We start from the raw sequence: 57671 nt of genomic DNA on the forward strand, positions 1-57671 counted from the left end.
AGATTGCCGTGCACATCGGAACCGGCCGTTACGCCAAGCGGTGTGTCACTGACCGTCAATTCGGGCCGGTCGTTCCTTCCCGTGATATTGATTGTGAAGTCATGCGAGGAAGAGGCGCCATGTTCATCGGTTACGGTCACATTGAAATTCAGCGAATGCGAATCGCCGAGATTCATTCCGTCGATCATCGGATTGCCATCTTTGACATCGAAGTAATACTTTCCGGTATTGACGTCGAGATAAAAATCCCCCACATCGAAATGGAAAACCTTGTACGTACCCGCAGGCAGTTCAGTGTAGTGGTCAGACCCCTTGTCGGCATGTTCTGCCAATACTTTCGGCGCGGTCAGCGTCAGATCGTCCACCCCGGTTGGCTTGAGACCATTCCCCTGATTTCCCTGTTCCAGCGCATCCTTGTTGGGACCTGAGGTCGTTCCGTTGACGAAATCAGCCGAAAAAGTCAGGGTACTGCCCCGGTCATCATCGCTGGCACCGAAACTGCCGCTTACCACATCGGAATGGTCTGAAACACGGTTAGTGTTGCCGTCATTTCCACGCCAGCGTCCCTGCTCGGCCGCTTCCACTTCCCATTTGCCGTCCGCACCGATTGAAGGCTGTTCAATGCCGAGATAATCGTTGTGTTCAAGCTGGACGAAAGAAGGAGCGTCATTGGCTCCTTCAACCGTCACATGCACAGCGAAATCACTATGGCCCTGGGCATTATGTTCGTCTGTTGCTGTGACACGAAAATCGATAATGAACTTTTCACCGGCAGCAAGATGATCTGCTGCTTCGCCATTCAGGGTAAACGTATAATTTCCGGTGACAGTATCGAGTTCAAGCGTCCCGTAATTCGTTTGGATGACTTCAATCGTGTGTTCTTTTCCATCGACCGTTTTGGTGTAGGAATCCCTGTTTTCAATGACAATCTTTTCGGTTGCACCTGTTCCATTATCCGGAGTCAGGGTGTCACCTTTGAAAACCGCCGCTGTCGTTTCCGACACGACTTTTTTGCCGTCGGAAAGATCCGCTGACAATTTGATTACGGAACCGTCATCCGGATCAGAAAAAGGCACTTTTCCTTCGACAACAGTACGATGGTACTGCTCGTTCATATTCCCGTTGTTCTTGCCATCGCCAGACGTATCCTGATTGCCGTCATACACGCCTTCTTCCTTGACGTGAACCTGAGTACCATTAACTTTGGGGCCATCGTTCGTGCCTTCGATCGTGACATTCACTTCCTGCGTAACAAAAGCACCACTACTGTCGGATACCTTAATGTAAAAATCCAGTGGCACCTCTTCACCCTGCGCCAGATTGTTGGCTTTGCCATTGTCATTCAAGACAAACTGGTAATCGTAGGTGACCGAACCATCCCCGTTAACAGTCGGAGTCACTGTCAGGGTGCCGTAATCAGTCACCAGCGTGATAACACCCGTTTCCTGATTGGTAATGACCCCTTCCACTGGATTACCGTGTTCATCGGTCAACGTGGCCTTCAGTTTGTCGCCACCGTCCGGATCTTTTACCGTGAATGAATCTCCGTCAGACTTGATACCCGGCACTTTCGTCTGGTTTTCCCCTTCTGCCCATCCCTTGTCAGGTACTCCTTCGCCTTTGGCTGCCTGACCGGACTCCTTGACAACCAGTCCATCTGCGTCTTCAGGAGGGGTTACGATTTCTGGTGCCCGGTTTCCGTGAATGTTGACGGAAACATTCTTTTCATCATATGCGCCATGTTCATCCGTTACACGAACGTTGAATTCATCAGTCAGGTCCCCCGTCGAAGCACCCGGCTTGAGCGTATACTCATATTCACCGGTATCGGGATTGATCCTGACGGTACCGTAGGACGTTTCGATCTCCGTGACCGGATTGCCGTTACCATCGACGCCGAAGCTGTAGCTCAATTTCGCCCCGTGATCGGCATCCGAACCGGTGACTTTTCCTTCGACAACTTCTCCCTGGTAAGCGTCAATTGCATCCGGTCTGGACAATACCGGTGCATCGTTCGATCCTTCAACCGTGACGCGAACGGTATGATTGCCAATGGCTCCGGACAAGTCGGTCACCGTTGAGGTAAAGCCCAGATTCAGGAATTCGCCCTGTGCCAGATTGTTGGCCGGGCTGCCTTCAGCCGTATTCAGTTCAAACGTATATTCACCTGTTGCCGTGTTCAGGGTGAATGTCCCGTAATTCGTCACAATGGTCTGGATACCGTTTTCCGTCGTGTTCGACAAGACTTCAACCGGAACGGAAACCTTATTTCCTTCCGCGTCCGTTACGACACTGCCTCCGGTCGAGGCTGTTTCGAGATTTTTTTCCCCTCCCTTGATATCGACGGAATAAGTCAGATTGTCTCCGGCATCCACATCACCGGCTTTCTGGCTCAAATCGCCGTGAACGACAAAACGGTGATGGTTGTCGCCGACGAAACCGTCATTTCCGCCGATGCCTGACGTACCGGCTCCTTCTTCCTTGACATGGACACTGTCGAATTTAATTGAAGGGGCATCATTCGTCCCGTCAATTTTGACATGAACATCTTCCGATACAGTGCCTCCACGCCCGTCACTGACTTCGACCTTGTATTCATAATCTGCGGACTGTCCTTCATTCAGGCTGTTGGCGTTGTCGTTCAGTTCGAAACTGTAGTCGTAGGTAACCGACCCGTCAGGATTGACTGTCGGCGTTACCGTCAGGGTTCCGTACTCGGTTTCCAGTGTCATGACACCCGTATCCGGGTCGGTAACGACTCCTTCAACCGGATTGCCCGATCCATCAACCAGTCTGGCCGACAATTCATCGCCATCGGCATCGCCGACGGTAAAGGAACCGCCCGCTTTCGGCGTTCCGGCAATGGCATGATTATGGTCACCGAGTGCCCAGCCCGGCTTGCCACCCTGTTCAACCGTGCCGACACCGGCCTCTTTCAGATTCAGCGTGTCGCCATGACGATCGATAATGGTTGGCGCATTATTGGCGGCTTCTTCGCCTGCTGTATCCGGATTGATGAAAAAGCGCGGTTCAGCGGTTTGCGCAGCCGCCGTATCAAGCGGACTGGCGGAGGTATCCGTTCCGAATCCCGGCGTGACTTCAGCACTCGCCCCTTCCTGATTGACGACGACGAACGAGTGCGAACCGGAATGTCCCGGATCACCTGCCGTGCCTGCATCGGCACCCGCTGCAGTCGCTTCGGCGATCTGTGTCGGGTCCATACCCGCTGCGATCATGGCCTGAATGTCTTCAACGCTCTGTCCGGCAGCCTCTGCTGTCCGGGTATTACCTGTCGGATCGAGAACGGACTGGTCGAGAACCAGCTTGTCGTTGCTTCCGACAGTTGCAAAACCGCCATTGTCGAACTGGATAAGAACAGTGGAACCAGCGGATGACTGGATGGTTTCATTCAGTTCAACTGCGTCGCCGACGCGCAAGACACGGGTATTTCCTCTGGAGTCTGTTGCGGTGGTCGTCCCTACCAGCGCCCTGACAATTCCGATAGCCATTTAATTACCTTTTTGTGTGAAGGATTTTGTTTGGGACCGGTCAAGCTGAAAAACGTCCTGAATTTTGATATTTCCCAAACAACATTATTCTGATATTACTTAGAATAAATGTTTCACCTGCACAAAACCATTGTCCAAAGGTACTAATTTCCCCAAAAAAATTGGAAAATGGAAAATCTTTTTAAACTCATCAAATATTCATTAATTCCATTCAAAATCGCTTAATTTACATCAAAACGAATAATTTCCTCACGGAAATCAGTTTCTGCAATTCAACATTTCAGGCAAAATGTCATTTCCCTGAAGAAATACCATTCTCCAGTAAGCTCCTGCTGCCGCAGCAGATAAAAAACCGTGATGCAAACGATGGCCGAACGATACGATGCGGAAAAGTCCATCCGGACGGGATCAGGAAAGCAATAAAAAAGGGAATACGATAAACGTATTCCCCTGATACCAAAAAAACGGTATGTCAGAACCTGATCGAAGAGTTGTCTATCAATTGCTGCATCAGATTCTCGATCTGATCATGTGCACCACCCAATGCATGAATGCCGGACATGTCGATGGTCGCCAGATCGACGCTTCCGTAAACATCGCCGGCAGAGCCATCAGGATCGATCGTCAGCTTGACCGTCGCTGTTCCCATCTCGTCATCGTGTTTCAATACTTCCAGATTCAGGAAGCCGCCAACAATCAGATCCTGATCGCCAACATGACCTGAGAGGATATCCGAGATATCCAGAATGTCGCCATCCGGATCGATATCGCCGTTTGCCGGATTCAGGTTGCCGACATGGAAATCCAGAATACGATCGCCTGCCGAACCACTATCGCCCAGATCACTGATATGCCATTTGAACGTATCGCTTCCGGAACCGCCTACCAGAATGTCGTTACCCCCTCCTCCGACAAGGATATCGTTTCCGTCACCGCCAAAGAGGTAATCGTTACCCTGGCCGCCATGCAGCTCGTCATGGCCACCTTCACCGAAAAGAACCTGGCTATGCGTGGCGTCAGCCTGACCCAGCACATCGTTTTCCGTGCCGCCTAACTGTGTATGCAAATCGTTCAGGCTGATTTCGAATGTGGCATTGACGCCATCGGGATGCCACTGATCTGCCAGCTTGTAATCGAAAGCTTCTTTCAGCGTTTCCCCGTTCGACCGGGCAAGCGCCATGTCGTGGAGGCTCGCTTCAGACATATCCAGCGTGTACTGGTAAGCATGCGTGGCTTCATCGAAATGCAGGCTGCCGTATTTGCCAACGATCTCACCAGACTCACTGGCATGTTCAAACCGGTAAGACAGCATATCGCCTTCAGAATCGGCAGCAGGCAGTGTTCCCGACACCATCGGGCTCACATCCAGATCGGATAATGAAAGACTTGCAGAAAGTGGTTCGGCAGGCAGCGTATTGCTTCCTTCGATGCCGACCGTCAGATCGCCCGACATTGCGGATTCAAGACCGTCGCTGACCTGAATCTGGACATTCACGTTTTGGGTTGTGCCCGACGCAACTTCTCCTTTTGCCTCGTCCGATGCTTCAAAACGGTACGACCAGTCATACTGACCGTTTGCATTGATTGTACCGGTCAGGGTGAAGCTTCCCAATCCATCGATGTCGACACTTCCCCCCGTTCCCTGCTCATTGAGCGTCACGGCATGCGGTACACCCTCGACAATGATGGAAAGCGTGTGCGTATCCTTCGCATCGACATCGACAAAGGAAAAATTCCCCGTATTGTCATCTACATTTGACGAAGAGGAGAGGATATCCGGTCCATCATTGGTCCCCTCAACATGTACAGTCACATCTGCCGGATCGGAAGGCATGCCCGCACCGTTCACGGCGACGACATTGAAATGGTCGGTAACCCGTTCCCCGTTGCCGAGAGACTGGGTGGCATCCAGCGAACTGTCCAGCGTGTAGGTATATTTTCCTGTCAGCGGATCAATGCTGATCTTGCCGTACGTTCCCTGCATGTCGGTGACCAGCCTGCCGTCATCCGTCAGGAAAGCGTATGTCGGCGCACCGGCTCCCGCATCCACGGTACTGGCACTGGCCGAGCCGGTAAATCCGGCTCCCGCACCCGCCGCATCTTCGACAAGAGGTGCATCCGCATTGTCGGGACTGGTGACAGGATCAGTTGGAGCCGTAGCGACTCCGGTGATGTCGATAGTCAGATCCTGGCTGGTACTGTGACCCTGGGTGTCCGTCACCGTGATTCTCTGGGTGATTTCGTACAATTCACCGGGTGCCATCGCTCTGACGGTATCGGAATTGTTGTCCAGCGTGAACGTATATTTTCCGGTAGCCGGATCGATCGTAAACGTTCCGTAGTCATTCGTGACCGACAGTCTTGGCTGCCCGTCTGCATCCGTTCCGAAACTGTAAGACAAATGCCCCTGATCGACGGTATCGCTGTCAAAGCCTTTCGCGACACCCTCAAACGTGGTCGTGTCGCCCTCGCGTACCGTAATCACGTTGCCGACCATCAGAGTCGGTGCATCGTCCGTACCGGATACATTTACCGTTATCGTGACGTTCCGGGTCACGCCGTACTCGTCTTTTGCCGTAATGACAAACGTATCCTTGCCGCCGTTTTTACTATCGAGCCCCTGTACTGCAGCGTCGGCATTATTCAGCGTATAAACGTACTTGCCATCCACCAGCTGCAAGGTTCCGTATGTTCCCTGTGCAACCGTTTTTCCGTCAACGGTGAACGTAAGATTGGAAATACCCTGATCGTCTGTGAACAGGCTACCCAGCGAACCACTATCGGTCACTTTTGCATCTTCCGTCACACCCAGCGTGACATCGGAAGCGATCACTTCCGGACCGTAATTGGTGCCGTTGATGTTGACGGTTACGTCTTGCGGTTCGCTATAGTCCTTCCCGTCGAAAGCAACAACCTTGAAAATTTCGGAAAGGTTCTTTCCCGCAGGCAAATGCCAGACCTTATTGCCCTGTGCATCGGTATAGAGCAATTCCGGAGGCAGCTTGTCAGTATTCAGGTGGTAGGTGTACTTGCCGTTCGCATCGATTTCGACAGTTCCGTACTGCGTTTCCATGGACGTCACATGATTGCCATTCCCGTCAACAAAGTAAAACGTGACGGTTTCAGTTCCGCCGGTCGGTTTTCCTGTTGAATCCAGTGCATGGTCGATGTCCGTCGCCGTCACCGTTCCGGTTGCCGTCATGGAACCGGAAAGACCGTCGTGGCCTGTTTCATTGATGGCCGAGTCCATCGCGCCGGTGATGACCGGCGCATCGTTCGTGCCATGAATGGTGATCTCGATTTTCGCGTCGCTGCCGTCGGTATTTTTCACGACCTGACCGTTCAACATGAGCGTGAAATCTTCCGTGACCGTTTCGCCGTCTGCCATGCTCTGGACCCGACCGGGCTTGCCATCTTCGCCGTTATACAGGGTATAGGTATATTTGCCCGTCACCGGATCGATGACCAGATATCCGAACTTGCCTTCCACGCTGACGAGATTGCCGTCTGCGGCACTGCTCTGGACTTGTTTGCCGTCAGAACCCTGAATGCCGAATACGCGATCCGGCGAATCTCCCGTAGTTCCGTCGCCCCATTTCGTGTGAAGCTGTCCTTCGAAAACCGTGCTTTCCACATGAGTCGTACCCGGTATGTCCCTGCCGTCTTCGGACACTGAACCGGTCAGATTACTGTTGCTGTCATCGAAAGCAAGGCCTTTTCCGGGTTCCGTACCGCCCTGATCCGGGTCAGGAGGTTCAATCGTAATGGTAATGTCCCGACCTTCGGAAACGGCACCGTGCGTGTCAACCGCCACCACCTTGGCGCTGTCGTTCAACAGTTTGCCCGCTTCCTGTGCCGCTTTCAGGGCCGCGTCAAGATCCGCGCTCTCATTGTCCAGCGTATATTTATAGTGTGTCGTGACAGTGCCGTCGGCATTCTGTTCATACATCAGGACAATCGTGCCGAATTCGGTCTTGAGTTCAGTGACCGGCTTGCCGTCTTTCCCCACCAGCATGTACTTGAGTCCCGCCGCGTTATCCACGTCGGACATGAGGCCGCCATTCAGGGCTCCGGTAAAGATGACACCCGGATTATCCATGTCTGACGTATCGTCATCCTCGAAAACGTCCTGCCGGACTTTCCCGGTGAAAGAGGCGTCTTCCTTCATATCGAGAACCGGGCTGTCGTTGGTGCCCTTGATCTCGATCGTGATTTCTTTCTCGATTGTCTTGCCACCCCCGATCGTCGCCTGAACCCTGAACGTTTCGTAGCGGACGTCGCCTTCATTCATCGACTGAACCAGTTTCGACCCGTTTTCAGAGAGAGTATAGGTATAGCTGCCATCCGGATTGACCGTCAGCGCACCGAGCGGCTGGCCTTCTGCGCCCTCTGCAAAACCGGTCTGCCCCTGATTGCTCCAGGTAACGCTTCCCTTGTCCTCGGCATCGACGACATTGTCGAGCGCAAGTTTGCCATCGATGGACGGGTTCGTCGCTGCATGGTTGATGTCTGCACCGGCATCTTCAAAAATAATCGTATTGCCATTGACCGTAATGACCGGATTGTCTGCAGAACCGGTCATGTCGATCACGAGCTCGCCCGAGGTATAGGCATTTTGCGGATCGGTCACGCGGATGTTGAATACTTCCTGCTCAAGCACCGATTGGGTAAGATTCTGTCCCGGATTCAGGGATTCGAGCAGTTCCGGATGGATAACGGTATATTTGTAACTGCCATCCTTGCCCAGTTCCAGCACCCCGTACTTGCCTTCCAGAACCTGAACCAGCCTGCCGTTGCTTTCGATGGAAAAAACGAGATCGCCCGGATTGTGCTGTGCATCCGGATCGTCCGCTTTCAGCTGTCCATGAATGACCTTGTTACCGTTTTCTTCCAGCGCTTCCGAACTCGTCGCCCCGCTGGTCAGATCCGTCGTGAAATATGGCCGGTCATTGGTACCGTGGATGTAAATATCCAGTTTCTGGCCCGTGACCATATCATCAGGGTGCCGGTCGTCACGGACTGCCAGTTCAATACCTGTGAGCTTGAACAGTTCACCTGCATTCAGGGCATCGACCCGCGCACCGGCTTCCCCTTCCGAGGCCAGCGTGAAAGAATAGTGTCCATTCGCATCGATGGTCAGGGTTCCATAAGCCGTTTCAAGCGAGCCTTCATGGAAATTGCCGTCAGCATCCTTGAAGCCGTAAACCAGATGACCGGCGCTATCCCCATCGACCGGGGTGACCTTGAAGTTTCCTTCTGCCGATTGTGTCGCCTGATTCTCTTCATTGGTATTGAAATTGACGCCCGCTTCCGTGATCTGGATAACCTGTGCATCAGGTGAATCGACCCTGATGGCATCGTCCTTCCCGTGAATGGTCACCGAAACATCCCTGATATCGAACGCCCCCTGTGAATCCTTCACCACCACATGGAAGGTTTCCGTACGCGTTTCACCGCTGTGCAGTTCCTGAACGGCCTGACTGTCGTTATTTAACGTAAAGACATATTTTCCGGTTGCCGGATCGATCGAGAGCGTGCCATAAGTGCCTTCCATACTGGACGACATGGCCGGCGTCTTGCCTTCGACAGACGTCTGCTCCGTCATGCCGAACGTGAAACTTTCACCCTTTGCGCCACCGGCATCCGGATCGGTTACGCTGACTGTGCCGGAAGCGGTCAGGGCATTGTCTTCAGTCACGTCCAGTGAGGGCTGGTTCAGCGTCAGATGCGGGACATCGTTTGTCCCGTTGATCTTTGCCTGAACCCAGGTTGTATTCGAAGCGCCGTGTTCGTCCGTCACCTTGAGGTTCAGGCGCAACTCGGGCGTATTGGTACCATTCAGCTGTTCACCTGCATTGAGCTGCTGTACTTCCGGAGCATCGTTGTTCAGCGTGAAGGTGTATTCGCCCGTTTTGGTGTCGAGCGTAAACGTGCCATACCTGGTCACCAGTGTCTGCATGCCATTGGCATCGATCTCGCTGGCTCCCGGATTGGTCATGGTACAGACCAGTTTATCCTGCGGAGAATCCACGTCAGAAAAACCGATGGTATTGGAAGCATTGCCCTTTCCGTCCGTGACAACATTGCCTCCGTTGGCGACGCCACTTTCCGTCACCGCGACCGAGTTGCCGGAACCAAATACAGGCGCGTCATTGGAACCGGTAATGTTCACCGTCACATGCTCTTCGGAAAAAGCGCCGTGTTCGTCGATTACCCGGATGGTATAACCGTTACCATTTGTCGGATCGACCTTCTGCCCTTCAACCAGTTTCTGGGTGTCAGGAGAACTGTTATTCAATTCATACCAGTACCTGCCTGAATTCGGATCGATGTGCATCGTACCGTACGCGTTGGAAATCGAGGTGACCGGATGGCCTTCTGCATCGCTTCCGAAGCTGTACTTCAGTGTCGCACCATGATCCGCATCGGCGCCTTCTGCCGAACCTTCCGCGACGTTTGTGTAATCCTTGCCCGAATCAGCGCCCCTTTCAGTCACTTCCAGAGCCTTCCCGGCCGGATCGATTGTCAGGGTCGGGCGGTCATTGGCACCTTCAATCGTCATGTCGATTGTCTGGTGCGCCTGCGCACCATGCGCATCGGTCACGGTAACCGTAAACGAAAAATCGAACTTCTCGCCCTGTGCCAGATGATTTGCCTTGTCGCCATCCAGCACAAATGTATAGTCACCCGTTGACGTATTCAGGGTCAACGTACCGACATTCGTTTCGATCACGTACAGGTCGGCATTAACCGGATCACGGCCTTCATTGACGATCTCAACCGTTTCCGTGATTTGAACACCATTGCCCGTCACCGGAATGCCATCGCCCGTGTAAAGGCCGGACGTCACGCTCGAATCACCGGCTGCGCTGTCCCTGCCCAGTTCCACTTCGAGTTTCTGGTACAGTTTTCCGTCGAAATCCACATCCGTCACGTCGATTTTGCCACTCACACTGACGCGGTGATGAGGGTCTGACACGGAACCGTCGTGTCCCTTGTCGTCCGTTGTGCCGGTATTGCCGTCGTGAACACCTTCCTCGCGCAGGTGAACTTTATCGCCAGTGATCTGCGGGCCGTCGTTTGTGCCTTCAATGTGGATGTTGACCGGCTGTGTCGCCGTACCGTTATGGCCGTCATTCACCTGAATGCCGAAATTCAGGTCAAGGTAATTGCCACCCGATTCGGGATGAGCCGGATCGAACGCGACAGGACGGCTGTCGTCATACTGGGAAAGACCGTTAACGGCTGCATCATTCAGATCGAAATGATAGGTATAGGTGATCGTACCATCCGCACTGGTTTGCGGTGTCACCGTCAGCGTCCCGACATCCGTTACCAGTGTCATGACACCATCGACAACCGTTACCCCGGAAATCGGCTGCCCTGCCCCATCCGTGATCGTCGCTGTCAGTTGATCACCGATATCGACATCCCTGACGGTGAAAGAACCTTCCGCGCTCTGCGTCCCCTTGATCTGTGCCTGATTGGGCCCTTCTGCCACACCGTCGTTGATTCCGGTTTGTGTCACGTCGCCCACACCCGATTCTTTCAGGTTCAGCGTATCGCTTCCCGGTACCGTGATAACCGGCACGTCATTCGTCCCTGTCACGACCACGGTAATGGTTTGCGTATGGGTAGAGCCGTGTTCATCGGTCGTCGTGATATCGAAGGTTTCAGTATGTTCGTCCCCTTCGGACATGCCCTGTACCGTCTGACTGCCGTTGTTCAGTTCATAGGTATAGCTTCCGTTCGGATTCAGGGTCAGCGTTCCGTATTCCGTCGTGAACGTCGCTTCACCCGCATTGTCACCCAGATGGCCATCGATCGGATCGATGATAAAGGTCGTTCCATCCTTGCCGGTAATCGTCAGCGTCTGGTTGCCGCCATCCCTGTCCAGATCGGTCACAGTGAAATGACCTGTAATCGAGGGATTGGTATCTTCAGCAATACCGTTGCCATTGTCCCAGCCAATCGACAGATCAGGCATATCGTTCGTTCCGGTCACAGTCACCGTAATGACCTGCTGTGCCGTCATGCCCCTGCCGTCATCGACCGTCACGACAAATTTTTCAGTTACCGTTTCGCCCTGGGACAGGCTGTTGGCACGGTTGTCGTTATCGAGCCTGTAAACGTAATCGCCATTCGCATCAATCGTCAGCGAGCCATACTGGCCTTCAGCCGTGGCACTGCCTGCGCCACCTGCGCCGGCCGGTTTGACGGTATAAGTGAGACTGTCGCCATTGATATCGGAACCGGCAATATGCCCCTGTGCAGTCGGAATACCTGCATACGATACATTGGGATTCGCACCCGGGATCGCTGAATCATCCCCCTTGACACCGGCTTCCCTGACCGATAAGGACAAATCACTCGCGTCTTCATCGATTTCCGGCGCTGTGTCCAGAATACCGTCATAGACGTATTCCCGTGGAAACGGATTGGAAAAAGTCGTCGTCTCGAAGCCCGGGGTCAGATTGCCCCGTGCCGCATCCTGATTCACCACAACGAAGGAATGCGAACCTGAATGATTCGGATCGCCAGCCGTATTACCGTCTGCACCGGCAGCGGTTGCCTCGGCAATTTCTGTCGGATCGACACCGGCTTCGATCATCGCCTGAATGTTTGCGACACTTTGTGAATCGGCTTGCATGACTTCAGCTGTCGGGTCAATGACCGCCGGGTCCAGTGCCAGGCTGTCGCCACTTCCGACAGTGGCGAAATTGCCGTTATTGAATACGATATGAACCGTACTCCCGGCACCCGCCTGTATGACTTCATTGGCTTGTACCGGATCGCCGATTCGCAAGACACGCACTTCGCCTTTTTCATTTTTTGCCGTCGTTGTGCCGCTAAGCGCCCTTACGAATCCGATTGCCATGCTCTTGCCTCTTATATTTTTGAATCAGGAAGTACGCCTGGCAATATCCAAATTTATATGCAAACGATTTGAGAATTTCCAAACATACTGAAAAATATTGTCGATATATTAATTAATTTTGTTTCATCATTTTATTGTCCAATAGTACTAACTTTGTCAAAAAGGCAACAATATTGGCATAAACATCAAAAAATATGTTGTCAAATAGTCAAATTGAAAAAGACCTGAACATTGCCAGGTCTTTTTCAAAAAACGGAAAAAATTACCAAAAAATAAAAAGACGGGAAAGTCGTGCCTGAAATTCACCGGTTCCACATGATTTTTGTCCTTCAGGAGGTTTCTATCCGGACACAATGGAAAACCGGTCATTGACGGGTAGCCCGTCATCGCCTGAAAACGGTTTCATGATGTGCGACTTCATCCGCCCTGATACGGAATTTCCCTTTTCCAGAATAAAAAGCCACTGCCCGACCAAATCGGATACAGTGGCTTTCAATGCCGTAAAACAGGAGCGCTTGACGTCAAACGCCTTCTCAGAATGTATATTTGGCCGTCACCATGCCAGCCACCCCTTCCCGTTGTCCCAGCATACCCTGGATATTGGCGTCGAAAGTCCAGGCTTTTTTCACATTCCAGGTCAATCCCAGTTCAAGTACACCCGTTGAACCTTTCATTTCGGGTTTATCCATCACATCGCCATCGACAAGCGCTCCCTGGGATCCCTTGAATTCATGATCCCATGCCAGACCGGCATATCCCTTGAATCCATCGTCGAGTCGATGGGTAAAACGTGCTCCAAGACGTGTGCGGAATGAATTCGCGCTGTCGAAACGGATATCCTCGCCTGCCTTGCTCGTCAGACTGTCACTGTTCTGATGCGTCCACAATACCTTCGCATAGACATCAACATCGCTCTTGTCCTGAACAGGGATCAGATAACCGATTCCCCCATGTGCTCCGTAGTACCAGGAATCGGAATCGAACGAAGCACCCGCACCCATATCGCCGCTGCTGTATTTACTCTTGACCTTGCCGGCCCTTAACGATCCTTCGGCATAAAAGCGGTTTTTAAAATCATGACGCGCCAGCACACCGGCACCGAAATAGTGAGTATCGCCGTCCCCTTTCACATTGACAAACGAGAAACTGTTGTTGGTATTGTAATTGCCCCAGCCCCCTTCCAAAAAAACGGCCGTATGCAAATGACCGTAAGATGTCTCATTATTCATCCCGACGCCGCCGATCAACTCAAAACCATTCGACTTGATATGGCTGCCTGTCTTGATTTTTTCACTCGTTCCCTGAACACTGAAAAACACATCAGGCCCGTTTTTTTTCGACGAGGCCAGTTTGTTGCCCAGATTGCTGACAAGGTCGCCAGCCGAGACAATCGACGCCAGTCCGGCCAGCTTGCCTTCGCTATACGCCTTGCCCAGCACGATTCTCGCTCCACGGGTCGCAATCAACTGGTCACGGAAGTTTTCAAGCATCATATCGTAAGCGACAGCGCCTTCCTGAAACAGCGTCACCATTTTGCGGTTATCTGCCATCGTCCCCTGTGTGCTGTCGATCAAAATGATTTTGTCGCCTTCAGACAGGAGAGGAACAGTACTTTTCGCCGACACGTCAACCGTTGCATTGTTCATCACAATCGGTGAAGACGTATTGAGCATCACATCGTTTTTCCCTACCGCAGACGACAACTGGAAAGTCAGGTTTTTGCCGGACATATCCAGCGCAGGGCCGGAATAACTGGCATTTTTGCCTGTTACGGTCAAAGCGTTCGCTGCAAACGCGCCATTACCGGCGATCGTCAGGGAACGGTTTTCACCGAAAATCAGATTGCCCAGTGCCACCCCTGTCTGACCGTTATAAGCCAGGGTATCGTTCAGGGTCAGTGTCGTGTCGTTAGTGGACATATCCAGATTATTGAATGTGGCCGTCAAAGCGCCATCGTTTTTGGTCAGGGTGGCATTTTGCGTTTTCAGCGTATCCGCCGACAATGACACTGCGCCTCCCGATCCCCCGGCACCTGCTGAAACATTTCCTGTTCCGGCCGCCCCGTTGATACCGCTTGTCAAAACCAGCGAATCCATTTGCAGGGTCTGCCCGACAGTCAGGGCAAAACTGCCGCCATCGCCACCCGTCCCATCCAGGCCGGCGATGAAAGGTGAAATGGCAGACTGTTCCGAAAAAGTCACCACACCACTGCTTGCGCCGCCCGTTCCACCGTTGCCGGCTACCATCTGGAACGTCTTGCCGGTAAGATTTTTTCCTACCGTCAGAGTACCTTCACTTCCGTTACCCCCTTTTCCTCCCAGATTGTCCCCGCCTTTGGCACCGTTCCCGGCATTGATCTGTACGTTATCGGCAGACAGACTCTCACCCACCTGCATATCGAAAGAACCGGCAGCGCCTCCGTTGCCTCCATGCGTACCGCCGACCAGATCGCCGTCACCACCGGCACCTCCCTGACTGCCTGTTACACTGAAAGCACGAACCGTTACATTTTGCGTCACATCGAGTTTGACATTCCCGGCATTCCCGCCTTTACCTCCTTCGGTAACAGAACCGACATCTTTGCCACTGCCGGTTCCACCGGTGCCCGATGTCAGGGACAAGGTATCGGATGTCACGCTATTGGCGGACATATTGACACTTCCGGCATTTCCACCTTGCGCCACGCCCCTGATGTCGGCAGGATCGGCGGGATTGTTCCGGACGCTCGTACTGCCTGCACCTGCTGCCAGCTGAATATCCGTATCAACTTTCAGATCTCCGGTTACCGTCAGATTCGCATCTCCCCCTTTACCGCCGCTACCGCCTGATCCCGTTCCGTTTTCATATCCGCTGCCACCCCCGTCTCCAGCCGACACACTCAGTTTTCTAGTGTACATATCACGCTCGACCGTCAAACTCGCCTGGCCTCCGTTACCGCCATTGCCCCCTGTACCGCCAATGCCGTCCCCCTGTCTGACCTTTCCCGCCCTGTAAAACCGTGTCCTGCCAGACCGACAAATCCTTGGCGATCGTCGCCGTTACGTCACCGCCATTTCCGGCGACACCTCCGATAGCGTTATTTCCTTTTCCATTTCCCCCCAGATGTCCGTTGCCTCCGGTCATGACCAGACCGTCAATCCCTACACTGTCTCCGCGGGAAAATGTCGCTGAACCCCCATCGCCACCTGCGCCCCCCGTTCCCTGTGTCGACAAGCCATCGCCACCGTGACCACCTTCCCCGCCAGCGAGCTGGATGTCGGAATTCGCCATCAAGGCATTACTTTGATCCCAGATGGCACTGCCGCCATCGCCACCTTTTCCGCCTACGTCCGCCGGGTTGTCTCCGCGACCGCTATCTTTCCCTTTCTGACCGTCCGTACCGGTTCCATACGTAAAACCGGACGTCCCCCCCGAGCCTCCGGACGCGTCGGTAGACGTTCCTCCAACAGTCGGCGCATTCAAACCGGAAGACGGATCCCCGATGAAAGCTCCTCCACCACCACCGCCTGCACTCGTTTGCGCATCACCGCCTGCCCCCAGGTTTTTACCACCGCTTCCTCCGGAATTAACGGGGATAGAAGAATCATTCACTCCCCCCGCACCTCCGCCGCCTCCTGTCACTAAAATGGCGGCAGCTGCCGTCAACGGGGAAGACAGGGAAAAAGCGACGAGCCCGGATAAAACAAATGCGGGAACAGCCCGCATGAAAGTTCTTTTTTGAGCCGTCGTCCACAATATCGGTTTTTCAAAGCTATCCGGAAAAACTGTTGAAAGTGCAGTTTTTCGAGATACTTTGTTCATTGAATCCGATCTTCCGATCCTTTTTTTCTTAAGTTGTTGTGACATATTTCATCCCTTTAGTTAGTAAACATATCGACAAACCTCTTCTTGATTACTTCTCACCTGAAAATCCTTTTTATGTTGTTTTCATTAGAAAAAAACGTTTTATGGCTCCTCAATAAACCGTTTTTGGCTTATTGAAACCGATACATTACGTTGCGAAAATACAACATGGATACATTCCATCAAATGACAAGACAGGCTCTGCAGGCAGCAAGCGATACGTCCGTTTCATGTTTTCCAGACAGGAACAATCGCTAAAAAAAGTGGAAGAATTAAAAACGGCTCGTTTTTTCAGGAAAAAGGAGCTGTCGGGCAATCGATAAAAAAAACGAACGGAATTTTATTTCCGTTCGTTCCAGTCATGTTTCAGCCAAAAGGAATGAAAAACGCGACACTCCCTTAAAAGGCATATTTTTCCGTGACCATGCCAGTCACCCTTTCATGTTTTCCTGCCATACCTCTTAAATTGGCATCGAACGTCCAGGCTTTCTGTGCCTGCCAGGAAACGCCCAGTTCAAGCAGGCCAGTCGAACCTTTCATATTGGGTTCACCCATTGCCACACCATTTAAAGTTGAAGCCAGCGATCCCCTGAATTCATGATTCAAGTCACACCGACAAAGCCTTTCACTTTTTCATCAAGCTGATGGTTGTAGCGGACACCAAGGCGGGAGCGCAATGAATCGGCACTGTCGAAATGGACTTTCTCACCGGCACCAGTCGTGACATTGTCACTGTTTATCTGGGTCCACAAGACCTTGCCATACACATCGACATTGCCCTTGTCCCGAACCGCAATCATGTATCCGACACCGCCATGTGTACCGTCATACCAGACGCTCGAATCAAATGACGCGTCTGCCCCCATATCACTGGTGCTGTAGTTGTTCATAAACAATAAGTTATCAATTATATTTTCATGAATGCAAATCACTGGATTATCGTATCGTGAAATGAAAAAATCAGTAAAACCAGACTCAGAGTATCGCTCCTGAAAAAGGGTTCCTGATGATGAGATAAAAATATCTCAACGCTGGATTTCCGACAAGAAAAACCGGCATAAAGCCGGTTTTTGTCAAACTTGCAAGAAAAATGATTACGGGAGAAGAATCCGGTTGGTGAACTGCGCCGAAAATTCACTGCCTTTGCCCGGTTCCGATTCGATATCCAGTTGTGCGTCGTGGCGCAAAAGCGCATGACGCACAATGGCAAGACCAAGGCCGGTTCCCCTCTCTTTTCGGGAACGGCTTTTGTCGACCAGATAGAAACGCTGCGTCAGGCGGGGAATATGTTGGGGTTCAATTCCGATACCGGTATCCCTGACTGAAAAACGGGGACCTTCCTCCGTCACGGCCCATTTGACCGTGATGCTGCCGCCCTCAGGCGTATAACGGATGGCATTCGTCACCAGATTGGTAAAAGCGGTTCGGATTTCGTCCATACTGCCGTAAAGCGTTTGCGGGCCGTCCAGCTCCAGCGAAATAGTATGCTGCCCGTTCGAAATGGCCTGTCCTGCCTGGACAATCTGGCGGATCAGCAAATGGACGTCGAATTCCTCGCGCTTCAAAGGATAATCGGTCGATTCAAGATTGGTGAGCACCAGCATGTTTTCCACCAGAGACTGCATCCGTTCGCCCTGCTCCTTCATCATCTGCAGATGAGACAGGCGCGTTTCCCTGTCCATATCAGGCTGGGAAAGGGCAACTTCGAGAAAACCGTTGATCACCGTCAGGGGCGTGCGCAATTCATGAGACGCATTGGCAATGAAATCACGACGGATTTTTTCGATCCTGACCGACTCGGTCTTGTCATGCGTGACCAGAATCTGGCGGCGGTTCTCAAACGGGATGATCTGCAAGACCAGACGCCGGTCATTGAAGGTCATTTCAAGCGGCTTGTCGTAGCGTCCCAGAATGATGTAATCGATGAACTCGGGATTCCTGACGAGATTGGTAATGCGCATATCCTGATCCCGTTCCAGATTCAGGCCCAGATGCTTTTCCGCCATCGGGTTGCACCATTCCAGGAACTGGACGTTGTCCATAATCGCCACACCGTCCGGCAAAAAGCTCATCGCTTCCCGAAACCGCGTCAGCCATTCGGTCAAATCCTTTTTGCCGCGTTCCTCGTTCCGGTTCAGACGATACAGGTGCGCATAGACGGCATGCCAGGCGCCCCAGCCGTTCGGCAAACGCTCGCTTCTCGGTGAATCGAGCCATATATCGAGTTCAGATAAATAATAAAGCTGGGAGACGGTAATCGCCGTCGTGAACACCAGCCCTGCCAGAAGGCCGATAATCGGCCCGAAGAAATACCACAGTACCGCAGAACCGATCCAGATAAACGCCAGCCGCAAGGCTGCCGGAATCCAGAACAACACGTGGGGATTCATTCACTTTTGTCCTTTTCCGAGAGCATATAGCCCATCCCGCGCACTGTCCTGACCAGATTTTCCTGTCCCTTTAACGCTTTTCTCAACCGCAGGACATGCACGTCAACCGTTCTTTCCTCGATATCCAGCTGGTTGCTCCATACCTTGTCGAGCAACTGGCTGCGGGAAAAGACCCTGTCCGGGTTGGCCATCAGAAATTTCAAAAGCTTGAATTCGGAATTGCCCATCTCGACGTCACTGCCGTCAATATTGACCTGACAGCTTTCAGGGTCGAGCGTGACACTTCCCGCACGCAAAAGGCTTTTCGCCCTGTCCGGCACCTTTCGGCGCAACAGGGCATTGATGCGGGCGACCAGTTCCTTGGGAGAAAACGGCTTCGTGATATAGTCGTCCGCTCCCTGATCCAGACCGGCCACCTTGTCTTCCTCAAGTGTTTTGGCGGTCAGCATAATGACAGGCAGGGCTTTCATCTCGCGATGTTCGCGAATCCGGGTCAACAGGCGCAAACCGGACAGATCCGGCAACATCCAGTCCAGAAGAACCACATCCGGACGAAAACGCTGCAAGGCCGTCCAGGCGTCGTTACCGGAAAAAACCGTTACCGGACGCCAGCCCGCGGATTTGACTGAAAAAGCGATCAACTCCGCAATCGCCGGTTCATCTTCCACTACCAGAATCGAAATCTCGTCACTTGCCATTGAAAAAGCTTCCCGTTTTAAAATTTCTGTCAGTCGATGATTCCACCTGACCGGCTATTGCAAAAATTGCCGGAAAGACAAGAAACGCCAGACCCCTCCAGCTTATATCATCGTGCCCTGAAACTGCAATCGATAATCGGTATGACGGATATCTTCGCCGTCCACGACGTAAATCACGTATTCCCCGATATTGGTCGCATGATCCCCGATGCGCTCAATCGCCTTGGCAGCCCAGAGAATGTCCAGACCGGCCGCAACCGTGCCCGGTTCCGCAGACATATACTCGATCAGATCACGCATCATATCGTGAAATTCCCTGTCGATAACGGCATCCAGCGCCATCAGGGCGATAGCCTGTTCCCTGTCCATGCGGGCATAGGCGTCCAGCGCCTCACGCAACATCCGCCGCGCCGTTTGCGACATGCCTGCCAGCGTCTGGTAATGATGGGGCAGCAGCAGTTCACGCGAGCGGATATTTTTGGCCGAGCGTGCGATTTTCGTCGCTTCATCGCCAATTCTTTCCAGATCGGTAATGACCTTTCCCGTCGCCGTCACATTGCGCAAATCGTTGGCTGCGGGCTGCCGCCTGACGATCAGTTCCGTCAGGGAGTGATCCAGTTCCACTTCCTGTCTGTTGACCTTTTCATCACCTTTTATGACCCGGTCTGCCAGCACTTCGTCATCTTTTTCCAGCGCGATCATCGCGTCCCTGAACTGGTCTTCCACCAGACCGCCCATCAAAAGCACTTTGGAACGAATCCATTCCAGATCCTGATCGTACTGTTTCGAAGAATGCATGCCCGACATCTGTTTTCCGTCCTGTTCCTTGTTATCCGTAAAATTCATGGTTTTTCCCCTAGCCGAAACGTCCGGTAATGTAGTCCTGCGTTTCCTTCTTCTCTGGTCGCATGAAGATCTTGTTCGTTTCGCCGAATTCCACGAGTTCGCCAAGATACATGTAAGCGGTATAGTCGGAACAGCGTGCGCCCTGTTGCATGTTATGCGTCACGATCGCAATCGTGTACTCATCCTTCAGTTCGGCAATCAACTCTTCCACTTTCGCCGTCGAGATCGGGTCCAGCGCCGAAGTCGGCTCGTCCAGCAACAGCACTTCCGGCTTGACTGCCACGCAGCGGGCAATACACAAACGTTGCTGCTGTCCGCCGGACAGGCTCTGGCCGCTCTTGTGCAATTTGTCCTTCACTTCACCCCACAAGGCTGCCTTGTTCAACGCCCATTCGACCCGCTCGTCCATTTCCACACGGGAGAGGTCTTCGTACAGGCGAACGCCAAAAGCGATATTTTCATAAATCGTCATCGGAAACGGCGTCGGCTTCTGGAAAACCATACCGACACGGGCACGCAGCATATTCACGTCCACGTCGGAATCGAGAATGTTCTTTCCCTTGAACAGGATCTCGCCTTCCGCCCGCTGTTTCGGGTAGAGGTCGTACATCCGGTTCATCGTGCGCAAGAGCGTCGATTTGCCGCAGCCGGACGGTCCGATAAACGCCGTCACTTTCTTTTCGTGAATCGTCAGATCCACATTCTTCAGTCCCTGAAAATCGCCGTAATAAAAATTCAGGTTCTTTATCTCGATGCTTTTCTTCACATCTTCCGTTTTCGTTTGCGAAGCGTCGTTCACCTCCGGGCGAGCCATCATTGCAATCGCCATGTCATTTTCCACAGAGCCGCCTTTTTCATTTGTTCTGCCAGTTACACAATTCATATCCATTCCTTCATTCGCCATCCGGCGATCAACTTTCAGCCTTTTTGGCAAACACGATACGCGAGAGGACATTCAGTCCCAGCACACCCAGCGTAATCAGAAACGCCCCGCCCCATGCCAGCTCGCGCCAGTTGTCGTAAGGGCTCATCGCAAACTGGTAAATCACGACCGGCAGGTTTGCCATCGGCGCATTCATGTTCGACGAGAAAAACTGGTTATTCAGGGCCGTGAAGAGCAAGGGAGCGGTTTCGCCTGAAATGCGCGCCACAGCAAGAAGCACACCGGTCAGTACCCCTGCCTTGACGGCTTTCAGACGAATACTTGTCGCCACTTTCCACTTGGGTGCACCGAGAGCGAAAGCCGCTTCACGCAAGGCTGGCGGAACCAGATTCAAAAAGTTGTCCGTCGTTCTCACCACCACCGGCAAGGCGATCAGCGACAGGGCAAAACTGCCTGCCCAGCCGGAAAAGTGCTTCACGTTCGCGACATAAATCGCGTAAATGAACAGGCCGATCACAATCGACGGGGCGGAGAGCATGATATCGACGGTAAAGCGGGTCACCTTGCCGAACCAGCTCGTTTCACCGTATTCCGCCAGATACATCCCCGCCATGATACCGACCGGCGTCGTAATCGCCGTCGTGGCGGCCACCATCAATACCGTCCCGACAATCGCATTCCACAGACCGCCGCCATCTTCACCGGGCGGAGGCGTCGTTTCGGAAAAGAGTGCCCAGTTCAGTGCGCCTACCCCATTGACGACCAGCGTATATAAAATCCAGACCAGAAAGGCGATCCCGAAAGCCATCGCACAAACGGACATCAGCATGCCCAGCCCGTGACGGAATTTGCGACGTCCAACAATCGTTTCAGTGCTTTTGCGTCTCATCTTACAAACCCTCCTTCTTCGCCATCCGGGCCAGCATCAGTTTGGAAGCCGCCAGCACGATAAAGGTAATCACAAACAGGATCAGGCCGAGCGCGAACAGGGCCGAGATATGCAGCTCCGAACTCGCTTCGGCGAATTCATTCGCCAGCGTCGAGGCGATACTGTTGCCCGGTGCGAAGAGCGACGAGGAAATCTTGTTGGCATTACCGATCACGAACGTGACCGCCATCGTCTCGCCAAGTGCACGACCCAGCCCCAGCATGATCCCGCCGACCACGCCGTTACGGGTGTAATGCAGAACGATCCGTTTCATCACTTCCCAGCGGGTGCAGCCCAGCGCATAAGCCGATTCTTTCAGAACCGCAGGCACCGTCTCGAACACGTCGCGCATGACCGAAGAGATGAACGGGATGATCATGATCGCCAGAATGATGCCGGCGGTCAAAACACCGATCCCCATCATCGGGCCGGTAAACAGCAGGTCCAGCCCGGGAATTTGTCCCAAGGTCGATTCCAGCAACGGCTGGACATGATCGGCGAAAAGAGGCGCCAGAACAAAGAGACCCCACATACCGAAAATAATGCTTGGAATCCCTGCCAGCAGTTCAATCGCCGTGCCCATCGAACGGCGCAGCCAGACGGGACAGAGTTCCGTTAAAAACAGGGCAATACCGAAACTGACCGGTACAGCGATCAGCAAGGCAATGAACGATGTCACCAGCGTGCCGAAAATCGCAATCGCCGCGCCGTACACATCGTTGACCGGGTCCCATTCCACCGTCGTGATGAAGGCGAAACCGAATTCCTTAAAGGCAGGGATCGAGCTGTGAATCAGCGATACGAGGATTCCTGCCAACACCATCAACACAAACAGGGCAAACAGAAACGTCACCCCGTGAAAAATGCCGTCCTGCCACTTCTGGCGGCGACTGATCGCTTTCATCCGTTCCGTGACGGACGCCATCAGATTTTCTGTGCTATCCGCCTTGTTTGCGGAAGCTTCCTTATCCAGCACTGAAACCGGTACACTCATCTGAATTCACCTGTTTTCATTTTTCCAATCAACTTTTTGGTTGAAAGCCTGCTTTTCTTTTGGAAAAGCAGGCACCAGTAAAACCAACATCAATTTCAAATTACCTGTTCACTTATTTCCAGACAGCCTGACCGTTTGCACCCTTCAACTCGGTCTTCCAGGATTTTTCGATCATCTTCACGACTGGAGCAGGCAATGCGACGTAGTCCAGTTCAGTTGCCATCTTGCCGCCGTTTTTGAACGACCAGTTAAAGAACTTCAGCACTTCCGCACCCTTGGCAGGATCAGCCTGAACTTTCTGCATCAGGATGAACGATGCGCCCGTGATCGGCCAGCCGGACTGATTCGTCAGAATCACGCCATAACCCGGTGTCTTGCTCCAGGGCGCTTTTGCAGCAGCCTGTTTGAACGAAGCGTCGTTCGGAGTGACGAACTTGCCGTTTTTACCCTTCAACTGGGTATAGGCAATATTGTTTTTCTTGGCATAAGCGTATTCGACGTAACCGATGGAACCCTTGATACGCTGAACGTTGGCGGCAACGCCTTCGTTACCCTTGCCACCCACACCGGTCGGCCATTTGACCGCCGTACCGGAACCGACTTTCGATTTGAAATCAGGACTGACTTTGGAGAGATAATCCGTCCAGAGGAAAGACGTACCGGAACCGTCAGCGCGGTGTACGACCGTAATGGCAGAACCCGGCAGGGAGATGCCCGGATTCATCGACGTGATCTTGCCATCGTTCCATTTGGTGATCTTGCCCAGATAAATGTCGGCGAGAACGTCACCCGACATCTTCAACTGACCGGCCTTGACACCCGGCAGGTTCACGATAGGAACAACGCCACCTAAAATCGCAGGAAACTGGACCAGACCGGCCGCCTGCAATTCGGATGCTTTAAGCGGCATGTCGGAAGCGCCGAAATCGACGGTTTTGGCCTTGATCTGCTTGATGCCACCGCCGGAACCGATCGCCTGATAATTCAGCTTCGAACCGGTAACCGATTTATAGGATTCGGCCCATTTTGCGTAAATCGGATAAGGGAAGGTCGCTCCGGCCCCCGTAATATCCGCTGCACAAACCGACGCAGAGACCATTGCCGATGCCGCTGCCATGATTAACTTGCCCGTAAAAGAGACTTTCATACACATCCTCGCTTTGTAAAAAAAATTGGGATAGGCACACTGTAAAAAACGAATATGACAACTTTGTTACAAAAATGACGAAATTCTGAAATCCTTGTCATAAACGGGAAAAACTTCCGTTTTCGTCCGTCACATAAAAAAACAGGAATCAGTTGCGGCAGGAAACATCAGGCTTGACGTTCATTTTGTAACTATATACAGTTACAAAATGAACCAACGCGAAAAACTGCTGGCGAAAGCGAAACGAACGCCCGACAAACTGTCGTTCGAGGAGCTGGAGAAACTTTTGAAATCAAAAGGCTGGACATTCGCCCGCCAGAAGGGATCGCACCGGATCTGGATATCGCCGGAGAATGAACTCGTCCCCATTCAGTCTTTCGGCAAAACCGCCAAGTCCTATCAGGTCAGGCGAATATTGTTCATCATGGAACGGGAAGAAAAACCACAGGAATGATCTTCAGCAGCAAACGAACAAGGATATCTTTTAAAATCACACGATTGACGCCTGAAAATCAGGGCGAGGGAGACACTCAATATGGATCAGCGTTTCGACGGTTTTTCCGTCAGTTTATATCTCGATGACGAAGGCGCATGGCTCGCGCACTTTACCGAATTGCCCGACATCTCGGCTTTCGGGCAAACCCCCGAGGCTGCGCTGGCGGAACTTGCCATCGCATGGGAAGCCATGAAAGAAACGTATCGGGACAAAGGCATGACCATTCCCATCGCCCCCGCCAGAAAAAAATATTCCGGTTCGTTTAACGTCCGGATCGACAAATCCCTCCACCGTGCGCTTGCCATCGAAGCGGCGCGTGAAGGCGTTTCCTTAAATGCCATTGTGGCCAAGAAACTCTCAGAGTCCACCAAATTGCATTGACGGTCAATTATTTATACGACCGGCAAATTCGGTTAAACTGGCGGATTCATTGAGACATCCGTCCACTGACGGCAAAACCGGCAACACCATGCAAAAGAAAGTATTCATCAAAACATTCGGCTGCCAGATGAACGAGTACGACTCGGGCAAAATGGCCGACCTTCTGGAAGTCACCGACGGTTATATCCGTACCGACAAGGCCGAAGAAGCCGACCTCATCCTGTTAAACACCTGTTCCGTGCGTGAAAAGGCACAGGAAAAAGTCTTTTCCGACCTTGGCCGTTTCAACAAAACACTGCGCAGGAAAAATCCGGATCTCATCATCGGGGTCTCCGGCTGTGTCGCCTCGCAGGAAGGTGAAGCGATCGTCAAACGCGCGCCCTACGTCAATATCGTCTTCGGCCCGCAAACCCTGCACCGCCTGCCGGACATGATCCATGAGTACGAAAAAACCGGCGACGCCCAAATCGACACCAGCTTTCCCGAAATCGAAAAATTCGATCATCTGCCGCCTGCCCGGGTGGAAATGCCGACGGCCTACGTCTCCATCATGGAAGGCTGCAGCAAATTCTGCAGCTATTGCATCGTCCCCTATACCCGTGGCGCAGAAGTTTCCCGCCCGCTGGAAGACGTGCTCGTTGAAATCATCGGACTGGCCGAACAGGGCGTGAAAGAAATCACCCTGCTGGGCCAGAACGTCAATGCATACCGTGGCGCAATGGCTGGCGGAGAAATCGCCGACTTCGCCCTTTTGATCGAAACCGTCGCCGACATCCCCGGTATCGAACGCATCCGCTTCGTCACCAGCCATCCGAAAGAATTCACCCAGCGACTGATCGACGTATACGAACGCGTACCGCAACTCGTCAGCCACCTGTACCTGCCGGCCCAGCACGGTTCCGACCGCATACTGGCGGCCATGAAGCGGGGCTACACCGTACTTGAATACAAATCCATCATCCGGCGGCTGAAAGCCATCCGGCCCGACCTGCTCGTCTCGAGCGACTTCATCGTCGGCTTCCCCGGCGAAACCGATGCGGATTTCGACGCCATGATGAAGCTGATCGACGACATCGACTTCGACAACAGTTTTTCCTTTTTATACAGTCCGCGTCCCGGAACGCCTGCCGCCGCCCTGCCGATCGACATTCCGCTGGATGTCCGCAAAGACCGCCTGCAACGCCTCCAGACCCGGATCGAGGAACAGACGCGCCAGCACAACATGGCAATGGTCGGGAAAACCGAACGTGTCCTGATCGAAGGCCTGTCCCAGAGAAACCCGGGCCAGATTCAGGGCAGGACTGAAAACAACCGCGTCGTGCACATCCCCGGCGGCGACGATCCGAAACAGTGGATTGGCAAAATAATCGACGTCGACATCACCGAAACCCTTAACTTCGCGTTACGCGGGATATTGACCGATGCCGGAAAATAAGCTTTTTTTCAACGAGAAAAGACAAAACAAAAACGGTTTGCGAGCTTACAATAAAGACTATCCTTCACGTCAACAAACGGAGCGACTGTGAAAAGCAAAAACAAAGACAACCCCGATATCCTCTACTACACCCCTGAACCGGTCGACAACACCCGGCTCTCGAACCTGTGCGGAGCACTCGACGAAAACCTGCGCCAGATCTCGGCAGCGCTGGATATCGAAATCGCCCGTCGTGGCGGCAATTTCATCATCAGCGGCAAAAACGCCTCCCTTGGCCTGCAAGTCATCGAGGATTTCTATGCCGCTGCCGATAAACCCGTTTCGATCAACGACATCCAGCTCGCTCTCGTCGAACAGCGCGCGATCAACAACAATCTCGCGGCTGGCGTGCCTGCCGCCGTACTGGTCGAATCCGAAATGACCAATCCGGTGCTGAAAACCCGTCGCAACGACTTGCGCGGCCGTACCCCCCGTCAGGTCGATTACCTGAAAGCCATTCTCGAACACGACATCACCTTCGGCATCGGCCCTGCCGGTACCGGCAAAACCTATCTTGCCGTGGCCTGCGCCGTCGATGCGATGGAACGTGACGCCGTCCAGCGCATCATCCTGACGCGCCCCGCCGTTGAAGCAGGTGAACGGCTGGGCTTTTTGCCGGGCGACCTTGCCCAGAAAGTCGATCCCTATCTGCGTCCGCTATACGACGCCTTATACGACCTCCTCGGTTTCGAACGTGTCCAGAAACTGTTCGAAAAACAGGCCATCGAAATCGCTCCTCTTGCCTACATGCGTGGCCGTACCTTAAACCACGCGTTCGTCATTCTGGACGAAGCCCAGAACACGACGCCCGAACAGATGAAAATGTTTCTGACCCGTATCGGTTTCGGCAGCAAGGCTGTCATCACCGGCGACGTGACCCAGATCGACTTGCAACGCAACCAGAAAAGCGGCCTGATCGATGCCCTGAACGTGCTGAAAAACGTGCGCGGCATATCCTTCTGCCAGTTCACCAGTGCCGACGTCGTGCGCCATCCGCTGGTCGCCCGCATCGTTGACGCTTACGAAAGCTCGGACAAGCGCAAGAATAACGACGAACGCATGAAAGAAGCTGAAATCGCCATTACCGAAGCCGTCAAGGCGGAGGAAGCCGCGAAAGCAGGCGAAACAAAAGCGAAAACGGCAGCAAAATCCGCAGAAGCCAAAGAAACGGCAAAGGCAAAAGAAACCGCTCCGGCCAAAAAGAAAGAAGCCGTGAAAGCAGAAAAGAAATGAGTTCAAAACAGTCGTTGTCACTCTCCGTCCAGTATCCGGACGAACGCCTGAAAACCACCCTGACGCGTCCGAAACTGCGCCGCTGGGTACAGGCTGCCCTCCAAATGCCAGCCGTCATCACCCTGCGCTTTGTCGATGCCGAAGAAGGCCGCACCCTGAACCGTGAATACCGCGAAAAGGATTACGCCACCAACGTGCTGACCTTCCCCTATGACGACATGGACGAATTCGACCTCACAGACGCCGTTCCATCCCGGCCCGAACCGGAAGCGGATCGGGACGACATCCCGGAACAAATGGCACAGGCCGACATCGTCCTGTGTACCGACGTTTTGGAAAAGGAAGCGAAAGAACAGGGCAAATCGCTCGAAGCCCATGCCGCCCATCTCGTCGTTCACGGTACCCTGCATGCACAGGGTTACGACCATTTGAACGACGAGGAAGCGGAAGAAATGGAAACGCTTGAAAAACAGATCCTTGCAAAACTGGGAATCGCCAACCCTTACGAGGATTGACTGCCGCCAGATTCACATCTTCAAAAAACGCCGTTTTCCGGCGTTTTTTTATTTCCGGCTTCATCAATCAACAAAAAAGGTAAATCGGCCGGACCAACTCAACATGTATTAAAAAATTCCAGACAGGAATTTCCTGCTGGAAAAAGGCATTTATTCCGTTTATTATCAAATTCCGGAAAGAATATTTAATCCTGCCAAAAGCAGCCAACTGGAAACGCGCGTATGGACAGACTGCATCTGACCGATCTTTTAGACGTTGAAACCCTTCAACGATTCCAGAGCAGTTTTTCCGATATGACCGGAATTGCGGCGGTCATTGCTGATGCCAACGGCATTCCCGTCACGGAGCCCACCTGCTTTACACACTTTTGCATGGACATCATCCGGCAATCGCCCGAAGGACGAAAGCGTTGCGAGGAATGCGACAAACTGGGCGGACAACAGGCCATGGAAACCGGGAAACCGGCCATCTATACCTGTCACGGCGGACTCGTCGATTTTGCGGCACCGCTGATTGTCGACGGGCATTTCATCGGCTCTGTCATGGGCGGACAGGTGTTGGGACAGGCGCCGGAAGAAAAACAGTTCAGGGACATTGCCGCCAGCCTGGGCATCGATGCCGACAGTTGCCTTGCGGCAGCCAAAAACATCAACGTCGTTTCCAGGGAAAGAATGGATGCGCTCGCCAACTTCCTCTACATGCAGGCACAACTCCTGTCCGATCTGGCCTTCAACAATTACAAAATCCGGCTGGCCAACCACGAGCTGGAAAAAACGTCGCAACAGAAAACGGAATGGCTCAATACACTCGAACAGCAATATAACGAAAACCAGAACTTTTTGAATGCACTGGCGGAAACCTATCTGACCGTCTATGCCATCGATCTGGAAACGGACCAGTACAAAACCGTCAAAAATGACATCACCGATCTGTCCATCCTTCCCGATTCAGCGCCATTTTCTCCCACATTCAGAAAATACTGCGATACATTCGTCCATCCCGAAGACCGTGAACGTCTCATACAATCCATCGATCCGGACATCATTGCCCGTTCCATTTCGTCACAGAATTCATTTTACGAACTGGAATACAGAAGACGCTACGATAATGAATACCAGTGGCTGCGATTGCAATTCATCCCGATGGAAACCAGAAACGGCATTCCTTCCAAAGTGATTCTGGCCACCCAGAATATCCACCAGCAGAAAAAACAGGAAGCCCTCGAACGACAGGCCTTGAGAGACGCCTGCGATGCCGCCAACAAGGCCAATGCCGCCAAAAGCCGTTTCCTGTCCTGCATGTCCCACGATATCCGCACGCCGTTGAACGTCATTCTCGGCATGAACCAGATGGCCAACCGGAACATCGAGGACAACGAACGCGTCAGAAAATGCCTCGAATCCATTTCCGTTTCCTCCAGGCATCTGCTGACACTGGTCAATGAAATACTGGACATGTCGCGAATCGAAAGCGGCAATCTGATCCTGGCAGAACAGGCATTCGACTTTGAAGAGCTGGTCAAAAACGCCATCGAAATGATCGGGCCGTTCATCGTGCAAAAACATCACCGTTTCACCATCAATACCGATAATCTCGTCCATAAAAACGTCATCGGAGATGCTCCCCATCTTCAGCAAATCCTGCAAAACCTCTTGTCCAATGCCGTGAAGTACACACCGTCCAACGGCAAAATCGACCTGAACATACGAGACAAAATCGGGGCTCCGACCGGATACACCACTATCGAAATACGGATTGCCGACAACGGTTACGGGATGAGCAAAGACGTGCAGGCCAGAATCTTCGACCCTTTCGAGCGCGGCAACGATACCCGCATCAACAAGATACAGGGAACCGGCCTGGGGCTGACCATCACCCAGAACCTCGTCCAGCTCATGAATGGCGACATCCAGCTCGAAAGCGAACCCGGCAAGGGAACCACCTTTACCATCACCATCCCTTTCAAAATCATGGAAGGCGACATCGAAGCAAAAACAGCCGTTTCCCCATCATGTGCCAGACGGACATTCGAAGGCAAACGTGCCCTGCTGGTTGAAGACAACGAACTGAACATGGAAATCGCCGTCGAATTCCTGAAACTGACCGGAATCGACATCGATACAGCTGAAAACGGACAAATCGCGCTCGACAAAATACTGGGCACGCCGGAAAACCATTACGACATCATCTTCATGGACATCCAGATGCCCGTCATGAACGGCCACGAGGCGAGCCGTGCCATCCGTGACCTTGCCAGAGCTGACACTGCCAGAATCCCCATCATCGCCCTGACTGCCAACGCCTTCATCGAAGACATTGCCAAATCCACCCGGGCGGGAATGACCGGCCACATCGCCAAACCGCTCGACCCCGACAAAATATACGAAGTCATGAATCAGGTGCTTTGAAAACAGCTGTATAAAACATCGCACCAGACTTCAGTCCGTTCAAGCAGAAAATTCTCTGCCTTATCCATCTATCAAACGATAAAACCGTATACCTTCATCTCATCTTGACTGACCTTCAAAAATGCACCCCATTAAAAAAGTTATAAAAAACAATGAGTTGAAAATTTGTAAAAAAACGAAGGTCAAAGCAGTCCAATTCGCTTAAAATACTGAATAAACAAGTAGTTATCAAATTATTTGTCTAGTGATCCACCGTGTAGGTGGTTTAGAAGAGGCCGCGCAGTAGTGAAATAATCTTTTTCCCGTGATCCACCGTGTAGGTGGTTTAGAAGGGTAGGGTAGAGGTAGCCCATATTCATCGACTGTGATCCACCGTGTAGGTGGTTTAGAAGTTCTTCCAGCAATTCAAGTGTATCGATATCAAGTGATCCACCGTGTAGGTGGTTTAGAAGATCAAGGAAATGGCGAAAATCGTTTTTCGCACGTGATCCACCGTGTAGGTGGTTTAGAAGCGAATAACCAGATAGGACAAGACCATCATGTCGTGATCCACCGTGTAGGTGGTTTAGAAGACACCGCAAGATTATCTATCTTATGTAATACCGTGATCCACCGTGTAGGTGGTTTAGAAGGGAATACGATTCATCGCTACCCGAAAGAAATCGTGATCCACCGTGCAGGTGGTTTAGAAGTGCTGCCAGTTCCGTTTCTTCATTACGTTTCGGTGATCCACCGTGCAGGTGGTTTAGAAGGAAAGCCGTATGCGTTGGTTCGCTTGTGTCTCGTGATCCACCGTGCAGGTGGTTTAGAAGAAATACATACCAGCAACAGGCAATGAGATACAGTGACCCACCGAGCAGGTGGCTTAGAAGGGTAGCTGACGGTGTTTAGCTCCTTCCCGCATGTGATCCACCGCACAGGTGGCTTGTAAGCTCAAATTTCTTTTCAAGAATTGCCCTGGCAAGGTGATCCACCGTAAGTGGCTCAGAATTTCGGCATTGCATACGTTTATGCCGAATGTTAGTGATCCCCTGTGCAGCTGGCTTTCGCAATGAAACTGAATGAATTTATAAAAAAACGTATTCTGCTGATAAATTTCCACAATCAATCTTTCATTGCCCGTCTGTTTTCTCCAACAAAAAAACACATTTACACGTAAATATCTGTTTTTTCTTTCCCGCAAGCAATGAACCCGAATGTGTCATTTTATAATGAACCTGTCTCGGCAGTTTCATCAACCAATCGGATGTAAACGATACCGGTTTTCAAACCGGCCTGAACTGGACGACATATGCACATTCTGCTTGTCTCGGCATGTGAAAAAAGGGCTATCAAAAAAACAAGGGCCCTGCTGGACAGTTATGCGCTGCGTGTCGGTGAAAAAACATGGTCGACCCCGATCACGCAGGAAGCCCTGACCGAACTCCGTACGGCACTCAAAAAAACCGCTACCCGCTAGACTGCCGTTGCCTGTTACCGTAACGATGGCCGCAGGCGCATGAAACTGCTCTGGACTGTCGGGTCCCGTTCCACTTTCGGTCCGAACGGACATTTTCCGTCAGGAACCAAAGCAAAATCCACAAAGACGTCTGTTTTCACGCCTTTATGGGCCCGTACGGCTTCCCTGCTGGCGCAGGCTGCCGGTCAAACTCACGATATCGGAAAAAGTTCCCGCCGTTTTCAGGACAAACTGAACCAGCAGGCACCATTGAAAGACGATGTCCGGCACGAATGGATTTCAGTCAAACTGTTGCAAGCTCTTCGCCAAAACGGGGGCGACTGGGTAAAAAGCTGGGAAGCGCTGAAAACGCGGATCGGCGACTTCGTCCTTGCCTCCCGCAAAATCGCTCCGGATTCCAGCGAAGCGATTTCATCCGCGACCGAAGCTATCGATTTCCTGATCCTGAGCCACCACAACCTTCCATTGAACGATGACAACGGAAATACGAACGGTCCGAGTATACCGACATCAGGAGAATGGCTTGTCAGAACACCCGATCCGTGCATCGAACAGATCAGCCCGGCCGGATTTTTTTCTCCGGCTATCCTCGACGATTACATAAAACTGGAAAAGAAACTGCTTGAAAAATACGATAGTGACGATACGCTTTTCTGGCGCGCCATTCTCGTTTATGCTCGCGCTGCCCTGATCTTTGCAGATCACGTCGTTTCAGCCGAACGTGAAAAACAGCCCGGAAAAAACGATGGAACGCTGTACGCCAATACGGACTGGTTTGAATCCGGGAAAAAAGACCTCAACCAGCCGCTGGAAAAACACCTGAAAGAGGTTGGAAAACGTGCAGCCGAGGCTGTCTGGCATATGGCTCAATTGACCGCCTTGCAGCAGAAACGCCTGCACAGCCGGAATCTTTCTGGCCTCTCGGAAGAAAGCGTCGAAAAGATCATGGCGAGCGCCGATCCGGATGGGCGTTTCGCCTGGCAAAACCGATGCGCACAATCGCTTGCCGATATGCGCGAGAAACATCCGGATTGCCCTGTTCTTGTCCTGAATATGGCGGGAACCGGATCAGGGAAAACCCGGATGAATGCCCGGATCGGCTGCCTCCTCTCTCGTGAAGAACAGCCACGCCTGTCCATCGCCTTGAACCTCAGAAGCCTGACCCTGCAAACAGGCGCGGCCCTGTCTGCCGATCTCGGAATCGGGCCTGATGAACTGGCAACCGTCATCGGTGACAGGACGACACAGGAATTGTTCAACAAGGCCAATGCACTGAAAAACGGCCGGCCATCGCTGGACGATCCGGACAATACTGACGAAAACCTCCCGGAAAGCGACTTCATTTGCGTTGGCAATACCCATCTGACTCCTGAATGGATGGATGCCTTTCTAAAAAAAGGTTCCGAAAAATTGCTGATCGGCTCACCCCTTCTGGTATCGACTGTCGATTTCATTATCGCAGCAGGTACACCGGGTTCACAGGGACACCACGTCAAGGCGCTGATGCGACTCATGAGTTCGGATCTGGTACTGGATGAAATCGACGGATACGAACCGGAAGCCATGGTCGCCGTCCTGCGTCTTGTCCAGCTGGCCGCCCTGTTCCGCAGAAACGTCATCTGTTCCTCCGCCACCCTGTCGCTGCCCGTCGCGACGGCAATCGAACGTGCCTTCCGTTCCGGTGTGGACATGCTCAACCGGCTTGAATTACACAAAAAAGAGGGACAACTTTCCCTGGGTTTCATTCGTGCCATGATCGACGATGAACTGCCACCTCAAACTGATTATATCGAAGGCGAAAACGCCGGTTTCAGCCAGACTTATCAGGCACGCCTGAACGATATTGCCAGGAGCGTCAGCCAGAAACCGGCTTACCGCAAAGCCATGCTGCACCCGGTTGCCATACAGACCCGGACAGGATGGTTCAATGCCGTATATGACGCCGCTTGTACCATGCACCGCTTCCAGCGATGGCCGTTCGGTCAAAGCGGAAAATATGTGTCTTTCGGACTGATACGCGTCGCCAATGTCTCCACCGCCATCGATCTGGCCCGTTTTCTGGCAAGGCAGATGCCCAACGCCTGTCTAGCCTGCTACCATTCGCAGGAATTTCTGATGGCCCGTTTTCACAAGGAACGACGGCTTGACCAGCTCCTCTCACGCAAAAACGGAAACACGGCCATATTAAATGATCCGGAAATCATTCGTTTTATCGCCGACACCCCGGCGGAGGATATTCCTTTTATCGTTGTGGCGACTCCGGTGGAAGAAATCGGACGGGATCACGATTTTGACTGGGGCGTCATCGAACCGTCCAGCTCGCCATCCATCGTCCAGACAGCCGGTCGCATCAACCGTCACAGGCTGGTCATCAACCCGTCGCCCAATGTCGCCATCCTCCAGTTCAACCTGAAACACTGCATCAATGCCGAAAACGACCGGGCTGAAATGGCCGCTTTCATTTACCCGGGATATGAAAAACAGGGCAAACGAAAGGGAGGCTTCAAAACCCACGATCTCGCCGAACTGCTCCCATGGACTGTCGAGAACGATGTCCCGGTCCTGAAAATCGATGCCCGATTGCGATTCGATACCGATACCTGCCTGCTGGCAGGAGAAGATGACAAAACCATCACAGCCCGTCTGGCGCCATACTATGGCACTGACGGACACTTCGTCAGACAACCGGTTCATAGCTGGCTGCTGACGAAAGGCCCATACGACAGGACGCCACTTCGCGACCGGAGCACGCAAAAACAGCAATGGAAAGTCGTTTACGACGACGGACAAACTGATTTCTACAAACTGGAACGGGTTATCGACCCGAAAACCGGCCGCGTCATCGATGACTGGAGACGACAGACAAGGACATCGATATGCCAGACCGCTGCCCTGCCGAATGCATGGCTGGATGCATCCCCTGAAAAAATGATGGCGCTCTGTGCCGAAATGGATATACCACAGGAGCGGGGCATGCAGGCCGAACTGTTAAGCTATCGTCCGGACGCCAGATTCGACTATGATTTGGGATTCGGCATCAAACGGATCAAAACCTGAGTTATTTTTTCAACCCTGTTGATGGAAAGGACAAACCGTGCAGGAATCGACTGAACCGATAGAAGAAAGCGACGAAGCACCTTCTACATCGACCACAAAAAAACAGGCTGCAAATCCCTGGAAACACCAGAGTGAAGAAACTTACCGGAAAACGGCTGAAAAACTGGTACATTTCAGTTCCAAGACCGTCAATTCCAACGCCTCGGCTGCCGGCATCCGGCTGACCGCAGGCGACGGACTGGATCTGCCTTACGTCAGCGCGCGAACGCTGATAAACGCCGGTGTCGAACTGGAACTGGACTACGCCGAAGGGGGCGCAGCACAGGCAGGCATCATCAAACAACTCATGGCTTGCCAGACAAACGATCCGTTCGCCGATGCAGCCACCGCCGAAGAAAAGGCGTGCATCCGGCCACTTCTTGAAAAAATTCGTGACGAACGCTTCGAACTCGGTACCGGCAAGGTCGATCTTCGCCTGAGACAGTTGCTGATCCCGAAAGAAAACGCCCCCGGCGGATACGTGGCCGTCACACCGATCACGTCCGGAAGTGTCTGCCATATCCTGTTCAATAACGAGGACGGTCTCGTTTTGGAACATAACCGGAAAGCATCCGACGCCGCAAAGACCAAAAAAACGTCCCCATTTTCCTTTATCCGGCAGGCTCGCATGGGGATTGGCGGAGCCAACCCGCAAAATGTGGGTCGTCTGACGCGAAACATGCAGCAACCCATTCTGGTTTCCGCTCCGCCACAGGATGCTCGTCTGAGACATGCCCTCTCGATTTATCACAAAGGCCTGACATTCGACTTCAGCCGATACGGCCCTTACTGGGATGCGCTGATCCGTTACAGCATCTATCGTGATGAACTGACCGACAAAGAAAAAAACACCATGCAAACGAACATGAAAAACCGCGCTGGTGAAACGACGCATTTTCATGGTCTCGGCGCACTGGTCGAAGCTCAGGCTCAACAAGCCTTTTCCCTGCTCTGGAAACATCGGGAAAATCTGCCGCAGGAACACCTTTTCGAAACGGGAATCGAGCCGGAATATGAACTCGTTTCGCGGAAGGTCCACGGTGTTATCCGTGGCCTCATCGACCCGCGCCTGAGAAAAACAGACTACAAAAAAGACAGGACAGGGCGTGAAATGAACTGGCCCCGCGAAATGGCTGAATATATCGCCGATGCCATCGTCAACGTCCGCCATGTCAAAGACGGGGAATCCATTCTCCTCTTTCCGCTGGACGACGTCGCCAAAATGGACCTGACAAACCAGCTGGAGGATTATTTCAGATGAGTTACCTGTTAATTCCCGACATGCGTGTCCAGACAGCCAATATCCATCACAGCTCGTTTTTGCTGGGTGGGCCTCCTGTCATGGCCGCTTTCTTTTTCGCCCATGCCATGGGACGGCAACTGGGCAAAAACGTCCGTGTCAATGGAACGGCCTACATTCATCATCATATGGATGTACTGGGTCAATCGTTTTATGGAAGACTGTCGCTCCAGCAACGACGGGGCGCCGCCTTCACCTTTTCCAACAAGCCCAAAAAGGATTACTCATCCAAAAACGAACATGCCCTGTCCCTCCAGCCCGTAGCCAATGCCCATTTGCGGCTCAGCCTGATTATCGACATCGACAATCTGGAATCCATGGCTGGCGTCAACCGGTTCCTGCACAAGGCCCGCTTTTCCGGTGGCCATATCATTTCCCATGGCGAACCCGGGCAATACGACGACCTTGACGAGGCCATTGACGACCTGCCCGCCGGATTTTTCGTCATGGACAGAAGCGATCTCATGAAAACCGGTACTTCAGACAATCCCGCCCAAACCTTCATAGACCGGTTGGGTACGCGATATGAAAGCGAAACAGGCAACACATGGCTTTCGGCCGCCTGCCTCGGGTACGCCATGCTGACCCCCTACGCATCCCGCGAAGGTGCACGGGAAGGCTACGAACATGCCTTTGCCGAACCGCTTGTCGGGCTGGTCCAGTACCGCTCGTCACGCCAGTTCGACAAGGACTATGAAACCGTCCTCTGGAAACCCGAATGGGTAAAAGACGACGTCTACCGACTGCATCAGGATAGTGAAAATCTCGACTAATTATTTGAAAGGAATTCATCCATCATGGCTACCCGAATGAAAAAACTGCCCGGAGTTCTCTCGTTTCAGCGCTGCATGTTTCCAACCGATGCTCTCTTTTACAATCTGTATTCCGGAAAAGACAAAACGGCTCTGCCCGTCATCCGTCACGGTATCCGCGGCACCCAGAACATCAACAAGACCTGGTCTGAAAAAGCGACCGAAGCGACCGTCGCCAGCGCCAAACGGGACGAAGTCAGCAATATCCAGACAACCGACTCGGCCAAACTGGATGTCAGCGCAAATGCCCTCTCCGTGCAGTTCGACCTCCGTTTCATTGACCTCTCCGATGCCCTCTTTGCCTGTGCTGCCGGAAAAGGCGATTCCATGGACGACATCAAAACCTTCCGTGACAATGTCGCCCAATTCATCGACAAGGCCAAAAACGGCAAAGGCATTGTCGAAGTGGCTTGCCGCTATGCCCGCAATATCGCCAACGGCCGTTTCCTCTGGCGCAACCGGACCATTGCCGAATCCATCCAGATCAGGGTAGACGACAGCGATGAAAAATCCGCTTCCGGTTTTTCCGTCACTTTCAATGCACTGGACGTTCCCCTGAATACTTTCGACAATATCAGTGAAGACGAGAAAAAACTGGCTGACGTCATCGTCAAAGGCCTGAAAGGCGACCGGCAGGCACGCCTGAGAATCAGCGCCCGCGTCGACTTCGGCATGCAAGGCCCGCTGGAAGTCTTCCCATCACAAAACTATCTGGAAAACAAATCCAGGGGATTTGCCCGCTCCCTGTATTTCGTTGGCGGTATCCCGTCAAAACAGGAAGCCCATACCATCGAATACCTCGGTCAGGCCGCCATCCGCGATCAGAAAATCAGCAATGCCCTGCGCACCATCGATACCTGGTATCCCGGCTTTGAAAACCGTAACATCCCCATTCCGGTCGAACCGAACGGTGCCAGCCTCGATGCACAGCAATTCTTCAGGGCAGACAACAAGTCATCCGGTTTCCGCCTGATGGAAAAAATCACCGATCTCGATCCGGATACCGAAGACGGCATGTTCCTTCTTGCCTGCATCATCCGTGGCGGCGTCTATTCAGGGAGCGACAACTGATGAAACCGAACTGGTATTTCGAACTCGACATGCCGGAAGGAGGAAGAGACGAATTCAGTCCGGCACCGGCCATGCGAAACCGGTTGCTTGGCATCCTGCATGCCTTCTTCAGCCAGAATCCGCACAACTATGCCGTTGCCTTGCCCAAAGAACGAAACCGGCTGCGCGTATTCGCGTCCTCCCGCGACGATCTGGACAAGCTCGTCGCATACCTGACGCCCAATCGATGGATACGCGACTACGTCCGGCTGAGCTATCCCGTCAGCGTCGAAACCCTTTCCGTCAAAAAATGGCAATCATATTGCCGCTATCGCATCCCCACGGACAAGTCCGACCGGAAAACGGGAGAAGAAAAAGGGCTTCTTCGCCAGAGACGAATGAAAGAAGCTCGTGACAAAGGTATGGAATTCTTCATCGTCCATAGCAAGAGCACCGGGCAAAGCTATTCCTTCTTCATCAACCGGATCGACGGCCTACCATCCGGGGAAGAATGCCTGCCGAACAGCTACGGCTTTTCAACGACAGACAAGCCATTTTACCTGCCGGAACCATCATGAACGCGCCAGCGAAGGGAAAGCCCCAAATCAACCCGCGAGCCGTCATGCTCTCGAAAAGAGCCAACGTCTTCTATCTGGAACACGCCAAGGTCATCCAGATGGACAACCGGATCGTCTATCTGACACAGGATGGAACGGACGTTGAAAAATACTTCAACATCCCGGAACGCAATACGGCTTTCCTTTTGCTCGGCAAGGGAACCTCCATCACCGACGCTGCCGTGAGACGACTGGCCGAATCCAACGTCATGGTCGGCTTTTGCGGATCGGGCGGTTCTCCGCTGTTCGGTGCACTGGACATGACCATGCTCGCACCACAAAGCGAATACATGCAGACATGGGTCAGACACTGGTTCGATGAAGAAAAAAGAACACAACTGGCTCGACATCTGCTCATCACCCGGGCCGATCTGACCGGACGATACTGGAAAGACAACATCGAACTTGTCAAACGTGGCATCCAGCTTCCCGATACGTACATCGATACCTTCAAAAAAGACATCGAAAATGCCAAAAACGCCGAAGCGCTTCTACTCATCGAAGCCCGCTGGGCCAGAACTTTGTACGCCTTGCTGGCACAGGGTTTCAAAATCGAATTCAGCCGCAAGGAAGGCGAACGAAAAAACGACACCCTCGCCGATATCGTCAATGGATACCTCGATCACGGCAACTACATCGCCTACGGCTATGCTTCCGTTGCCCTGTGCGGCATGGGCATCAGCTTCTCACTTCCCCTTCTCCACGGAAAAACCCGCCGGGGCGCCCTCGTCTTCGACATCGCCGACCTGATCAAGGACGCCTGCGTCATGCCACTGGCCTTTCTCAGTGCCAAACGGGGCGACAACCAGAAAGATTTCCGAAATTCCCTGATTGAATACTGTCAGGACAAGGAAGTGCTTGACCTTCTTTTTACCTTCATTTCTGAGGCATGCAATAAAGTCGTTTAAAATCAACTACTTGAAAATTCATGAAAAAACGAAGGTCAAACGGTGAAAAAGGAGACAAGTCAATAATAAACAAGGATTTTTTCAAAAAATTGTCTAGTGAACCACCGTGTAGGTGGCTTAGAAGAAAAGGGTCTTTCTGGATGATGAAACGATTAAGTGAACCACCGTGTAGGTGGCTTAGAAGCCGGTGAAGACACTGAGAACAAGCAGCCTGTTGTGAACCACCGTGTAGGTGGCTTAGAAGGAAGGAGGCGGTTGAAGATCAGCCGTGGCATCGTGAACCACCGTGTAGGTGGCTTAGAAGAGCTTCGCCAGAAGTTTTAGCCCTTCTCAAACGTGAACCACCGTGTAGGTGGCTTAGAAGGTCAATCGCTGCTGTTGAACTTTTTGCATTGGGTGAACCACCGTGTAGGTGGCTTAGAAGGAATGCATCGGCAGCCGCCCGGATCTCTCCGCGTGAACCACCGTGTAGGTGGCTTAGAAGAAAAGAACTGAGGCGTGAACCATGACATTAAAGTGAACCACCGTGTAGGTGGCTTAGAAGTTGTCATAAAATACTATTCCTTTATCGAGACTGTGAACCACCGTGTAGGTGGCTTAGAAGTGATTTGCGCCGCCGGGAATGCCCGACAATAAGTGAACCACCGTGTAGGTGGCTTAGAAGATCGCCTGAACCTGTTTCTAAAGAGAAGAAATGTGAACCACCGTGTAGGTGGCTTAGAAGACGCATCGCCGGACACCCGCGCATTTCCGTACGTGAACCACCGTGTAGGTGGCTTAGAAGTTGAAGATATCGACCAATGTCGAGGTGTTCTCGTGAACCACCGTGTAGGTGGCTTAGAAGATTCTGGAAGAATTGATCAGAAGATTTGTACGGTGAACCACCGTGTAGGTGACTTAGAAGATCATGGCACCTTTTTGTTAGTCATAATCGCCGTGAACCACCGTACAGGTGGCTTGGAAACGTTAATAGGACGAATAAAGAAACTTCGCTGGATGAACCATTCAGCAAATAGCAAGTGCCATGTATATTTTATAAAATATTCATTCGGTTTTCCTGAATGGAACGAACTCCCGTTAACTGATAAACTTGCCATCCGGAATGTCTGACCTGTACAAAAACGGTCGCCTCTTCAAGCTATGCTATGGGAAAATTGATCATTAAAGCGGCGTTGTCCGTTTTCATCTGTTGCCTGATATACGAATTCTTCGATATCGGCACAGGTATCCCCTTTTATTCGGGCATTGCAGCGATCATCTGCCTGCAGCCGGAAATCAAAAGCACCTTCCGGATCGGCATGAACCGGACGATCGGTACCTTGATCGGCGGTTTTACGGGAATGGCGATCCTCTTCATTCTGCGGGAATTCTCCCTGTTTTCCTTTCCGACCCTTAAAAACTTCCTGATTTCCCTGTGCATCATTCCCCTGATGTTTCTGGCCGAATCCTTCAAAAGAGGCCCTCTTTCACACCTTCTTGAAAAGGCCCGGCAAAACAACCTCTTCAGTATCGCCCCATTGATCGTTTTTGCCGATTTCATGCGCAAAAGCGCCCTGACCAATATCACCTGCGTCGCCTTTTTGAGCGTGACAATCACGCACGGCGCAGATTCCAGCATTTCAGGGTTTGCATTGAACCGCATATTCGATACCCTGATCGGCGTATTTGTTTCCTTTTTCGTCAATATCATCCCGATGGGCGCCGAAGCGAATGCCACCGGACGCGAAACGCATGACGTGGAGTAGAAAACAATTCTCCCTCCATACGACCGGTTTGCCTGTTTTTCCCCTCTCTTCTCTCTTTATTTGCCCAAAGGCGGCAAAATCCCGCGTCAATTTCACGAAAGAAAAACATAGGTCAAGAACTTTGGCAATTCTTTTGGCTAAGATATGAAAACTGTCTTTATTATCAACTTGATATGGGAATCGTCATCATCAAGGCAGCGATATCGGTCTTTATCTGCTGTCTGATCTATCTTTTTTTTGATATCGGAACCGGTGCGCCGTTTTATTCGGCCATCGCGGCGGTGATTTGCCTGCAACCTGAAATCAAGAGTACGTTCCGTATCGGGCTGAACCGGACAATCGGCACCCTTATCGGCGGTTTCACCGGCATGTTCGTGCTTTTCCTGATCCGGGGCATTGAACTCGAGTCGCATCCCGTCTTTGCCTATTTGTTGATCTCGTTTTGCATCATTCCACTCATGTTTCTTGCCGAGATCGTCAAAAAACCGCCCCATTTCAAAATCACCAGCCCCAAACAGGAAGAAAAACACCCTTTTGCACTTGCGCCCTTCAAATATCTCGTCGATTTCATGCGCAAGAACGCATTGACGAACATTACCTGCATCGCTTTTCTGAGTGTGACCGTCACACACGGAACCGACACCAGTATTTCCGGTTTTGCCTTGAACCGCATGCTCGACACCCTGATCGGGGTATTCGTTTCTTTCTTCGTCAATATCATCCCGATCCGTTCGCAAGAGTCTTTAAAGCATGACATGCAGGCAGCCACCGACGCTGCCTGTCATTGCAAATGTCACCAAAAAGACATACCTCCCTCACCTGCACGCGACCCGCGAAAACGCTACATTGCCCTTTCCGGCCATGTGGAAACTGAAAAGGAAATCAAAATCCACTCTGCACCGTCCACGAAACGTATTCCGCGTCCCCATGACAGGAATCACGACGACGCCTGAAGATTCCTTTTGACAGTCCAGCCCTGTTTTTCCCGCCCCAAAACGTAAAAACACCCAAACGCCATATAGCCAAAAAGTTCTCTTTATCCTGCACTATCGTCTTCCCCTTTTATTTTTCCCTGCAAACAATCTTCCGGACCTGTTCCTTTTGAACCGGCGAAAAAGGGTGACTGGACCAAAGCAATCGCACCGTTATTCATGAAAAAAATTTGATGAATGCTCGAATGATGTAAAAAAACCACCAGCACAGTGCAAACCGCTATTACTATTCGGAATAGCGTATCGTTATTCAAAAATAGAATAGCGGTTCGCATACATTATACAAAATGTCTTCTGGCATTTTTCAATCATTAAAGAGGGATTTGCAAATCCCCTGTCAATTTACGGAGTGATAATGAAGAAAAACCTTTTGGCGCTGGCGCTACTCGGTTCGATTTCGGGACTGGCATGTGCCCAGAGCAACGTCACCATTTACGGCATTGTCGATACCGGTTTCATCAAGGAAACCGGTTCCGATGGTCGAATGGGAGAAAACATAAACAACCGCATCGGTTTTAGAGGATCGGAAGATCTCGGAAGCGGTTACAAGGCCACGTTCCAGCTTGAAAAACGTTTCAACCTGAACGATGGCACCATCAGTGGTGTGGACTGGGAAGGCGCGTCCAATCTCGGCATTTCCAGTCCCTTCGGCGCCGTCCGTTTAGGCCGCTTGAACGAATTGCCTACGGAAACTTTCCGTACCCTCGACCCGTTCAACCAGTTCGGTGTCGGCAGTATGCTCTTAAGCTCCCAGCGTTCGACCCGACTTTCGAATACGGTTCGCTACGACAGTCCGAACCTGTCCGGCTTCAAACTGGGCGCAACATATTCCCTGGGTAAAAATACCAACAGCGATTCCATCGCTACCGGTGATATCCCGATGAAAAATCAGGGTGCCGACAACGACGGTTATGCCATATCGGTCAAATACGATAACGGAGGCGTGTCGGCACTGGCAAACTGGAGCCGTCTGGCCGATTCGAACGATTCATCCGTCTGGAACCTTGGTGGAGCCTATTCCTTCGGACCGGCGAAAATTTCGCTCGGCTATGAAAAAACGCATGACAAGGGGTGGAAACTGGGCTCGGTCAAATCCGGAAAACGTTCGTCACAGGATAACTGGCTTCTGGGTCTCGTTTACCAGCTTGGCGCAGGCCGGATCAATGCCTCGTTCAGTTACATGGACATCGACCATTCCAGCAAATGGAACGGCAGCAAGGACATAAAAAAATACTCGCTTGGATATGAGCACAAACTGTCGAAACGGACAACCCTCTACGGCATGGTCTCCTGGTCGGACTTTGAAAACGGACAGGTCGCCGATTTCTATCGCGGCAGTAGCGCAGACGATAGTGTCACAGGCGTTCAGGTCGGCATTACCCACAAATTCTGAGCCTGAAAAACGGTTTCATTTGCCTTGAAAAACAAAAACAACGTTGTCGTCATTTTCTGCGTACCCCTTCGGGGTACGCTTTTTTAACACGAATGATCAAAAAAGCCTCATTCAATCCTTTTTTTCTTTCTTTCGCAGGGGATATATGTCCCTTTTTTGATGAAAATCCGCTTAACGTCCCTTATCTTTCCCTGACTTGCAAATAATTGCCCCAAATCGATAGTCAGGAAAAATTATGTGTGATAAATTGTAAGAATAAAGGTTGTAAACGTAAAAAAATCATAAAATTTCATTGTCTTAGAGCCTTTACCTGGAGTTGTATCGATGAGAAATGCAATATCTTGTCCTGTAACACCTCCTGCCACCCGTTTCAGTACAAAATGGCTGGTATCGGGTATGCTCGGCCTTATTGCTGCACTCCTTTGCGTTTCCCCTCATGCTGCCGTCAACAAAACCGACTCCGGCAAGCAGACTCCGGTCAAATCCGGAAAAGGCAAAACCCGCAAGGCCACCACTCGAAACAGAAAAACAGAAGATGCCAGTCACTGGCAGAAAAAACAGCCCTTCGCTGCATTGTCAAACGATAAAAAAAGTCAGACTCCAGTCAAACAATCCTCGCGGAATGCAAAAAAGAATTTTGCCGATTACCGGTTCGTGAATAATTTGCCTGAAACCGGAAAAACACGGGAAGACAGCCGCAGCGTCAAGCTCGCGTCATCCGTTTTTACACAAAAAGGAAACAGTCTGCCGTCCGCATATGTTTCGAAAAACCAGTCGGTTTTCATGACGGATACAAAGGAATCCGGAACCGGTAATGCAGACAACAATGGATATGCAATGGGGCCTGCGCGTTTCTCCATGAGCTATGAAAAATCGCAAGATCCAACAGAAAGGGTTTCAAGATTTTTGTCCGGAAAAGCCACTCCGGATATCGCCACCAATATCGTGGAAACCCGGCAAAACCAGCCCAATCTCCAGCTGGGAATGGAATATGCAACCGGCAATGGCCGTGTCAACGCCTCGGTCAATTATGTCAAACTGAAAGATACAAAAGGAGCCGCTTCAGGAACAGCAGGAACGAATAACAATAATGATTCGACCGACTTGAAAACCATTGCGATCGGCTATACATACGATGTGTCAAACAGGACATCATTTTATGGCATGGTCGCCCGTACCGATTATGAAAGGGAAGCCATGGCCGGCTATATGAGAGGCAATGGCTCCGACGAGGACAGCGTCACCGGCGTACAATTCGGCATGACGCACAAGTTTTAGGAAAACTGACTGCAGGGAAACACTCTCCGTCCCTTCCGAACAGACCTTCAACTCTGAAACTGTCCTCAAAAAAGGCGTGCAGCGCAATCTGCACGCCTTTTTTCCATTTTCCTTCCCCTTCTCCATCCAAAAAAGACATTTTCTGACCTTGCCGCAACAGTTTGCCCTGTTTTCCCCGGCCGATAATGGAAAAGATGAAAAAGTGGGGATACCATGAAGGTGAGGCTGCTTTAACACCTTCAGTATTGGCAAACCTCCACCGTCATCAACACCGCCCGTCCTGATTGTCATGTCAGGCCGGACAACACGAAAGGAGGACAATATGGAAGTCATCGTCCGTTTTTTAAAGGAAAACCCTGTCCAGTTTCTCGCTACCATCGGTCTTGACGGCAAACCCAAGGTAAGGCCCTTCCACTTCATGATGGAAGACGACGGCAAATTCTGGTTTTGCACCAGCAACCGGAAAGACGTTTATGCCGAACTGAAAAATGCACCTTACGTCGAGCTCTCCGTCGCCTCGCCGGAACATACCTGGCTGAGGCTGGCGGGAAAAGTGGTCTTCGAAAACAACATGGCCATCAAAAACAGAATCATGGACGAATGCGAAATGGTTCGTACCGTGTTCAGGACAGCAGACAATCCCGTTTTTGAAGTGTTCTATCTCGAAGAGGCCATCGCAAGCGTTTCCAACCTGACCGGTTCGCCTGCCAAGAAATATCACCTCGTATAAGACCGATCGTCATGAAAAAAACGCGGATTGTTACATCCGCGCTTTTTTATTATTCACTTTGCCATCAACCATTTTCCTCCTGTCAGCAAAAAAACGGGCCGATGCACATATGCAACGTTTTTTGGGCCGTTTCCGCTATTTTTCGCGAGACTGCCAACCCGTTATTTCATTGTCACGAAACCGTCACACAAAAGCTTTTAGATGATCATGAGCAAGCAGAAAACAGCGTTTGTCTCAGCAAAAAAAGACACAAACTACATCTGGAGTGATCAATGAAAAAGCAACTTCTCGCATTGTCCTTATTGGCCGCCTTTGCCGGCATGGCACATGCACAATCCAACGTCACGATTTACGGCTTGATGGATACCGGCTTTATCAAGGAAACCGGTTCGGACCTGAAAATGGGTGAATGGAACAGCAGCCGTCTGGGATTTAAGGGCACCGAAGATCTCGGAAGCGGATACAAGGCAACCTTCCAGCTGGAAAAACGGTTCTATGTCAATGACGGCGCAAAGAACGGCGACCTTGAATTTGAAGGGGCATCCAACGTCGGTCTGGCCGGGCCTTTCGGTGCGGTTCGTCTGGGACGTATGAATGAAATCGCAACTGAAAGCTTCCGCCGCCTCGACCCGTTCAATCAGGAAGGTGTCGGCAGTATGCTTCTGGGCAGCCAGCGTACCAGCCGTGTCAGCAATGCCACCCGTTACGACTCTCCGACTTTTAACGGATTCAAATTTTCCGCAGCCTATTACCTTGGCAAGAACACCAGGGATTCAGGCAATAACACTCTGACCAGCAATAACGCAGACAACGACGGTTTCGCCCTCGGCCTGAATTTCGACAACGGTCCTCTCCTTCTGTTGGCCAACTACAGCCGGTTGTCGGACTCCAACGATTCCAATGTCTGGAGTCTGGGCGCATCCTATAAATTCGGCTCGGTCAAAATCGGTCTGGGCTACGAAAGAACAGATGACAAGGGATGGAAATTCGGTAGTGCCAGTGGCAAACTGAAAGACACAAACATACGTTCAAAACAGGACAACTGGATTCTGTCGGCCGACTATAAAACCGGAGCACACAGAATTGCCGGTTCGTTCAACTGGATGAAAGTCAAGGATGTCAAAGGCTCGACCAATGCATACTGGACAAGGGACGACTCCGGTGATGTCAAGAAATACAGCATCGGTTATTTTTACAGTCTCTCCAAACGGACGACCCTGTACGGTCAGCTGGCCTATTCCGACTTTGAAGACAAGGCTGTTGCCGAATTTTTCCGTGGCAAAGGCTTCGAGAATGACAGCGTGACTGGCGTTCAGGTCGGTATCAACCACAAGTTCTGATCACGGTCGGAAAAACTGCCGAAAACGCCTTCCCCTGTTTCGGCAAACCTTCAGGGTTACTTTTTGGCACGCAGTAATGCGTGCCTTTTTTATGGTCTTTTCACCAGCGCGAACCTTTCCCGCATGTTGCCTTTGCAAGACACTTCCACACGACAGGGCAACACTTTCTTCAATAAATTCCATCCATTCGTTTTTTATCAAAACGCGACAGTCCAACCCGAATGAAGATTGAATCCAGTCGCTCGAATGCAAGCATCAGAACACGAATCAATACAGACATCTCGGTCAATATAACGGATAGGGAATCGGAGAAATAATGAAAAAGACACTCTTTGCACTCGCCGCCGCCGGTCTTTTCGCCGGTGTGGCAAACGCCCAGAGCAGCGTCACCATTTACGGTATCGCAGACACCGGTATCGTCAAGGAAACCGGCAGTGATGTCCAGATGGGCAATAACCATGAAAGCCGGATCGGTTTCAGGGGCAGCGAAGACCTGGGTAACGGATACAAGGCCCTGTTCATGATCGAAAAGCGGATCAACCTCAACGACGGTACCAATCTGGGTGAAGTTGACTGGGACGGTGGAGCCAACGTCGGTATCGGTGGCCCGTTCGGTACGGTCCGCCTCGGACGTGTTGACGAAATCCCGACCGAAACCATACGAAAACTGGACCCGTTCGATAACGACAGTATCGCCAACATGCCTTATTCCACCCAGCGTTCAAGCCGTATTTCCAATACCATCCGTTACGACAGCCCGAGCCTGTCGGGACTGGTGTTGACGGGAACATACAGCCTTGGCAAAAACACCAAAGGCAGCGACGCCACCAATGCATTCGTTCAGGCGGGCGCAGATAACGATGGCTACGCGGCCGCTGCGGTATACGACAATGGCCCGATTACCCTGCTGGGAGCATGGAGCCGTCTGACCGATTCGAACGATTCCTACCGTTGGGACGTCGGTGGCGCTTATAGCTGGGGTAACCTGAGACTGTCTCTGGCATACGAAAAAACCAAGGACAAGGGCTGGTATGACGGTGGCAAATCCAATAGCGGCATTGCAGACTCGACACTGATCAACGGCGTTGCCGCCACCATGAACAGCTGGATTCTCGGCCTGAACTACAAACTCGGCCCCGGTACCCTGAAAGCATCCTTCAACTACGTCAAGCTCAAAAACGTCAGTGGCGTCTCCGCGGCAGACGGTGGAAATTACTGGGCCAACAACAGTTCGGCAGACCTGAAACAATACGGCCTGGGTTATATCTACGACCTGTCGAAGAGAACGTCGTTGTACGGTATTCTGGCCTACACCGATTTTGAAAATGAAGCCATTTCCAATTTCTTCCGGGGAAGCGGCTTCAATAACGATAGTGTAACCGGTGTACAGGTCGGCATCACGCATAAATTCTGACCGTAACAGGTCATAACCGGTTCCAGTGGCTTACGCCACGGAAAAGGGGGCTCCCGCCCGGCTTGCCGGGATTGTGACTCCCCAAGGGGCGCAGTTCATCTGCGCCCCTAACTATTTTGTCCGAAAATTTTCAGGCAGGAAAAGCCATTTTTTGACCAGAGCGATCATTTTGTCAGCATCGACCGGCTTGGCCAGATGTCCGTTCATTCCCGCTTTTTTCGCCTTGATGACATCATCCACAAACGCATTGGCCGTCAGCGCCAATACCGGTATTTTTTTCGCATCCTTGCGGCCCATTGCACGAATGGCGGCACACGCTTCATAGCCATTCATCACCGGCATCTGGATATCCATCAGGATCAGATCGTACCAGCCTTCTGGCGAAGCCGAAAAAAGATCGACCGCCTGCCGGCCGTTTTGTGCCACATCGACTATCGCCCCTTTCAATTCAAGAAGCTCGCGCGCAATATCGCGATTGAGATCATTGTCCTCAACCAGCAAAAGGCGCCGGCTGTCAAGATCACCGGAGAAATTGCCTACATCCCCTTTCGATGTTTTTACATTTCTTTTTTCAAGAAACTGGCGCAATATCCGGACAAGTTTCGAGCGGAAAAGGGGTTTTGTCATGAAGGCATCTGCCGCCGCTTCTTTCAGTTCCTCCCCGATATCTGAATAGTCGTAAGCGGACATGATGATCAGTGGCAAATCCGGATCGATTTGCTCGCGTATGGCCCTGACCGTTTCAAAGCCGTTCATTCCAGGCATTTTCCAATCAATGATAGCCGCAAAAAAATCCGCGTTTTTTTCATGGGCGATACGGATAACATCGACGGCATCATACCCGTTCAATACCCATTGCACATCGACGCCCAACTCTTTGAGCAGAGCAGACGCGTTTTCACACACATCCCTGTCGTCATCGACAAGCAGAACGGAAAGTCCTGAAAACTCGTCTGAAACCTTGACCGATTGTTCCTGTATTTTCAAAGGTACATTCACCCTGAAACAGCTTCCCTCGCCCAAAACGCTGTCAACCGTAATCGTTCCATTCATCATATGCACGATATTCCCGGCAATCGCCATGCCAAGACCCGTTCCCTGAACATCATTGATCCGGGTATCTTCCGCCCGGACAAAAGGTTCGTAAATATGCTCGACAAACTCTTCAGACATCCCGATACCGTTATCGCGGAAAACGAATTCCAGCATCGCGAAATCCATCAGTTCCAGTGGCCTTTCATTGACAGTCCATTCAATCAGGCCGCCGTCTGGCGTATATTTGATCGCATTGGACAAAATGTTCAAAAACACTTTCTGGAGACGATCGGCGTCACCGACCAGACTTTCGTGGATCTTCTGGCCAATAGCAATCCGGATTTCATGATTCTTCTGCATCAGCAGGGGACGACACAATTCAAGCGTATTTTCGACCAGTTCTCCAAGATCGAAATTGTTTTCGCAAATGCCCAGTTTTCCATTTTCAATCCTGGACATATCCAGAATCTCGTTGATCAGGGAAAGCAGGTATTTGCTGGACGTCGTGATTTTTTTCAGACAATCACGCACTCGCGCCGGGTTTTCCGCATGCATATCGGCAATTGCGGTCATGCCCAAAATAGCATTCATCGGCGTACGGATATCGTGCGACATGCTGGAAAGGAAATTCGCCTTCGCATTATTCGCCATTCTTGCGGCCTGACAGGCTTCCTCGAGTGCCTTTTGCTGCAACGCCTGTCACGCTTTCATTTCAGTGATATCGACTCCGACGCTGTAGTAGGAAGGAATCCCGTCTTCGCTGGATTCTCCGTCTTCATAACTCAAGGTGATATTCAAAGTACGGACTTCGCCATTGCGACGGACAATCCTCATTTCATCCATAGCCGTTTCGCCGGATATTTTCAGACTTGCCATCAGACCGGCAACTTTCTGACAATCCTCGGGATGGATATACCGGCTTTCACTGTTCAGTTCTTCCCTGAACTGTTCTGGCGTATAACCGATCATGCGCAGAAAATTCGCCCCATACCAGAGGACCGTTTTCATATCCCGCGCATCGAGACGCGCGATGCCGCCCGGCAGACTTTTCAGAATGGAATTCCGCTCCTTTTCCTGAATGGCAATCTTCTTCGAATACCCGGATATGTCTGTTGCGAATTCAATCCTCGCTTCCCGACCGTTCCACATGAATTTCCTGTCTTTGAGCAGATACGTCGTATTCAGCGCATCATTGTGATGTTCCCACTCATAAAAACCGGAATCTTTCAGATGATGGTTGGTACAGAAAGGGCACGGTGAGTCACGGCTCTGCAGTACCTCGTAACACTTGCGCTCATGATCCCTGAAGCTTTCTTCATTGACGCCAAACGCTTCACACCCTGCCCGATTCATATGCAGCAATTCATAGGTCTGCATATCGCTGACATAGACGATTCCGTCATATTCGTTCAGCAGCCAGTTCAATTCCATCTGTACACCTTTTCCGGGATATAGGAAATCACAGATCAATATATGCACGCGTCACATCCCAAGGACTCCATCTGGCACTATAAAAATCCGGTTTCTTCGATAATTTGATTCTTGCCACGAACCATAGTGAGAAATTGTAAAACTTCCCCGAACAAAATTGTCAGAAAGGAATATTTCCGACTGAAAAATTTATCGTGAGAGACAATAGCTGAGAAAGTGAAAAAACGTCTTTAAACTCAAAACACTCCATATTTGAAATTATTTTCAGGAAAAACGCCTCCCCTTCAAAAAAACAACAGAAAAAATTGAATAATTGAAGGCAAAAAACCCCAAACTCCTTACATTTCTGCGACAATCTGCGTTTTTTGATTCCAGCCTTTTCCGTTGACGAAAACAGCTTCGTTTGATGTCGGAAGAATCACCGTCACAAACATGCATTAAACTGAAAGCGGAAAACCGGAAAAACACAGATAACGTATAATTCCGGAAAGAATCGATGGCACACGAAAGCGCCAGAAAAATGTGGCAGAACAATGAGTTGTTCTGCTTTTCTTCTATATTGAACAGTGGAGAAACGCGATGAAATTTCGCTTTCCTATAGTCATTATTGACGAAGACTACCGTTCCGAAAATTCTTCCGGTCTCGGTATCCGCGCGCTTGCCAAGGCGATGGAAGACGAAGGCATGGAAGTGCTTGGCGTCACCAGCTACGGCGACCTGTCCCAGTTCGCGCAGCAACAATCCCGCGCTTCCGCATTTGTTTTGTCCATCGATGACGAAGAATTCGGCGAAGGCACCGACGGCGAAATCAACGACGCGCTGAAGCCGCTGCGTGAATTCGTCACTGAAATCCGCAGCAAGAATGCCGATATCCCGATCTACCTCTACGGTGAAACACGCACCTCGCGCCATATTCCGAACGACTTGCTGCGCGAGCTGCACGGCTTCATCCACATGTTCGAGGATACGCCTGAATTCGTCGCACGCCATATCATCCGTGAAGCCAAAACCTATCTCGACGGGTTGGCTCCGCCGTTTTTCCGCGCCCTGATGCATTACGCGCAGGACGGTTCCTACTCCTGGCACTGTCCCGGCCACTCCGGTGGCGTCGCTTTTCTGAAATCGCCGATCGGCCAGATGTTCCATCAATTCTTCGGTGAAAACATGCTGCGTGCCGACGTCTGCAATGCCGTTGAGGAACTCGGCCAGCTGCTTGATCATACCGGCCCGGTAGCCCAGAGCGAACGCAATGCCGCCCGCATTTTCAACGCGGACCACTGCTATTTCGTCACCAACGGTACATCGACTTCCAACAAGATCGTCTGGCATTCCAGCATCGCCAGCGGCGACATTGTCGTCGTCGACCGCAATTGCCACAAATCTATTTTGCACGCCATCATCATGACCGGAGCGATTCCTGTTTTCCTGATGCCGACACGCAACCATTACGGCATCATCGGGCCTATCCCGAAAGCGGAATTCGAACCGGAAAACATCCGGAAAAAAATCGAGGCCAACCCGTTCGCCCGTGATGCCGTCAACAAAAAACCGCGTATCCTGACGATCACGCAATCGACTTACGACGGCATCGTCTATAACGTCGAAACGATCAAGACCATGCTCGACGGCGAAATCGACACGCTCCATTTCGATGAAGCCTGGCTGCCGCATGCCTCATTCCACGAGTTTTACAAGGATATGCACGCCATCGGCAAATACAGCCCGCCGGCCAAAAAATCGCTGATCTTCTCGACCCAGTCCACTCACAAACTGCTGGCTGGTCTCTCGCAGGCCTCGCAAATCCTTGTCAAGGACTCCGAAGAGGTCAAACTCGACCAGAACATCTTCAACGAAGCGTTCCTGATGCATACCTCCACGTCGCCACAGTACGCCATCATCGCGTCCTGCGACGTCGCAGCCGCCATGATGGAACCGCCCGGAGGCACCGCCCTTGTCGAGGAATCCATTCTTGAGGCACTGGATTTCCGCCGCGCCATGCGCAAGATCGAAAAAGAATGGGGCCAGGACTGGTGGTTCGAAGTATGGGGACCGGAAAACTTCGCTGAAAACGGCATCGGAGAACGCGAAGACTGGATACTGAAAGCCGAAGACAAATGGCACGGTTTCGGTGATATCGCGCCGGGCTTCAACATGCTCGACCCGATCAAGGCCACCGTCATCACCCCGGGCCTGTCGCTGGAAGGCGAATTCGAAAAAACCGGGATTCCGGCGTCCATCGTCAAGATGTATCTGGCAGAAAACGGCATCATCGTTGAAAAATGCGGTCTTTACAGCTTCTTCATCATGTTCACCATCGGCATTACGAAAGGCCGCTGGAATACGCTTGTCACCTCCCTGCAGCAATTCAAGGACGACTACGACAAGAACCAGCCGATCTGGCGCATCCTGCCGGAATTCGCGGCCGCCAATCCGCGTTATGAACGGCTTGGCCTGCGCGATTTGTGCCAGAAAATCCACGATTTCTATCGTGAATACGACGTGGCACGCCTGACGACGGAAATGTACCTCTCCGACATGAGTCCGGCCATGAAACCGTCCGATGCCTATGCCCGCATGACGCACCGTGAAATCGAACGTGTGCCCATCGACGAACTGGAAGGCCGTGTCACCGCCATCCTGCTGACGCCGTATCCGCCTGGCATTCCGCTGTTGATCCCGGGCGAACGTTTCAACAAGACCATTGTCGATTACCTGAAATTCGCCCGCGATTTCAACGACCGTTTCCCCGGTTTCGAAACCGACGTTCACGGTCTGATCCGTCAGGAAGAGAACGGCAAATGGGAATACTACGTCGATTGCGTGAAACAGGAATTCGTCTGATATCCAGATAAACCGGCATCATGAAAAAAGGGGCGATAAACGCCCCTTTTTTAAACCTGACATATCCGGCAACCTGGATCCCTGACTTCGATTTGGTTTCCGGATAAAGGCTCCGTCAAATGATCTTCGTTCTGACCCGACGGCCGACAAGACGATTCCCTCTTTCTGCAACCGGCAAAGGTTCACTGATCGAGCGGCTGCGGTTGACAAAACGGTTGGCACCACCCGGCATGTCGTGAGTCGGCTGGTGGCTGGAAGGATCGCGGAACAGGATCATGGCAATCATGCAGGCAGGCAAGCCCCCGAACATGACAGCATGTTGTATCGAATTTTTTATTGTATTCATGATCGAATCCTTTCTTAAAACATTGATCATCGCGCCCGGGCGTTCATCTTTTGGACAAAAGCCCGTCAGCGGGGAACAGATTATATGCCCAATATGAAAATTGTGTTAAAAAAGAGCGACTTATGTAAAAAAAAGATTATCCGGCATATTATATAGACATGTAAGTTATATAAAAACGTTTAAAAAGTTATAAAAAATGCATTTCAGATAAAGAGCCGTCACTAATATTTCCTTGTCAGCTCTCCGGTTTCCCGGGAATTATGCGGAATCTCCGGAGTAATACACATTCAACAGGCAGGGAGAAAATGGCAAACTCTGAATAAACACAATGACAGCCAATGCCTTGAATCATTTCTCCTGAAATCGTAATCTTTTCGAGGCAAATTCAGAAACGCCACGCAATCGTGTCATTGATTGCATGGCGTACGAGGAGCTTTCATTCTTTCGCCCGACATCGGTTCAAAAACCATAAAGAATCCTGCCGGGCATCTTCCAGGTCGGTATCAGTCGGTTTCGACAACGGTTTCATCAACGGTAACGACATCCCCATCTTTTCCATTTCGGGAGGACATCAGGAAGCGGTAAATGGCTGCGCCAATGACGGCACCGACAATCGGGGCTGCCCAGAACATCCACAGCTGTTCCAGTGGCCATGACACATTGGCAAAGATCGCCTGCGAAGTGGATCGTGCCGGATTGACGGATGTGTTTGTGACGGGAATGGAAATCAGGTGGATCAGCGTCAGGCACAGGCCAATGGCCAGTGGCGCAAATTTTACGGGGGCAAGACGGTGGGTAGAGCCCATGATAACGAACAGAAATCCGGCAGACAAAACCATTTCAATCAGGAAACAGGCCGCCAGACTGTATCCGCCCGGTGAATTTTCGCCGTATCCGTTCGATGCAAAACTGCCCACAAAAGCATCGGGACGGCCGGTATAAACCATATACAAAACAAAAGCCGCGATACAGGCCCCGACCAGTTGGGCAATGATATAGGGAATCACATTCTTCCAGGGAAAACGTCCTCCGACAGCCATGCCGATGGAAATGGCCGGATTCAGATGACATCCCGAAATATGGCCGATCGCATAAGCAATCGTCAGGACAGTCAAGCCGAACGCCAGCGCCACCCCGTAAAAACCGATTCCCAATTCGGGAAAAGCAGCTGCAAACAGGGCACTTCCGCACCCTCCCAGTACCAGCCAGAACGTGCCGATACATTCGGCACCCAACGCTTTCGACAAAGACATAAGACCTCCAGAGAGAGATAAACAGGCGTTTGACCCCTCTTCATCCCATAAAATTCCGGGAACGTTGAAGAGAATCAAGCCGATCTTACCTTCTCTGAAAAAGACGCCCTGAAAACCCGTTTCCTTTCAGCAAATACTCAGTGCCCGCAACAACACTGTCCACCACATGACGAATCATGGGAATGTTCGTCTTCAAAACCGTTGATTTTTTCGTAAAAACGCTCGAGAAAAGCCATATCGTCCGGATGCAGTCTCTCGATGATACTGGTGTCGATGAGTGGCAAGGTTCCCAGCCGGAGGAGGACCCGGCTGAACAATATCACAGCAAGATAACCCGGATTACCCTGTACCCTCGGGTCTCTCATTGGCAAAATCTCGTCCATTGCCGTAGCCAGTCTCATGACCCCTTCCTTGTGAACCGTTCCATCTGCATCCAAGTACCCATGTGGCAGCGACAATTCAAATTCCGTCAGAATCGACATATTTCCTCCTTCTTCAACGCTACATCATATCACCTGCCCCCTCATTATCAGGAAACCTGGACTTCACCCGGACAAACCGGAACCCGCTTAGAAGCTGTTTCATAAAAACGATCCCTGAATAAAAAACTGCGGGCCTTTTAAGCCCGCAGCCAGAAAGTCGCCGGATAGGCGCCATCGTTTTATTTAACCGCCATCTGTTGAAATATCAGTAACGGTAAGCCGATTCGCCATGAGAGGTATTGTCCAGACCGGCCCTTTCCTCTTCTTCCGAAACACGCAAACCGAAAACCTTGTCGGAAATCTTGTAAGCGATGAAAGAGACAATACCGGACCATGCAATCGTCACGAGAACGCTCTTGACCTGTATCCAGACCTGCCATCCCATCGAATAATCGCCGCCGGAAAGACCCGTTCCACCCAGTGCCGGAGAAACCACCACACCGGTCAGGATCGCACCCACAATACCGCCGACCCCGTGAACCCCGAAAGCGTCGAACGCATCGTCCACATTCAGGATTTTCTTGAACCAGCTGACACTCCACAAACAGACAATCCCGGAAATCAGCCCCAGTACGATCGAGCCCATCGGACCGGCATACCCGGCTGCCGGAGTCACGGCAACCAGTCCCGCAACGGCACCGGAAGCGGCCCCAAGCATCGACGCCTTTCCCTTGTGGAACGCTTCACCCGCCAGCCATGACAGTGTTGCCGCCGCCGTCGCAACCACTGTGTTAACGAAGGCAAGACCTGCCGTACCGTTGGCGGCTCCGGCCGAACCGGCATTGAAACCGAACCAGCCCACCCACAGAAGCGATGCGCCTACCATCGTCAGGGTCAGCGAATGCGGCATGAAAGCATCCTTTCCCAGACCGATCCGTTTGCCGACCATATAAGCACCAACCAGAGCGGCGATACCGGCATTGATGTGAACGACCGTTCCCCCGGCAAAATCCAGCGCCCCGTCATCGGCAAGGAATCCGCCACCCCAGACAATATGGGCCAGAGGGATATAACTGAACGTGAACCACAAGACCATGAAGAGCATCACCGCGGCAAAACGGATACGTTCGGCAAACGCACCGACAATCAGGGCAGCCGTAATCGCGGCAAACGTCCCCTGAAACGCGACGAAAACATATTCAGGCACCGTTTTCATAGTCGCAGATAACGTGTCCGGTGTTATCCCCAAAAGGAAAACCTTATCGAAATTACCGATAACCGCCCCGTCTCCGGAAAACGCCAGCGTATACCCGTACATGACCCACAACAGGGAAATCAGGGAAAACACGACAAAAACCTGAATCAGGACCGACAACATGTTTTTCGTGCGGGCCAGCCCACCGTAAAAAAGGGCCAGCCCCGGAATGATCATCAAAATGACCAGCATCGTGGACGTCAGCATCCAGGCCGTATCCCCCGCACTCAACTGTGACACAGGATCGCTCACCATTACGCCATACGACACCGTCATCTCTTCGGCAAAAGCCGAACCCGTCAAAACGCCAAGGCCAGCCACCAGCAATAT

General features: G+C 51.8%; 39 protein-coding genes, 1 pseudogene and 2 CRISPR repeat arrays (2 of these 42 only partly in view). Of the genes and pseudogenes, 21 read left to right on the forward strand and 19 right to left on the reverse strand.

The annotated features are described in order from the left end of the window. The 13 genes from BRW83_RS09315 to pstS form a co-directional block, all read right to left on the reverse strand. A protein-coding gene (locus BRW83_RS09315) for a retention module-containing protein (RefSeq protein WP_005879818.1) crosses the window boundary here: on the reverse strand, positions 1-3509 show its 5' portion. The gene continues 2908 nt to the left of window position 1, outside the view; only the first 3509 of its 6417 coding nucleotides appear in the window; its start codon is at positions 3507-3509; the stop codon falls past the left edge of the window. 472 nt (positions 3510-3981) lie between these two features. Further along, a complete protein-coding gene (locus BRW83_RS09320) occupies positions 3982-12387 on the reverse strand; it encodes a retention module-containing protein (RefSeq protein ID WP_005879816.1) in 8406 nt (2801 codons plus the stop codon). Positions 12388-12920: 533 nt separating this feature from the next. Then, positions 12921-15284: an autotransporter outer membrane beta-barrel domain-containing protein gene (locus BRW83_RS09330; RefSeq protein WP_081442181.1), complete on the reverse strand. Its 2364-nt coding sequence runs from the start codon at positions 15282-15284 to the stop codon at positions 12921-12923. Positions 15285-15318: 34 nt separating this feature from the next. Then, entirely contained in the window at positions 15319-16092 is a 774-nt protein-coding gene (locus BRW83_RS09335) for a hypothetical protein (protein ID WP_145814923.1), read from the reverse strand. Between the two features lie 537 nt (positions 16093-16629). Beyond that, entirely contained in the window at positions 16630-16836 is a 207-nt protein-coding gene (locus BRW83_RS09340) for a hypothetical protein (protein ID WP_005879810.1), read from the reverse strand. Next, positions 16833-17120 (reverse strand): autotransporter domain-containing protein, encoded by a 288-nt coding sequence (locus BRW83_RS09345; protein WP_005879808.1) that lies wholly within the window; start codon positions 17118-17120, stop codon positions 16833-16835. Before BRW83_RS09345 ends, BRW83_RS09340 begins: the two co-directional genes overlap by 4 nt. Before the next feature lie 204 nt (positions 17121-17324). Then, complete coding sequence (gene phoR, locus BRW83_RS09350; RefSeq protein WP_005879806.1) at positions 17325-18620, reverse strand: phosphate regulon sensor histidine kinase PhoR; 1296 nt, start codon at positions 18618-18620, stop codon at positions 17325-17327. Further along, positions 18617-19318 (reverse strand): response regulator, encoded by a 702-nt coding sequence (locus tag BRW83_RS09355; RefSeq protein ID WP_005879805.1) that lies wholly within the window; start codon positions 19316-19318, stop codon positions 18617-18619. Before BRW83_RS09355 ends, phoR begins: the two co-directional genes overlap by 4 nt. Before the next feature lie 102 nt (positions 19319-19420). After that, entirely contained in the window at positions 19421-20164 is a 744-nt protein-coding gene (gene phoU, locus BRW83_RS09360; RefSeq protein ID WP_086131810.1) for a phosphate signaling complex protein PhoU, read from the reverse strand. A 10-nt stretch (positions 20165-20174) separates the two neighbouring features. Beyond that, positions 20175-20978, reverse strand: coding sequence for a phosphate ABC transporter ATP-binding protein PstB (gene pstB / locus BRW83_RS09365; protein WP_036603539.1), 804 nt, complete (start codon positions 20976-20978; stop codon positions 20175-20177). Between the two features lie 97 nt (positions 20979-21075). After that, a complete protein-coding gene (gene pstA / locus BRW83_RS09370; protein WP_005879800.1) occupies positions 21076-21936 on the reverse strand; it encodes a phosphate ABC transporter permease PstA in 861 nt (286 codons plus the stop codon). A gap of 1 nt (position 21937) precedes the next feature. Then, complete coding sequence (gene pstC / locus BRW83_RS09375) at positions 21938-22900, reverse strand: phosphate ABC transporter permease subunit PstC (RefSeq protein ID WP_231284534.1); 963 nt, start codon at positions 22898-22900, stop codon at positions 21938-21940. A 181-nt stretch (positions 22901-23081) separates the two neighbouring features. Beyond that, complete coding sequence (gene pstS / locus BRW83_RS09380; RefSeq protein WP_036602612.1) at positions 23082-24116, reverse strand: phosphate ABC transporter substrate-binding protein PstS; 1035 nt, start codon at positions 24114-24116, stop codon at positions 23082-23084. Between the two features lie 208 nt (positions 24117-24324). Between pstS and BRW83_RS09385 the strand changes: the two genes are divergently transcribed. The 20 genes and pseudogenes from BRW83_RS09385 to BRW83_RS09475 all read left to right on the forward strand — a co-directional run bounded on the left by BRW83_RS09385 (position 24325) and on the right by BRW83_RS09475 (position 48758). Beyond that, a complete protein-coding gene (locus tag BRW83_RS09385) occupies positions 24325-24570 on the forward strand; it encodes a type II toxin-antitoxin system HicA family toxin (RefSeq protein WP_005879794.1) in 246 nt (81 codons plus the stop codon). 81 nt (positions 24571-24651) lie between these two features. After that, positions 24652-24993, forward strand: a complete 342-nt coding sequence (locus BRW83_RS09390; protein WP_005879792.1) for a type II toxin-antitoxin system HicB family antitoxin — start codon at positions 24652-24654, stop codon at positions 24991-24993. A gap of 88 nt (positions 24994-25081) precedes the next feature. Continuing rightward, a complete protein-coding gene (miaB, locus tag BRW83_RS09395; RefSeq protein ID WP_036602609.1) occupies positions 25082-26428 on the forward strand; it encodes a tRNA (N6-isopentenyl adenosine(37)-C2)-methylthiotransferase MiaB in 1347 nt (448 codons plus the stop codon). Between the two features lie 87 nt (positions 26429-26515). Next, the gene (locus BRW83_RS09400) at positions 26516-27700 is read left to right on the forward strand and encodes a PhoH family protein (RefSeq protein WP_036602607.1); all 1185 of its coding nucleotides are present in this window, start codon (positions 26516-26518) and stop codon (positions 27698-27700) included. Then, the gene (ybeY, locus tag BRW83_RS09405; RefSeq protein ID WP_036602604.1) at positions 27697-28215 is read left to right on the forward strand and encodes an rRNA maturation RNase YbeY; all 519 of its coding nucleotides are present in this window, start codon (positions 27697-27699) and stop codon (positions 28213-28215) included. The genes BRW83_RS09400 and ybeY overlap by 4 nt, the downstream gene beginning before the upstream one ends. Before the next feature lie 222 nt (positions 28216-28437). Continuing rightward, positions 28438-30624, forward strand: coding sequence for a PocR ligand-binding domain-containing protein (locus BRW83_RS09410; protein WP_005879786.1), 2187 nt, complete (start codon positions 28438-28440; stop codon positions 30622-30624). Between the two features lie 244 nt (positions 30625-30868). Beyond that, positions 30869-31496: direct repeats of the CRISPR family, unit length 28 nt; unit sequence GTGATCCACCGTGTAGGTGGTTTAGAAG. A gap of 419 nt (positions 31497-31915) precedes the next feature. Continuing rightward, positions 31916-32083, forward strand: a complete 168-nt coding sequence (locus tag BRW83_RS11800; RefSeq protein WP_155811799.1) for a hypothetical protein — start codon at positions 31916-31918, stop codon at positions 32081-32083. Positions 32084-32095: 12 nt separating this feature from the next. Continuing rightward, positions 32096-35140: pseudogene (gene cas3f, locus BRW83_RS09415) on the forward strand (type I-F CRISPR-associated helicase Cas3f); the annotation flags it as partial. A gap of 37 nt (positions 35141-35177) precedes the next feature. Further along, complete coding sequence (locus BRW83_RS09420) at positions 35178-36440, forward strand: type I-F CRISPR-associated protein Csy1 (protein WP_005879782.1); 1263 nt, start codon at positions 35178-35180, stop codon at positions 36438-36440. Then, positions 36437-37252 carry a type I-F CRISPR-associated protein Csy2 gene (locus tag BRW83_RS09425; protein WP_005879780.1) on the forward strand — a complete coding sequence of 272 codons (816 nt, stop codon included), beginning with the start codon at positions 36437-36439 and terminating at the stop codon, positions 37250-37252. The genes BRW83_RS09420 and BRW83_RS09425 overlap by 4 nt, the downstream gene beginning before the upstream one ends. 24 nt (positions 37253-37276) lie before the next feature. Then, a complete protein-coding gene (gene csy3, locus BRW83_RS09430; RefSeq protein WP_036602602.1) occupies positions 37277-38362 on the forward strand; it encodes a type I-F CRISPR-associated protein Csy3 in 1086 nt (361 codons plus the stop codon). Then, positions 38362-38919, forward strand: a complete 558-nt coding sequence (locus tag BRW83_RS09435; RefSeq protein WP_036602601.1) for a type I-F CRISPR-associated endoribonuclease Cas6/Csy4 — start codon at positions 38362-38364, stop codon at positions 38917-38919. Before csy3 ends, BRW83_RS09435 begins: the two co-directional genes overlap by 1 nt. After that, positions 38916-39866, forward strand: coding sequence for a type I-F CRISPR-associated endonuclease Cas1f (gene cas1f, locus BRW83_RS09440; RefSeq protein ID WP_005879773.1), 951 nt, complete (start codon positions 38916-38918; stop codon positions 39864-39866). The genes BRW83_RS09435 and cas1f overlap by 4 nt, the downstream gene beginning before the upstream one ends. A gap of 96 nt (positions 39867-39962) precedes the next feature. After that, positions 39963-40830: a CRISPR direct-repeat array (repeat unit 28 nt; unit sequence GTGAACCACCGTGTAGGTGGCTTAGAAG). Between the two features lie 181 nt (positions 40831-41011). Further along, positions 41012-41611 carry an FUSC family protein gene (locus BRW83_RS09445; RefSeq protein ID WP_005879771.1) on the forward strand — a complete coding sequence of 200 codons (600 nt, stop codon included), beginning with the start codon at positions 41012-41014 and terminating at the stop codon, positions 41609-41611. Positions 41612-41784: 173 nt separating this feature from the next. After that, positions 41785-42564 carry an FUSC family protein gene (locus tag BRW83_RS09450; protein WP_005879769.1) on the forward strand — a complete coding sequence of 260 codons (780 nt, stop codon included), beginning with the start codon at positions 41785-41787 and terminating at the stop codon, positions 42562-42564. 394 nt (positions 42565-42958) lie between these two features. Beyond that, entirely contained in the window at positions 42959-43996 is a 1038-nt protein-coding gene (locus tag BRW83_RS09455; protein WP_036602598.1) for a porin, read from the forward strand. 324 nt (positions 43997-44320) lie between these two features. Continuing rightward, complete coding sequence (locus tag BRW83_RS09460; RefSeq protein ID WP_005879765.1) at positions 44321-45274, forward strand: porin; 954 nt, start codon at positions 44321-44323, stop codon at positions 45272-45274. A gap of 322 nt (positions 45275-45596) precedes the next feature. Then, positions 45597-46004 carry a pyridoxamine 5'-phosphate oxidase family protein gene (locus tag BRW83_RS09465; protein WP_005879763.1) on the forward strand — a complete coding sequence of 136 codons (408 nt, stop codon included), beginning with the start codon at positions 45597-45599 and terminating at the stop codon, positions 46002-46004. A gap of 272 nt (positions 46005-46276) precedes the next feature. Continuing rightward, entirely contained in the window at positions 46277-47344 is a 1068-nt protein-coding gene (locus BRW83_RS09470) for a porin (RefSeq protein WP_005879761.1), read from the forward strand. Between the two features lie 316 nt (positions 47345-47660). Next, a complete protein-coding gene (locus tag BRW83_RS09475; RefSeq protein ID WP_005879759.1) occupies positions 47661-48758 on the forward strand; it encodes a porin in 1098 nt (365 codons plus the stop codon). A gap of 111 nt (positions 48759-48869) precedes the next feature. Here BRW83_RS09475 and BRW83_RS09480 read toward each other — a convergent pair whose 3' ends face one another. Together BRW83_RS09480 and BRW83_RS11910 are read right to left on the reverse strand one after the other, a co-directional pair. After that, positions 48870-50444: a hybrid sensor histidine kinase/response regulator gene (locus BRW83_RS09480; protein ID WP_145814922.1), complete on the reverse strand. Its 1575-nt coding sequence runs from the start codon at positions 50442-50444 to the stop codon at positions 48870-48872. Between the two features lie 48 nt (positions 50445-50492). Further along, positions 50493-51224: a PAS domain-containing protein gene (locus tag BRW83_RS11910; RefSeq protein ID WP_081442180.1), complete on the reverse strand. Its 732-nt coding sequence runs from the start codon at positions 51222-51224 to the stop codon at positions 50493-50495. A 579-nt stretch (positions 51225-51803) separates the two neighbouring features. On the opposite strand from BRW83_RS11910, the gene BRW83_RS09485 reads away from it, so the two are divergent. Continuing rightward, positions 51804-54065, forward strand: a complete 2262-nt coding sequence (locus tag BRW83_RS09485; protein ID WP_005879755.1) for an arginine/lysine/ornithine decarboxylase — start codon at positions 51804-51806, stop codon at positions 54063-54065. 115 nt (positions 54066-54180) lie between these two features. On the opposite strand, the gene BRW83_RS09490 is transcribed toward BRW83_RS09485, so the two are convergent. From BRW83_RS09490 to BRW83_RS09505, 4 genes are all read right to left on the reverse strand, one after another. Further along, positions 54181-54411 carry a hypothetical protein gene (locus BRW83_RS09490; RefSeq protein WP_145814921.1) on the reverse strand — a complete coding sequence of 77 codons (231 nt, stop codon included), beginning with the start codon at positions 54409-54411 and terminating at the stop codon, positions 54181-54183. Between the two features lie 503 nt (positions 54412-54914). Then, positions 54915-55664, reverse strand: a complete 750-nt coding sequence (gene aqpZ, locus BRW83_RS09495; protein ID WP_036602592.1) for an aquaporin Z — start codon at positions 55662-55664, stop codon at positions 54915-54917. 137 nt (positions 55665-55801) lie between these two features. Next, positions 55802-56146, reverse strand: coding sequence for an LAGLIDADG family homing endonuclease (locus BRW83_RS09500; RefSeq protein ID WP_005879751.1), 345 nt, complete (start codon positions 56144-56146; stop codon positions 55802-55804). Positions 56147-56351: 205 nt separating this feature from the next. Further along, positions 56352-57671 carry the 3' portion of an ammonium transporter gene (locus tag BRW83_RS09505; RefSeq protein ID WP_036602589.1) on the reverse strand. The gene runs 18 nt beyond the window's last position, so 1320 of the gene's 1338 nt are visible here — the last part of the coding sequence; the start codon falls outside the window, past its right edge; it ends in the stop codon at positions 56352-56354.

The organism is Oxalobacter formigenes, from assembly GCF_002127965.1.
In the GTDB taxonomy this organism is placed as follows: domain Bacteria; phylum Pseudomonadota; class Gammaproteobacteria; order Burkholderiales; family Burkholderiaceae_D; genus Oxalobacter; species Oxalobacter formigenes.

Excerpts from the sequence above, each read along its gene's own strand:
- csy3 (WP_036602602.1), top strand. The coding sequence starts at position 37,277 with ATGGCTACCCGAATGAAAAAACTGCCCGGAGTTCTCTCGTTTCAGCGC.
- BRW83_RS09320 (WP_005879816.1), bottom strand. The coding sequence starts at position 12,387 with ATGGCAATCGGATTCGTAAGGGCGCTTAGCGGCACAACGACGGCAAAA.
- BRW83_RS11800 (WP_155811799.1), top strand. The coding sequence starts at position 31,916 with ATGCACATTCTGCTTGTCTCGGCATGTGAAAAAAGGGCTATCAAAAAA.
- BRW83_RS09465 (WP_005879763.1), top strand. The coding sequence starts at position 45,597 with ATGGAAGTCATCGTCCGTTTTTTAAAGGAAAACCCTGTCCAGTTTCTC.
- pstB (WP_036603539.1), bottom strand. The coding sequence starts at position 20,978 with ATGGCTCGCCCGGAGGTGAACGACGCTTCGCAAACGAAAACGGAAGAT.
- BRW83_RS09475 (WP_005879759.1), top strand. The coding sequence starts at position 47,661 with ATGAAAAAGACACTCTTTGCACTCGCCGCCGCCGGTCTTTTCGCCGGT.
- ybeY (WP_036602604.1), top strand. The coding sequence starts at position 27,697 with ATGAGTTCAAAACAGTCGTTGTCACTCTCCGTCCAGTATCCGGACGAA.
- BRW83_RS09335 (WP_145814923.1), bottom strand. The coding sequence starts at position 16,092 with ATGCGGGCTGTTCCCGCATTTGTTTTATCCGGGCTCGTCGCTTTTTCC.
- BRW83_RS09410 (WP_005879786.1), top strand. The coding sequence starts at position 28,438 with ATGGACAGACTGCATCTGACCGATCTTTTAGACGTTGAAACCCTTCAA.
- BRW83_RS09435 (WP_036602601.1), top strand. The coding sequence starts at position 38,362 with ATGAAACCGAACTGGTATTTCGAACTCGACATGCCGGAAGGAGGAAGA.
- BRW83_RS09330 (WP_081442181.1), bottom strand. The coding sequence starts at position 15,284 with ATGTACACTAGAAAACTGAGTGTGTCGGCTGGAGACGGGGGTGGCAGC.
- BRW83_RS09455 (WP_036602598.1), top strand. The coding sequence starts at position 42,959 with ATGAAGAAAAACCTTTTGGCGCTGGCGCTACTCGGTTCGATTTCGGGA.
- BRW83_RS09450 (WP_005879769.1), top strand. The coding sequence starts at position 41,785 with ATGGGAATCGTCATCATCAAGGCAGCGATATCGGTCTTTATCTGCTGT.
- phoU (WP_086131810.1), bottom strand. The coding sequence starts at position 20,164 with ATGAATTTTACGGATAACAAGGAACAGGACGGAAAACAGATGTCGGGC.
- BRW83_RS09445 (WP_005879771.1), top strand. The coding sequence starts at position 41,012 with ATGGGAAAATTGATCATTAAAGCGGCGTTGTCCGTTTTCATCTGTTGC.
- BRW83_RS09460 (WP_005879765.1), top strand. The coding sequence starts at position 44,321 with ATGAGAAATGCAATATCTTGTCCTGTAACACCTCCTGCCACCCGTTTC.
- BRW83_RS09385 (WP_005879794.1), top strand. The coding sequence starts at position 24,325 with ATGAACCAACGCGAAAAACTGCTGGCGAAAGCGAAACGAACGCCCGAC.
- cas1f (WP_005879773.1), top strand. The coding sequence starts at position 38,916 with ATGAACGCGCCAGCGAAGGGAAAGCCCCAAATCAACCCGCGAGCCGTC.
- BRW83_RS09355 (WP_005879805.1), bottom strand. The coding sequence starts at position 19,318 with ATGGCAAGTGACGAGATTTCGATTCTGGTAGTGGAAGATGAACCGGCG.
- BRW83_RS09480 (WP_145814922.1), bottom strand. The coding sequence starts at position 50,444 with ATGGCGAATAATGCGAAGGCGAATTTCCTTTCCAGCATGTCGCACGAT.
- pstS (WP_036602612.1), bottom strand. The coding sequence starts at position 24,116 with ATGAAAGTCTCTTTTACGGGCAAGTTAATCATGGCAGCGGCATCGGCA.
- BRW83_RS09345 (WP_005879808.1), bottom strand. The coding sequence starts at position 17,120 with ATGAACAACTACAGCACCAGTGATATGGGGGCAGACGCGTCATTTGAT.
- BRW83_RS11910 (WP_081442180.1), bottom strand. The coding sequence starts at position 51,224 with ATGGAATTGAACTGGCTGCTGAACGAATATGACGGAATCGTCTATGTC.
- aqpZ (WP_036602592.1), bottom strand. The coding sequence starts at position 55,664 with ATGTCTTTGTCGAAAGCGTTGGGTGCCGAATGTATCGGCACGTTCTGG.
- BRW83_RS09425 (WP_005879780.1), top strand. The coding sequence starts at position 36,437 with ATGAGTTACCTGTTAATTCCCGACATGCGTGTCCAGACAGCCAATATC.
- BRW83_RS09485 (WP_005879755.1), top strand. The coding sequence starts at position 51,804 with ATGAAATTTCGCTTTCCTATAGTCATTATTGACGAAGACTACCGTTCC.
- miaB (WP_036602609.1), top strand. The coding sequence starts at position 25,082 with ATGCAAAAGAAAGTATTCATCAAAACATTCGGCTGCCAGATGAACGAG.
- BRW83_RS09390 (WP_005879792.1), top strand. The coding sequence starts at position 24,652 with ATGGATCAGCGTTTCGACGGTTTTTCCGTCAGTTTATATCTCGATGAC.
- BRW83_RS09490 (WP_145814921.1), bottom strand. The coding sequence starts at position 54,411 with ATGAATACAATAAAAAATTCGATACAACATGCTGTCATGTTCGGGGGC.
- pstC (WP_231284534.1), bottom strand. The coding sequence starts at position 22,900 with ATGGCGTCCGTCACGGAACGGATGAAAGCGATCAGTCGCCGCCAGAAG.
- BRW83_RS09500 (WP_005879751.1), bottom strand. The coding sequence starts at position 56,146 with ATGTCGATTCTGACGGAATTTGAATTGTCGCTGCCACATGGGTACTTG.
- BRW83_RS09470 (WP_005879761.1), top strand. The coding sequence starts at position 46,277 with ATGAAAAAGCAACTTCTCGCATTGTCCTTATTGGCCGCCTTTGCCGGC.
- pstA (WP_005879800.1), bottom strand. The coding sequence starts at position 21,936 with ATGAGACGCAAAAGCACTGAAACGATTGTTGGACGTCGCAAATTCCGT.
- phoR (WP_005879806.1), bottom strand. The coding sequence starts at position 18,620 with ATGAATCCCCACGTGTTGTTCTGGATTCCGGCAGCCTTGCGGCTGGCG.